This is a genomic window from Pseudomonas sp. NPDC077451, from assembly GCF_044543345.1.
Taxonomy (GTDB): Bacteria; Pseudomonadota; Gammaproteobacteria; order Pseudomonadales; family Pseudomonadaceae; genus Stutzerimonas.
Map to the genome: position 1 here is coordinate 1 of NZ_JBITVX010000026.1, position 44,162 is coordinate 44,162.

31 protein-coding genes and 1 pseudogene are annotated in these 44,162 nt (G+C 61.9%); 21 read left to right on the forward strand and 11 right to left on the reverse strand.

The window, feature by feature from the left end; all coding sequences use genetic code 11:
* Positions 1 to 140: 140 nt before the first annotated feature.
* The gene (locus ACIGHL_RS22230; protein WP_128121983.1) at positions 141 to 608 is read right to left on the reverse strand and encodes an Lrp/AsnC family transcriptional regulator; all 468 of its coding nucleotides are present in this window, start codon (positions 606 to 608) and stop codon (positions 141 to 143) included.
* A gap of 239 nt (positions 609 to 847) precedes the next feature.
* On the opposite strand from ACIGHL_RS22230, the gene ACIGHL_RS22235 reads away from it, so the two are divergent.
* The 8 genes and pseudogenes from ACIGHL_RS22235 (at position 848) to ACIGHL_RS22270 (ending at position 13,101) form a co-directional block, all read left to right on the forward strand.
* Positions 848 to 4,333, forward strand: coding sequence for an indolepyruvate ferredoxin oxidoreductase family protein (locus ACIGHL_RS22235; RefSeq protein WP_128121982.1), 3,486 nt, complete (start codon positions 848 to 850; stop codon positions 4,331 to 4,333).
* A gap of 242 nt (positions 4,334 to 4,575) precedes the next feature.
* On the forward strand, positions 4,576 to 5,667 hold the full coding sequence (locus ACIGHL_RS22240) for a Glu/Leu/Phe/Val dehydrogenase dimerization domain-containing protein (protein ID WP_128121981.1): 1,092 nt from the start codon (positions 4,576 to 4,578) through the stop codon (positions 5,665 to 5,667).
* Between the two features lie 105 nt (positions 5,668 to 5,772).
* Positions 5,773 to 7,182, forward strand: a complete 1,410-nt coding sequence (locus ACIGHL_RS22245) for a sodium-dependent transporter (RefSeq protein ID WP_128121980.1) — start codon at positions 5,773 to 5,775, stop codon at positions 7,180 to 7,182.
* Positions 7,183 to 7,513: 331 nt separating this feature from the next.
* Positions 7,514 to 8,194, forward strand: coding sequence for a maleylacetoacetate isomerase (maiA, locus tag ACIGHL_RS22250; protein ID WP_128121979.1), 681 nt, complete (start codon positions 7,514 to 7,516; stop codon positions 8,192 to 8,194).
* A 74-nt stretch (positions 8,195 to 8,268) separates the two neighbouring features.
* Complete coding sequence (locus tag ACIGHL_RS22255; protein WP_128121978.1) at positions 8,269 to 9,735, forward strand: sodium-dependent transporter; 1,467 nt, start codon at positions 8,269 to 8,271, stop codon at positions 9,733 to 9,735.
* 246 nt (positions 9,736 to 9,981) lie between these two features.
* A pseudogene (locus ACIGHL_RS22260) lies at positions 9,982 to 11,013 on the forward strand (cache domain-containing protein); the annotation flags it as partial.
* 93 nt (positions 11,014 to 11,106) lie between these two features.
* The gene (locus ACIGHL_RS22265) at positions 11,107 to 11,871 is read left to right on the forward strand and encodes a methyl-accepting chemotaxis protein (protein ID WP_499135198.1); all 765 of its coding nucleotides are present in this window, start codon (positions 11,107 to 11,109) and stop codon (positions 11,869 to 11,871) included.
* Between the two features lie 546 nt (positions 11,872 to 12,417).
* The gene (locus ACIGHL_RS22270) at positions 12,418 to 13,101 is read left to right on the forward strand and encodes a type 1 glutamine amidotransferase domain-containing protein (RefSeq protein ID WP_128121976.1); all 684 of its coding nucleotides are present in this window, start codon (positions 12,418 to 12,420) and stop codon (positions 13,099 to 13,101) included.
* Positions 13,102 to 13,108: 7 nt separating this feature from the next.
* Here the strand turns inward: ACIGHL_RS22270 and rimA are convergent, their stop codons facing one another.
* The 4 genes from rimA to phhA form a co-directional block, all read right to left on the reverse strand.
* Complete coding sequence (gene rimA, locus ACIGHL_RS22275) at positions 13,109 to 13,933, reverse strand: S6 modification regulatory phosphodiesterase RimA (RefSeq protein ID WP_128121975.1); 825 nt, start codon at positions 13,931 to 13,933, stop codon at positions 13,109 to 13,111.
* 273 nt (positions 13,934 to 14,206) lie between these two features.
* Positions 14,207 to 15,403 carry an amino acid aminotransferase gene (locus ACIGHL_RS22280; RefSeq protein WP_128121974.1) on the reverse strand — a complete coding sequence of 399 codons (1,197 nt, stop codon included), beginning with the start codon at positions 15,401 to 15,403 and terminating at the stop codon, positions 14,207 to 14,209.
* Positions 15,400 to 15,756, reverse strand: coding sequence for a 4a-hydroxytetrahydrobiopterin dehydratase (locus ACIGHL_RS22285; protein WP_045430164.1), 357 nt, complete (start codon positions 15,754 to 15,756; stop codon positions 15,400 to 15,402). The genes ACIGHL_RS22280 and ACIGHL_RS22285 overlap by 4 nt, the downstream gene beginning before the upstream one ends.
* 263 nt (positions 15,757 to 16,019) lie before the next feature.
* Positions 16,020 to 16,805 (reverse strand): phenylalanine 4-monooxygenase, encoded by a 786-nt coding sequence (gene phhA, locus ACIGHL_RS22290; RefSeq protein ID WP_128121973.1) that lies wholly within the window; start codon positions 16,803 to 16,805, stop codon positions 16,020 to 16,022.
* 266 nt (positions 16,806 to 17,071) lie between these two features.
* Here phhA and ACIGHL_RS22295 point away from each other — a divergent pair, with 266 nt between their 5' ends.
* Positions 17,072 to 18,628 (forward strand): sigma-54-dependent transcriptional regulator, encoded by a 1,557-nt coding sequence (locus tag ACIGHL_RS22295; RefSeq protein WP_128121972.1) that lies wholly within the window; start codon positions 17,072 to 17,074, stop codon positions 18,626 to 18,628.
* A 686-nt stretch (positions 18,629 to 19,314) separates the two neighbouring features.
* Here ACIGHL_RS22295 and ACIGHL_RS22300 read toward each other — a convergent pair.
* The 3 genes from ACIGHL_RS22300 to ACIGHL_RS22310 form a co-directional block, all read right to left on the reverse strand.
* Positions 19,315 to 23,484 (reverse strand): CheR family methyltransferase, encoded by a 4,170-nt coding sequence (locus ACIGHL_RS22300; protein WP_128121971.1) that lies wholly within the window; start codon positions 23,482 to 23,484, stop codon positions 19,315 to 19,317.
* A 150-nt stretch (positions 23,485 to 23,634) separates the two neighbouring features.
* Positions 23,635 to 25,011 (reverse strand): L-serine ammonia-lyase, encoded by a 1,377-nt coding sequence (locus ACIGHL_RS22305; protein ID WP_128121970.1) that lies wholly within the window; start codon positions 25,009 to 25,011, stop codon positions 23,635 to 23,637.
* A gap of 195 nt (positions 25,012 to 25,206) precedes the next feature.
* Complete coding sequence (locus ACIGHL_RS22310; protein WP_128121969.1) at positions 25,207 to 26,163, reverse strand: NAD(P)/FAD-dependent oxidoreductase; 957 nt, start codon at positions 26,161 to 26,163, stop codon at positions 25,207 to 25,209.
* 361 nt (positions 26,164 to 26,524) lie between these two features.
* Here ACIGHL_RS22310 and ACIGHL_RS22315 point away from each other — a divergent pair, with 361 nt between their 5' ends.
* Together ACIGHL_RS22315 and ACIGHL_RS22320 are read left to right on the forward strand one after the other, a co-directional pair.
* The gene (locus ACIGHL_RS22315; RefSeq protein WP_196240441.1) at positions 26,525 to 27,523 is read left to right on the forward strand and encodes a TRAP transporter substrate-binding protein; all 999 of its coding nucleotides are present in this window, start codon (positions 26,525 to 26,527) and stop codon (positions 27,521 to 27,523) included.
* Positions 27,524 to 27,943: 420 nt separating this feature from the next.
* Positions 27,944 to 29,584, forward strand: a complete 1,641-nt coding sequence (locus tag ACIGHL_RS22320) for a BCCT family transporter (RefSeq protein ID WP_128121968.1) — start codon at positions 27,944 to 27,946, stop codon at positions 29,582 to 29,584.
* 79 nt (positions 29,585 to 29,663) lie between these two features.
* Here the strand turns inward: ACIGHL_RS22320 and ACIGHL_RS22325 are convergent, their stop codons facing one another.
* The 3 genes from ACIGHL_RS22325 to ACIGHL_RS22335 form a co-directional block, all read right to left on the reverse strand.
* The gene (locus ACIGHL_RS22325; protein WP_128121967.1) at positions 29,664 to 30,380 is read right to left on the reverse strand and encodes a 3'-5' exonuclease; all 717 of its coding nucleotides are present in this window, start codon (positions 30,378 to 30,380) and stop codon (positions 29,664 to 29,666) included.
* Positions 30,377 to 32,269 carry a DUF294 nucleotidyltransferase-like domain-containing protein gene (locus tag ACIGHL_RS22330; RefSeq protein WP_128121966.1) on the reverse strand — a complete coding sequence of 631 codons (1,893 nt, stop codon included), beginning with the start codon at positions 32,267 to 32,269 and terminating at the stop codon, positions 30,377 to 30,379. The genes ACIGHL_RS22325 and ACIGHL_RS22330 overlap by 4 nt, the downstream gene beginning before the upstream one ends.
* 174 nt (positions 32,270 to 32,443) lie before the next feature.
* Positions 32,444 to 32,845, reverse strand: coding sequence for a DUF488 domain-containing protein (locus ACIGHL_RS22335; RefSeq protein WP_128121965.1), 402 nt, complete (start codon positions 32,843 to 32,845; stop codon positions 32,444 to 32,446).
* 192 nt (positions 32,846 to 33,037) lie between these two features.
* Here ACIGHL_RS22335 and ACIGHL_RS22340 point away from each other — a divergent pair, with 192 nt between their 5' ends.
* The 10 genes from ACIGHL_RS22340 to tatA all read left to right on the forward strand — a co-directional run bounded on the left by ACIGHL_RS22340 (position 33,038) and on the right by tatA (position 43,915).
* A complete protein-coding gene (locus ACIGHL_RS22340) occupies positions 33,038 to 33,391 on the forward strand; it encodes a hypothetical protein (RefSeq protein ID WP_128121964.1) in 354 nt (117 codons plus the stop codon).
* A 65-nt stretch (positions 33,392 to 33,456) separates the two neighbouring features.
* Entirely contained in the window at positions 33,457 to 33,897 is a 441-nt protein-coding gene (locus ACIGHL_RS22345) for a CopD family copper resistance protein (protein ID WP_128121963.1), read from the forward strand.
* Between the two features lie 169 nt (positions 33,898 to 34,066).
* Positions 34,067 to 35,323, forward strand: a complete 1,257-nt coding sequence (locus tag ACIGHL_RS22350; protein WP_128121962.1) for an acyl-CoA dehydrogenase family protein — start codon at positions 34,067 to 34,069, stop codon at positions 35,321 to 35,323.
* A gap of 533 nt (positions 35,324 to 35,856) precedes the next feature.
* On the forward strand, positions 35,857 to 38,073 hold the full coding sequence (gene nosR, locus ACIGHL_RS22355) for a transcriptional regulator NosR (protein ID WP_128121961.1): 2,217 nt from the start codon (positions 35,857 to 35,859) through the stop codon (positions 38,071 to 38,073).
* A gap of 31 nt (positions 38,074 to 38,104) precedes the next feature.
* A complete protein-coding gene (gene nosZ, locus ACIGHL_RS22360) occupies positions 38,105 to 40,006 on the forward strand; it encodes a TAT-dependent nitrous-oxide reductase (protein WP_127838485.1) in 1,902 nt (633 codons plus the stop codon).
* Positions 40,007 to 40,071: 65 nt separating this feature from the next.
* Complete coding sequence (locus ACIGHL_RS22365) at positions 40,072 to 41,379, forward strand: nitrous oxide reductase family maturation protein NosD (protein ID WP_128121960.1); 1,308 nt, start codon at positions 40,072 to 40,074, stop codon at positions 41,377 to 41,379.
* A complete protein-coding gene (locus ACIGHL_RS22370; RefSeq protein ID WP_046164053.1) occupies positions 41,376 to 42,302 on the forward strand; it encodes an ABC transporter ATP-binding protein in 927 nt (308 codons plus the stop codon). Before ACIGHL_RS22365 ends, ACIGHL_RS22370 begins: the two co-directional genes overlap by 4 nt.
* Complete coding sequence (locus ACIGHL_RS22375; protein WP_046164054.1) at positions 42,299 to 43,126, forward strand: ABC transporter permease; 828 nt, start codon at positions 42,299 to 42,301, stop codon at positions 43,124 to 43,126. Before ACIGHL_RS22370 ends, ACIGHL_RS22375 begins: the two co-directional genes overlap by 4 nt.
* Before the next feature lie 22 nt (positions 43,127 to 43,148).
* Positions 43,149 to 43,700: a nitrous oxide reductase accessory protein NosL gene (locus tag ACIGHL_RS22380; protein WP_128121959.1), complete on the forward strand. Its 552-nt coding sequence runs from the start codon at positions 43,149 to 43,151 to the stop codon at positions 43,698 to 43,700.
* A 32-nt stretch (positions 43,701 to 43,732) separates the two neighbouring features.
* Positions 43,733 to 43,915: a twin-arginine translocase TatA/TatE family subunit gene (gene tatA, locus ACIGHL_RS22385; RefSeq protein ID WP_177327110.1), complete on the forward strand. Its 183-nt coding sequence runs from the start codon at positions 43,733 to 43,735 to the stop codon at positions 43,913 to 43,915.
* Positions 43,916 to 44,162: the final 247 nt, after the last annotated feature.

Sequence of the window (44,162 nt, forward strand, 5' to 3'; positions counted from 1 at the left end):
GCCTAAGGGTGGATACGGCTTCCTGACCTTCCCCCGATGATCAGTCGGGAACTATCACCCCAACATAGCGTGGTAGTCGAGATACAAGGGTGGATAACGGCTCTGCCTTATCCGCTATGGTCATTACGCCCCCGCAGGCTTCAATCCAGCGGCAACTCCGTGGTCCGTTTCACCTCGCTCATCGCGATGTGTGAATGCGCTTCCTGTACATGGGGCCGCTGCAACAGTTGATCACGCAGGAAGCGTTCGTAGCTGTCGATGTCCTTGGCCACTACCTTGAGCAGGTAATCCGACTCGCCGGCCATGGTGTGGCACTCCAGCACTTCGGGATAACCCACTACCGCGCGCTCGAATTCGTCGAGGTTGCTGCGGCCATGGGCGGAGAGCTTGATGTTGACGAACACCGTCATGTTCAACCCGAGCTTCTTCGGGTTGAGCAGGGCGACCTTGCGTTCGATCAGCCCTTCTTCCTGCATGCGATGGATGCGGCGCCAGCACGGCGATTGCGACAGCTCGACCTTTTCGGCGATCTCGGCCGCGGACAAGTCGGCGTTGTGTTGCAGCAGCAGCAGAATCTTGCGATCGATGCTGCTCAGCGGAGTCTGCATGGTTGTGCTCTTTTTGTTGTTGTTGGTGGATGGATCATGCACGGGATCGCACTTACACCGCAAAAGTAGAAAGAAAATCTCTCTTCGTCACGGCCAGACTTTTATCCAACGCGCAACGGTGGGGTGATCCTCTGCCGCTCGCTGGCGTGGGACAGCTTTCCGTGCGGCTCCCCACGACCTGTTAGGCGGGATGTGAAAGACACGTCCCAGACTCCGATAAAAACAAACAGGAGCGCCACATGTCATTGGCCGAGATCCGCCTGGATGACAAGTACCGGCTCGCAACCGGACATCTGTACCTCACCGGCACCCAGGCGCTGACCCGCCTGCCCATGCTGCAGCATCAGCGCGACCAGGCTCAGAACCTGAATACCGGTTGCTTTATCTCCGGCTACCGCGGCTCGCCGCTTGGCATGCTGGACAAGAGCCTCTGGGAAGCGCGCGATTTCCTCAAGCAGAACGCCATCCACTTCCAGCCGGGCCTCAACGAGGAACTGGCCGCGACGGCGGTCTGGGGCAGTCAGCAAACCAACCTGTTTCCCGGTGCCAAGTACGACGGCGTGTTCGCCATGTGGTACGGCAAGGGGCCAGGCGTCGACCGTTCCGGTGACGTTTTCAAGCACGGTAACGCGGCAGGCGTTTCGCCCCATGGCGGTGTGTTGCTGTTGGCCGGTGATGACCACGGCTGCAAGTCCTCAACGCTGCCGCACCAGAGCGAACACGCGTTCATTGCCGCTTCGATCCCTGTGCTGAACCCGGCGAACGTTCAGGAAATTCTCGATTACGGCATCATCGGCTGGGAGCTGTCGCGCTATTCCGGCTGCTGGGTAGCGCTCAAGACCATCGCCGAGAACGTCGATTCATCCGCCGTGGTGGAGGTCGACCCGCTGCGGGTGAAGACGCGTATCCCGGATGATTTCGAACTGCCCGAAGACGGCGTGCACATCCGCTGGCCGGACCCGCCACTGGCGCAGGAAAAACGCCTAAACCTGTACAAGATCTACGCGGCGCGGGCCTTTGCCCGGGCCAACAACCTGAATCAGGTGATGCTTGATTCGCCGAACCCGCGCTTGGGCATCATCACCACCGGCAAGAGCTACCTCGACGTGCGCCAGGCACTGGACGACCTCGGTCTGGACGAAGCGCTGTGCGCCTCGGTCGGCCTGCGAGTGCTCAAAGTCGGCATGAGCTGGCCGCTGGAGCCGGTCTCGGTGCACGAGTTCGCCCAGGGTCTCGACGAGATTCTGGTGGTCGAGGAAAAGCGCAGCATTCTCGAAGACCAGCTCACCGGGCAGCTCTACAACTGGCCGCTGAGCAAGCGCCCGCGCGTGGTTGGCGAGTTCGACGAGCAGGGCAATTCGCTGCTGCCGAACCTCTCCGAACTGACGCCCGCGATGATCGCGCGGGTGATCGCCAAGCGCCTCGCGCCGATCTACACCAGCGACAGCATCCAGGCGCGTCTGGCGTTTCTGTCGGCGAAGGAAAAGGCACTGGCCGCACGCAGCTACGACACCGTGCGCACGCCGCATTACTGCTCCGGCTGCCCGCACAACAGTTCCACCAAAGTACCCGAAGGCAGCCGCGCCTCGGCCGGCATCGGTTGCCATTACATGGTGCAGTGGATGGACCGCCGCACCGAGACCTTCACCCAGATGGGCGGGGAGGGCGTCAACTGGATCGGCCAGGCGCCGTTCACCGAAACGCCGCACATGTTCCAGAACCTTGGCGACGGCACCTACTTCCACTCTGGCAGCCTGGCCGTGCGCGCCGCGGTGGCCGCCGGGGTGAACATCACCTTCAAGATTCTCTACAACGATGCGGTGGCCATGACCGGTGGCCAGCCCATCGACGGTGAACTGCGGGTCGATCAGCTGAGCCGGCAGATCGCCGATGAAGGCGTGAAACGTATCGCACTGGTCAGTGACGAGCCGGACAAGTACCCGACCCGCGAGACCTTTGCGCAGATCACCAGCTTCCATCACCGTCGCGATCTGGACGCCGTACAGCGAGAGCTGCGCGAGTTCAAGGGCGTCTCGGTGATCATCTATGACCAGACCTGCGCCACCGAGAAGCGCCGTCGGCGCAAGCGCGGCAAGCTGGAAGACCCGGCCAAGCGCGCCTTCATCAACCCGGCCGTGTGCGAGGGCTGCGGCGACTGCGGCGAGAAGTCCAACTGCCTGGCAGTGATGCCGCTGGAAACCGAGCTGGGGCGCAAGCGCGAGATCGATCAGAACGCCTGCAACAAGGACTTTTCCTGCGTCGAAGGCTTCTGCCCGAGCTTTGTCACGGTGCACGGTGGCGGGCTGCGCAAACCTGAGGCCATGGCCGGCGGCATCGAGGGCGACCAGCTGCCCGAACCGCAGCATCCGACGCTGGATCGGCCCTGGAACGTGCTGATCCCCGGTGTTGGCGGCAGCGGCGTCACGACGCTTGGCGCGCTGTTGGGCATGGCTGCGCATCTGGAAGGCAAGGGCTGCACGGTGCTCGACCAGGCCGGGCTGGCGCAGAAGTTCGGCCCGGTGGTGACGCACATCCGTATCGCCGCCAAGCAGGACGACATCTACGCCGTGCGCATCGCCGCTGGTGAAACGGACCTGCTGCTGGGTTGCGATCTGGTGGTGGCTGCCGGCGAGGATTCGCTGACCCGCCTCAACGATCAGATCAGCCATGCGGTGATCAATAGCCATGAGTCGGCGACTGCCGAATTCACCCGCAACCCCGATGCTCAGGTGCCGGGCAAGGCCATGCGCGAAGCGCTGATGGATGCGGTGGGCGCCGAAAAGACCCATTTCATCGACGCGACCTACCTGGCCACTCGACTGCTGGGCGATAGCATCGCCACCAACCTGTTCCTGCTGGGCTTTGCCTATCAGCAAGGCTTGTTGCCGCTGTCCGCCGAAGCCATCGAAAAGGCCATCAGCATCAACGGCGTCGCCGCAGAGCTGAACCAGCAGGCGTTCCGCTGGGGCCGTCGTGCGGCACTGGAGCGCGAGGCGGTCGAGAAGCTGGCGCGTCCGGTGGAAATGGCGGAGCCAAGCCTGGCCGGGCCAATCTGCCAAACCCTGGAAGAGATCGTCGACTGGCGCGTGAACTTCCTTACCAAGTACCAGAGCGCGGCCTATGCCAAGCGCTATCGCTCGTTGGTCGAGCGTGTGCGGGCGGTGGATACCGCTGATGACCTGGCGCTTTCGAAAGCCGTGGCGCGCTACTACTTCAAGCTTCTTGCCTACAAAGACGAGTACGAAGTGGCGCGGCTGTACAGCGAACCGGAGTTCCGCCAGCAGCTCGAGGCGCAGTTCGAAGGGGACTACAAGCTGCAGTTCCACCTGGCACCGGCCTGGCTGGCCAAGCGCGACAGCACCACTGGCGAGCCGCGCAAGCGTGAACTCGGACCTTGGGTGCTGAACGCCTTCAACGTGCTGGCCAAACTGAAGTTCCTGCGCGGCACGCCGTTGGACGTGTTCGGCTACGGCCATGACCGCCGTGTCGAACGCGAACTGATCACCGAGTACGAGCGCAACCTTGATCAGCTGCTGGCTCAACTGAAGCCGAGCAACTACCGCACGGCCGTAGCCATTGCTGCACTTCCGGAACTGATCCGCGGCTACGGCCCGGTGAAGGAGCGCTCCATCGCCAAAGCCCGGCAACAGGAGAAGTTGCTCAAGGAGCAACTGAACCGCGGCGACGAGGTGCAGACCGTGCGGCTGTTCGAGCCGGCGGCCTGACCGCCATGGCGCTGGGCGCTCGTCGAGTGGGCCCGATGTGTTCGGTGGGCTAAAGCCCACCCTACAGAACTAGCGGAGTACAGGCTTTTGGTGGGCTGAAGCCCACCCTACGGCCAGGCCGCGACGACGAGCTGCAGCTTTGTAGGGTGGGCTTTAGCCCACCGTTTCCCAATACGCCGCACAGAACATTGAAGGAGCCTGCACAGCAGGGCTCTCGACAGAACAACAAAGAGGAATCCGCAATGTCCGTTTTCACCCATCCCGATTTCGATCATCACGAACAGGTCGTGTTTTGCCACGACAAGTCATCGGGCCTGCGCGCGATCATCGCCATCCACAACACCACGCTCGGCCCTGCGCTGGGCGGCTGCAGGATGTTCCCCTACGCCAGTGACGACGATGCCGTGCGCGACGTGCTGCGCCTGTCTCGTGGCATGACGCTGAAGTCTTCCCTGGCCGGGCTCAAGCTCGGCGGCGGCAAGGCCGTCATTATCGGCGACCCGCATACCGGCAAGAGCCAGGCGCTGCTGCACGCCATGGGCGATTTCGTCGACAGCCTCGGTGGTCGCTACATCACCGCGGCCGATTCCGGCACTGGCGAGCCGGAAATGCAGGCCTTCGCCCAGCGTACCCGCCACGTCATCGGTGCGACGCCGCGCACCACGCTCGACGGCAGCATCGCCAGTGGCGATCCCTCACCGTCCACCGCGCTGGGTGTGTTCGTCGGCCTGCGCGAGGCGGTGCGTCAGCGTCTGGGTCGTGACGATCTGACCGGTCTCAAGGTCGCGATTCAGGGTGTTGGCCATGTCGGTCTGGGGCTGGCCCGGCACTTGAAACAGGCCGGTGCCGAGCTGTGGGTCTGTGACATCTTCGATGCCAACGTACGTCAGGCCATGGAGGAGCTGGGTGCCAACGCGGTGCGCCCGCACGACATCTACGGGCTGGACGTCGATGTGTTCGCCCCTTGCGCCATGGGCGGCATCCTCAACGCCGAAACGCTGCAGACCCTGCGTGCGCCGGTGATCGCCGGTGCCGCCAATAACCAGCTGGCGAGCCCGGAGATCGGCGCCGAGCTGCAGCGTCGCAACCACCTCTACGCGCCGGATTACGCGATCAATGCCGGCGGCATCATTGACGTGTACTACCAGCGCGTCGGTGGCAGCGCGGCGCAAAGCGATGCGCACATCAGAGGCATCGCAGAAACCCTTCGCGAAATCTTCGAGCGCGCTGCCAGCAGTGGCGAGTCCACTTCGATCGTCGCCGATCGTTTGGCGCAGGAGCGGCTTGGCGGCGTGCACGCAGTGCCACAGCAGCCGCAGCGCCTGCAGGCGTAACGAGCATGAGGGCGGCCCAGTGCCGCCTGTTTTGTTTTCGGCAGCCCGAGCCGTTCTGCCGAGCGTGTGCAAATCCCTGACAAAAACAACAAGCAGGAATCCGCAATGACTGACAAAAGCAGCATTGCCGCCGGTACTCTCGGTGGCGCCTCCGTTCGTACTCAGCAAAGCGCCGCGCGTGGCCTCTGGTCCTCGCGCTGGGTGTTCTTTCTGGCCGCTACCGGTTCCGCGGTCGGTCTCGGCAATATTTGGAAATTTCCTTACATCACCGGCGAGAACGGTGGCGGCGCCTTTGTGCTGGTCTATCTCGGCTGCATCCTGCTGATCGGCATTCCCTTGCTGATGGCCGAAGTGATGATCGGCCGCCGCGGTCGGCAGAACCCCGATGGCGCGGTGGCTCGCCTGGCCCGAGAGGCCGGTGCCAACACCAAATGGCGCATTGCGGGTTGGCTCGGCGGCCTGACCGGCTTTCTCATTCTCAGCTTCTACCTGGTGGTGGCTGGTTGGGCGCTGTCCTATATCCCGACCACGCTCAGCGGGACTTTCAGTGGCGTAGGTGGTGATGCCAGCGGAGAGGTATTCAACGGCTTGCTGGCCAGCCCGATGCGGTTGATCGTCTGCGGCACGCTGGTGCTGGCGGCGACCATGCTCATCGTCGGTTTCGGTGTGCGCGGCGGGCTGGAGCGCTCGCTGCGGTTCCTGATGCCGGGTCTGTTCGTGTTGCTGCTGGGGCTGGTCGGTTATGCCGCAGTCACGGGCGAGTTCCTGCAGGCGCTGGAGTTTCTCTTCGTGCCGGACTTCTCGGCATTGACCGCCACCAGCGTGCTGATTGCCCTGGGGCATGCCTTCTTCACGCTCAGCCTCGGTGCGGGCGCAATGATGGTTTATGGCTCCTACCTGCCAGAAGGCACCTCGATCGCCAAGACCTCGGTACTGGTGGCGCTGGCTGACACCGTCGTCGCGCTGCTGGCCGGTATGGCGATCTTTCCGCTGGTGTTCGGCAACGGTCTGGAGCCGGGCGCCGGGCCGGGGCTGATCTTCGTTACCCTGCCCATCGCTTTCGGCCAGATGCCGCTGGGCCAAGTGGTTGGCGGGCTGTTCTTCGTCATGCTGGTAATCGCTGCGCTGACCTCGGCGATATCCCTGAGCGAACCGAGCATTGCCTGGATGACCGAGCGCTTCGGCCTGAGCCGCCTTAAAGCCGTGCTGGTCAGTGGCGGTCTGCTCTGGGTGCTGAGCCTGGGCAGCGTCTTCTCCTTCAACCTCTGGGCCGACTACCAACTGTTCGGCAAGACCTTTTTCGACAGCCTCGACTACCTCACCACCAACTGGCTGATGCCATTGGGCGGGCTGATGACGGTGCTGTTCACCGGTTGGGTGATGAAGGAGCAAACGGTGCGCGACGCCATCGGTATTCGACACGGCGGCTTGTTCCGCGCTTGGTGGTTGCTGCTGCGCTTCGGTACGCCACTGGCGATCGTGCTGGTGTTCCTCAACTTGAGCGGGCTGATCTAGGGGGAGCGCAGTCGGCGTCGCGTTACGCACAATAGGGGTGTTTAAGAGGGGTGGTGCGACCAGCTGTCGCACCGCGCCGTCAGGTTTTCGTTACGCGCTCACCGACGCAACCTTGCACTGCGGCGCTCGCGACGGGCCGTAAAGAAAACCTTCCAGCTCAAGTCAGTTGAAGCAGCGAGCCGTGCTACCGGCGGGCTTGTGCACCCCGTCGGAGTGGTTTGTTATGGGGGCGGCCAAGCCAATCCTGCGGTCTTGCGGTCATTGATCGCCAGGGCTGCGGGGACGGTCAAAGGATATTGCCCGCCACAGAGAAACACGTACTGGGAGCGTTATGAGCAGTGAAACAACCACAACGGCCGGTTCGTCGCCCACGCTGAAACTCTACGGTTACTGGCGATCCAGCGCCGCCTACCGGGTACGCATCGCGTTGAATCTCAAAGGCCTCGCGTTCGAGAACTTGCCCGTGCATCTGGTCAAGGACGGCGGCCAGCAGCGTTCGGCCGACTACAAGGCGCTCAATCCGCAGGGGCTGGTGCCTTTGCTGGTGGACGGCGACGAGCGCATCAGCCAATCGCTGGCGATTCTCGAATACCTGGAGGAGGTCTTTCCGCTTCCGGCTTTGCTGCCGGACGATCCGGCCGACCGCGCGCGGGTGCGCTCATTGGCGCTGCATATCGCCTGCGACCTGCATCCACTGAACAACCTGCGCGTATTGCAGTACCTCAGCGGCCCGCTGGGCATCGAGGACGAGGCGAAGCAGCAGTGGATCCAGCACTGGATTCACACCGGCCTCGCTAGCGTCGAAGAGGGCTTGGCCGCGTTCGACGGCAAGCTGTCACTCGGCAGGCGGCCTGGCTATCTGGAGGCATGCCTGATTCCGCAGGTATACAATGCGCGCCGTTTTGCCTGTGACCTCAGTGCGTACCCGCGCATTTTGCAGATGACCGAGCAGTGCGAATCCCTCGAAGCCTTTGCCAAAGCAGCTCCGGAGGTGCAGCCCGACGCTCAGTAGTCCGCCTTGCACTCCGTCGCGTCATGAGCGCGGCGGGTTCGATTCCGTCACAGATAACAACAAACAGGTGACGCATGACCCGTGAAAAACCCAAGAACCTCTGGCTCTCCCGCTGGGGCTTCATTCTTGCCGCGACCGGCTCTGCAGTCGGCTTGGGCAACATCTGGAAATTTCCCTACATCACCGGTGAGTACGGCGGCGGCGCCTTCGTACTGATGTACCTGGCGTGCATTTTCGCCATCGGTGTGCCTGTGATGATGACCGAGATCGCCATTGGTCGCCGCGGCCGCGGCAGCCCCATCGATGCGGTCGGCCGTACGGCGCAGGAAAACGGCAGCAGCCCGCTTTGGAAAGGCATCGGCCTCATGTCCATGGCGGCCGGCTTTCTAATCCTTTGCTTCTATGTAGTGGTGGCCGGCTGGGCCTTTGCCTATACCCTGAAGATGCTCGATGGCTCACTTGCCGCCAGTTCCGTAGACGGGCTGGCTCAGGTGTTCGAGGCGCACAACGCCAACCCCTGGCAGCTGGGCGGCTGGAGCGTGCTGGTTACTTTGTTGACCTTATGGATCGTGGCCAAAGGCGTTCAGGCAGGCATCGAGCGCGCAGTGAGCTGGATGATGCCGGGCCTGGCGGTGATGCTGTTGATTCTGGTCGGCTATGCGTTCACCAGTGGCGGCTTCGATCAGGGCTTCGCTTTCCTGTTCAGCTTCGATACCTCCAAGCTCACCGGTGAGGCGCTGCTGACGGCTCTGGGTCACGCGTTCTTTACGCTCAGTCTGGCAGCCGGGGCCATCATGACCTATGGCTCCTACCTGCCCGATGGGCAGTCCATTGCCCGCACTACCTTTGTGGTGGCCATCGCCGATACCTGCGTTGCGTTGCTGGCGGGGCTGGCGATTTTTCCGATCATTTTCGCCAACGGGATGGACCCGAGCGCCGGGCCGGGACTCATCTTCATGAGCCTTCCGCTGGCCTTCCAGCAGATGCCATTCGGCACCGCCTTCGGCGTCCTGTTCTTTGCCATGGTCTCGCTCGCTGCGATGACTTCGGCCATTTCGATGATCGAAGCCACGGTGGCCTACCTCAATGAGAAACATGGCATCAGCCGCCTCAAGGCTGCCATGGCCGCAGGCGCTGTGCTGCTGGTGATCAGCATGCTGGCGATGCTGTCGTTCAACCTGATGGCTGGCTGGACGCCCATGGGTAAAAACTTCTTCGACTGGCTCGACTACCTCACCTCGCGTTGGATGATGCCGCTGGGCGGGATCTTCACCGTAATCTTCGCTGGTTATGCGCTGCGCAGCGAAATCATGCGCGACGAGCTGGACCTGCCGCCGCTGGGCTATGCGCTGTGGCTGTTCATGGTCCGTTATGTCTGCCCGGTGCTGATCACTATGGTGTTCCTGCACGCCCTCGGCTGGCTAGGCTTCGACCCACTGGTGCGCTGGTACTGGATTGCCGGAGCCATCGGTGCGCTGACTATCCTCGGCGAAGGGTTGCGACCTCGCGTTCTGCCGGCGCTGACTGGGCGCAAAGCCTGATCATCAGCACAGATTCGATCTAGGCGACTAAGCGGCACTTCCGGCAACGGAAGTGCCGTTTTTGTAAGTGGATTGCAGGCGAGTCGGCGAATGGCCTGTTGACCAATACCCGCGCTGGTACTGGCTTTGCGACAGACGGTGGTCTAAAGGTCTTTTAGGCGGTGCCGATAGTTTGATCAGCGCAAGGACGCTTAAACAGAAAACGGATCTTCGTATTGACCTAGATCAGTGTCCGGATCCGCGCCCATGCCCAGCCGTCTCAAGTTCAGCCACAAGATACTGCTCGCCGCGTCACTCGTTGTGATCGCGACTTTCGCCCTGTTCACGCTGTTCAACGATTATCTGCAGCGCAACGCGATTCGCGACAACCTCGAAAGCTACCTGAATGAGATGGGCGATGTGACCGCCCATAACATCCAAAACTGGCTGTCCGGTCGGATCCTGCTGGTGGAAAGCGCTGCGCAGTCCATCGCCAACGACAGCTCCGATCAGGGCGTGGTGGCTCTGCTCGAACAGAAGGCGCTCGTCTCGACCTTCGGCTTCACCTATCTGGGCGAGCAGAACGGCCGCTTCACCATGCGTCCGGAAGACGAAATGCCCGCCGGGTACGATCCGCGCACCCGCCCCTGGTACAAGGACGCGGTGGCTGCTGGCGGAACGACCCTTACCGAACCCTATGTCGACGCGGCTACGGGTGAGCTGATCATCACGATTGCCACCCCTGCACGCGAGGGTAGTCGGACTGTTGGCGTGGTGGGCGGTGACCTGGGCTTGCAGGCGCTGGTGGACATCATCAACGCGCTGAACTTCGATGGCATGGGCTATGCCTTTCTGGTCAGCGGCGACGGCAAGGTGCTGGTCCACCCGGACAAAAGCAAAGTGATGAAAACACTGGCTGAGCTGTATCCGCAGAACACCCCGTCCCTGACTAAAGGGCTGAGCGAAGCGGAGCTGGACGGCCAGGCGCGCATTCTCAGTTTCAGCCCGGTTCCCGGCCTGCCTTCGGTGACCTGGTATGTCGGCATTTCCGTGGAGAAGGAAAAGGCTTACGCGGCGTTGTCGAGTTTCCGTACCTCGGCGCTCGTTGCCACTGTCATCGCTGTGGTGTTCATCATGGTCCTGCTGGGCATGCTGATCCGCGTGTTGATGCGGCCACTAACCGACATGGGCCGCGCGATGAGCAATATTGCCGAAGGCGAGGGCGACCTGACCCGCCGCCTGACAGTGCAATCGCAGGACGAATTCGGCACGCTGGCGCTGGCCTTCAACCGGTTCGTCGAGCGTATTCACGGCTCGATTCGCGACGTGGCCTCGGCTACCGAGCAGGTCAACGAAGTGGCGCAACGTGTACTGGCCGCCTCCAATTCGTCGATGCTCAATTCCGACGAGCAAGCCAGCCGCACCAACAGCGTCGCAGCGGCGATCAATGAACTCGGCGCCGCCGCGCAGGAGATCGCCCGCAATGCGGCCGACGCTTCGCAGCAGGCCAGCGGTGCCAGCCATCAGGCCGAAGACGGTCGCAAGGTGGTCGAGCAGAACATCGAGGCCATGAAGCGGTTGTCGAGCAACATCAGCGCGTCCTGCCAACAGATCGAGGCGTTGAACACCCAGACGGTTGGCATCGGTCAGATTCTCGACGTGATCAAGGGCATTTCCGAGCAGACCAACCTGCTGGCGCTCAACGCAGCCATCGAGGCGGCGCGTGCCGGTGAAGCCGGACGCGGCTTTGCGGTGGTGGCTGATGAGGTGCGCAGCCTGGCGCATCGCACCCAGACCTCGGCGCAGGAAATCCACGGCATGATCGAGAAGCTGCAGGTCGGGGCGCGTGATTCGGTCAGCACCATGACCGAGAGTCAGCGTCAGAGCGAATCGAGCGTCGGCATCGCCAACCAGGCCGGTGAGCGCCTGGGCAGCGTGACCCTCGCCATCGGCGAGATCGATGCGATGAACCAGTCCGTCGCGACCGCCACCGAAGAACAGACCTCAGTGATCGAGTCGCTGAACATGGACATCACGGAGATCAACACGCTGAACCAGGAGGGGGTCGAGAACCTGCAATCCACCCTTCGGGCCTGCGGAGATCTTGAGCAGCAGGCTGCGCGGCTGAAGCAGCTGGTGGGGAGCTTCAGGATCTGATCTGGTTTTGGTGAGAAGGGCGCTTCGGCGCCCTTTTTTTGTGGGCAACAAAAATTGGTGGGTAAGCTTCGCGTTACCCACCCTACGGATCTTCTTTAGCCGGACATAGAAACCTTGCGTTCATGGCGTCCCGCTTTTCCTGCGCATAACTATCAAACGACGCTGAGTGCCCTTTCATGAGGCCAAGCGCAGGATCAGTAGGGTGGAAAACTGCGAAGCATTTTCCACCGATATCTGTGCGGGAGTTCTCGGTACCCTCCCGCTGTGAAACCGGTGGGTAAGCTTCGCGTTACCCACCCTACGGATCTTCTTTAGCCGGACATAGAACCTTGCGTTCATTTGCGTCCCGCTTCTCCACGACCTATCAAACGACGCCGAATGCCTCCTTTCAGGAGTCAAGTGCAGGTGGCGTGGAGGGGGTGAGCGGCATGGATGCCGAGAGAGCCGCGATGGACCAGGGATAGCCCTTGCCAATTGACCGATTTCTCACCCTCATGGTCGAGATGAACCATGGCCCGAATTCGGGCCCGGTTAAAAGGAGACCCTATGAAAGTTCTCATCGTGCTCACATCCCACGACAAGCTCGGCGACACCGGCAAACCCACCGGCTTCTGGCTCGAAGAATTCGCCGCCCCTTACTACGTCTTCAAGGATGCGGGCGCTGAAATCGTCTTCGCTTCACCCAAGGGTGGTCAACCGCCGCTGGATCCGAAAAGCGATGCGCCGGACGCCCAGACCGAGATGACCCAGCGCTTCAAGAACGATGCCGAGTCCCAAGCGCTGCTTGCCAACACTCACAAGCTGGACGAGGTATCGGCAGCGGACTTCGATACGGTCTTCTATCCCGGCGGTCACGGCCCGATGTGGGACCTGACGAGCAATGCGACGTCCATCGCTCTTATCGAATCCTTCATCAAGGCACGCAAGCCCGTAGCGGCGGTCTGCCATGCGCCTGCCGCGCTGGTACAGGTGCGCGGCGTAGACGGTGAATACCTTGTCAAAGGCAAGCGCGTCACCGGCTTTACCAATACCGAGGAGGAGGGGGTACAACTTACTGAGGTGGTGCCCTTCCTGCTGGAAGACAAGCTGAAGGAGATCGGTGGCGACTACAGCAAGGGGCCGGACTGGTCGTCCTATGTGCTGGTCGATGGCCTGCTTGTCACAGGCCAGAACCCGGCGTCCTCGGAAGAGGCCGCACGCGAGTTGCTTAAACTGTTGAAGGCCGGCTGAACCGGGCTCAGCTCGACAGTCCGCCCGGCCACGCCAGGGAATCGGCGTGGCTGCAGCTCTCGAACAGTGGTTTGCTGAACAGATAGCCCTGCATCAGGCTGATACCCAGGTCGCGCAAAGCCTTGCATTCATCCGGCGTTTCCACGCCCTCAGCGATCACCTGGATACCCAGCTCGTTGCAAATGCCCACCGTGCCGCGGACGATGGCCTGGCGCGAGCGGCTCTGATCGATGCTTCGGATCAGGTCCATGTCCAACTTGATGAGATCGGGCTGGAAGTCGGCAAGCAGGTTGAGTCCGGCGAAGCCGGCACCAAAGTCGTCAATGGCCGTTAGAAAACCGATGCGCTGGTATTCACGGAAAACCTCGGTCAGCCACTTGGCATCACTGATGCGCTCGCCTTCGACGGTCTCGAAGATGATCTGCTCAATGGGAAAATTGTGGGCGCGGGCGGCTTCCAGCGTCGAGCGGATGCACAGCTCCGGGCGGTAAATCGCGTTCGGCAGGAAATTGATCGACAGCTTACTCTGCATGTTCAGCTTGGCGGCTGTCTTGATGGCTTTGACCCGGCAGGCCTGGTCGAAGCGGAAGCGATTGTCCTCCGTCACCTGCGACAGCACGCTGGGCGCGGGTTCTCCATTTACGCCACGAATCAGGGCCTCGTGGGCGAAGATCTGCTGATGGTTGATGTCGACGATGGGTTGGTAGGCGTAGCTGAACCGAAAGCCGAGGCGCTCGCCGCTGGCGCAGCTGGGGCAGGCGCCGTGGTCGCTGGCCGAATGGCAGCTGTATTCCGATGGGGCAGGGTTACCGTCTGTGTTGCTTTGAATCATGGGCGAACTCGCTCGAAACCTGTTGCTGAAAGATAGCGGCTAATCTGGCCGAGACTGGAGTCCGTTCGTCACCAGACGGCCATTCCACAAGAATGACCAGGCGTCATAGTAGGACAGAAACTTTAAGAGTGATGGCCAAATGCTACGACATTAAGAATTAAGTCGGGTTCCACTTTCCACAGTGAGCTTCGTCGTCGTGGCGGGGCCATCCGTTTCGGCAGGAATAAAAAAGGCCGGCATGACAGCCGGCCTCCTGTGCTTCGCCGCGGCGGCTTATGCCGTGACGCGGGCGATCGCGGCCGCCAATTGATCGAGCCGTGCGGCATCCAGCCCGGCGATATTCGCCCGTCCGCTTTCCACCAAATACACCGAATCGTCACGCCGCAGGCGCAGCACCTGGTCGGCGGTGAGGCCCGTGTAGGAGAACATTCCGCGTTGCTGCGCAATGTGCGCGAAGCGCTCGGCGAGGCCGTGCGGCGCCAGCGCCTCCACCAGCCCCTGACGAAGCCCGGCGATGCGCTCGCGCTTGGCTGCAACCTCTTGCTGCCAGAGCTGGCGCAATTCGCTGTTGGCCAGAATGGTCGCCACCACGGCCGCGCCGTGCGACGGCGGAGTCGACCAGAGATTGCGCGCCACCGAGGCAAACTGGCTGCGTACGTCGATCAGGGAACTGCCGTCTACCGTGACCGCAATCAGCGCGCCGGTCCGTTCGCGATAGAGGCCGAAGTTCTTCGAGCAGGAACTGGTGATCAGCACTTCCGGCAGCGCTTCGACGAACAGTCGTACCGCCCAGGCGTCCTCGTCCAGCCCATCGCCGAAGCCCTGGTAGGCGAAGTCGAACAATGGCAACAGCTCGCGGCGACGCACGATCTCCAGCACCTGGCGCCAGTCGCTCTGACTCAGGTCATAGCCCGTGGGGTTGTGGCAGCAAGCATGCAGCAGCACCACGTCGCCGCTGGGAATCTGCTCCAGCGCGGCGAGCATACCCGGCACGTCGAGGCGGTTTTGCGCATCGACATAGGGGTAATGCTCGACCTTCAAGCGGGCAGCGGCGAACAGGGTTTCGTGGATCGGCCAGGTCGGGTCGCTGAGCCAGAGGCTGCGCCCCGGTAGGCACTTGGCGATGAACTCGCCCACCAGCCGCAGGGCGCCGGTGCCGCCCGGTGTCTGGGTGCAGCCGGCGCGGTTTTCGACCAGCGCTGGCGAAGCTTCGCCGAGCACCAGACGCAACAGCTGTTCGCCGAACAGCGGATCACCATGCCCGCCGATGTAGCTTTTGGTCTGCTCACTGTCGATCAGCCGCTGCTCGGCCAGCTTCACCGCCTTGGGGATCGGCGTCAGGCCCAGGGCGTCCTTGTACACGCCAACGCCCAAGTCGAGCTTGGCCGGATTGGGATCGGCGCGATAGGCGTCCAGCAGGCCGAGAATCGGGTCGCCAGGAACCCGCGCGACATCAGCGAAGTGTTTCACTTGCGCCCCTCTGCGGTTTTCGCGACCTCGTCGGTACGCGCGGCCATGATGAAGTCGTTGCGGTGCAGGCCCTTGATCGAGTGGCTCCACCAGGTCACGGTGACCTTGCCCCATTCGGTGAGCAGGCCCGGGTGATGACCTTCGGCTTCGGCGATCTCGCCAACGGCATTGGTGAAAGCCAGCGCATGGCGGAAGTTCTTGAACAGGAAAACCTTCTCCAGCTCCATGTGGCCGTCACGGGTCTCGATGTTCCAGTCCGGAATCTGCTTGATCAGCTCGGCCAGTTCGTCATCGGAGACCTTGGGTGCGTCGGCGCGGCAGGCTTCGCAGTGGGCTTGGGTGAGGGCGGTCATGGTTGGGTCCTTGTGTGATCGGTTGGTTGAGTGGATCGGTGGGCTAAAGCCCACCCTACGTGAAGGGGTTTCAGTTAAGCAGCGTAGGGTGGACAGCGCCGCAGGCTTGTCCACGCATCGGGTTCGGTCCGCCGCGTTGCCGAGCAACGTAGGGTGGATGACGCCAGAGGCTCATCCACCAAACGGCCGAAACAACCCGCGCCGCCGGGAGACGTCGTTGGGGGCGAAACCAACGCGTGGAAAATGCTTCGCAGTTTTCCACCCTACGCCGCTTTCGGCGGAAACTTTGGCTGGTGCAGGCCCAGCTGCATGGCGGTGCGTACGTGCGCCATGATGTCTTCATGGGCCACATCGAACAGTCGTTTGAGCTCGGGCAGAACGAAGTACACCGGCTGCAGGATGTCGATGCGATAAGGGGTGCGCATCGCTTCGACAACATCAAAAGCCTGATGCTCGGGTTCGTCGGAAAGGCTGTAAAGCGTCTCCTTCGGCGAGGAGAGGATGCCGCCACCATAGATGCGTTGGCCCGCCGAGGTATCCGTCAGGCCGAACTCAATGGTCATCCAGTACAGCCGCGCCAGATAGACGCGCTCTTCCTTGGTCGCCTTGAGGCCAAGCTGGCCGTAGGTGTGGGTGAACTCGGCAAACCAGGGGTTGGTCAGCAACGGGCAGTGACCGAAGATCTCGTGGAAGATGTCGGGTTCCTGAAGGTAGTCCAGCTCTTCCGGTGTGCGGATAAAGGTGGCTACCGGAAAGCGTTTACTCGCCAGCAGCTCGAAAAAGGTCTGGAACGGAATCAGCGCTGGAACCCGCGCCACCTGCCAGCCGGTGGTCGCATCCAGCACGCGGTTGACTTCGCCCAGCTGGGGGATGCGGTCGTGGGGCAGGGCAAGCTGTTCGATGCCGTCCAGGTATTCCTGGCAAGCGCGGCCGTCGAGCAGTTTCAGCTGGCGTTCGATCAGCGTTTGCCAAACCGCATGTTCACTGTCCGGGTAGTGGATGTGACCTTGCGCATCCGGTTCGCGGGCAACGTATTTAGTGGCTTTCATCTGACCTCCTGAGCGGGGCGGCCGCCTGAGTCTTGTTTTTATGGATGCCTCATCTGATCGCGTTCAGCCTTCTCTGGCGACCCGGAAGATGCCGCCCTGCGACATTCTGCCTCTGATGTGCGTAACGAAATAATTACGAAGTGGCGCGCTTGCACGAAAATCGGCTTGCTCGGCTTCCCTTCTGTCAAATAATCTTGACGAAAATCAACGGCGATCCGCAGAAAACCCGGCGCCGCTCATAACAACAAGCCAAAAGGCACCCTTGCATGCGTATCAAGATTCACTGCCAGAACCGCATTGGCATCCTCCGTGACATGCTCGAACTGCTGGTCGCCTACGGCATCAACGTGGCGCGTGGCGAAGTGGGTGGCGAGCACGGTAACGCCGTTTACCTGCATTGCCCCAACCTGATGAACCTGCAGCTACAGGCGCTGCGACCGAAGATCGAGGCGCTGCAAGGCGTGTTCGAGGTCCGCAAGGTCGGGCTGATGCCCAGCGAGCGGCATTCGCTGGAGCTCAATGCGCTGCTCGGCGCGCTGGAATTTCCGGTGCTGTCCATCGATATGGCGGGCGCCATCGTCGCGGCCAACCGTTCCGCGGCGCAGTTGCTCGGGGTTCGCGTGGATGAGGTGCCGGGCATGAGCCTGTCGCGCTACGCCGATGATTTCGACCTGCCGGAGTTGGTGCGCGCCAATAAGGCGCGGATCAATGGTCTGCGCGTGACCATCAAGGGCGACATCTTTCTTGCAGACATCGCGCCCTTGCAGTCCGAGCACGATGACAGCGAAGCCCTGGCCGGCGCGGTGCTGACGCTGCATCGCGCCGACCGGGTGGGCGAGCGTATCTACAACGTGCGCAAGCAGGAGCTGCGCGGCTTCGACAGCATCTTCCAGAGTTCGAAAGTGATGGCCGCCGTGGTCCGCGAGGCGCGACGGATGGCCCCGCTGGATGCACCGCTGCTGATCGAAGGCGAGACCGGTACTGGCAAGGAATTGCTCGCGCGCGCCTGTCACCTATCCAGCCCGCGCGGGCAATCCCCGTTCATGGCCCTCAACTGCGCGGGCCTGCCGGAATCCATGGCCGAGACGGAGCTGTTCGGCTACGGCCCCGGCGCTTTCGAAGGCGCTCGGCCGGAAGGCAAGCTCGGCCTGCTCGAGCTGACCTCCGGCGGCACGCTGTTTCTCGATGGCGTCGGAGAGATGAGTACACGGCTGCAAGCCAAACTTGTGCGATTTCTGCAGGATGGCTGTTTTCGTCGGGTCGGCAGCGACGAGGAGGTCTACCTGGATGTGCGGGTAATCTGCGCGACGCAGCTGGATCTGTCCGAACTCTGCGCCAAGGGCGAATTTCGCCAGGATCTGTATCACCGCCTCAACGTGCTGTCGCTGCATATTCCGCCGCTGCGTGAATGCCTGGACGGGCTGGAGCCGCTGGCGCTGCACTTTCTCGACCAGGCCAGCCGGCAGATCGGTTGCGCCTTGCCGAGCCTCTCGCCGACAGCCCTTGAACGTTTGGCCGGCTATCACTGGCCGGGCAACGTCAGGCAGCTGGAAAACACGCTGTTCCAGGCGGTTTCGCTGTGCGAGGGCGGAGTGATCAAGCCTGAGCACATCAGGCTGCCCGATTACGGGACGCCGGCACCTCTGGGCGATTTTTCGCTGGAGGGCGATCTGGGCAATATCGTCGGACGCTTCGAAAAAGCGGTGTTGCAGGAGCTGTATCAGCGCCATCCCAGCAGCCGGCTCTTGGGCAAGCGGCTAGGGGTTTCGCATACCACCATCGCCAACAAACTACGTGAACACGGGATCGGCAAGGAGAGCTGATTATTAGCATCAATGAGGCACCCACCGACCACAACGCAGCATGCACCTGTAGGAGCCAGCTTGCTGGCGATCAGAGGTGGGCGCCGCAGAGGTGTTGCATTTGACGCAGCGGATCGCCAGCAAGCTGGCTCCTACGGAAAGCGAGATCTTGCTCGCGCGATGATTTTAATCCTGCCGTGGGTGATCACTTGTGCATCGCCAGACCGCGGTAGCACGCACCTGTAGGAGCCAGCTTGCTGGCGATCAGAGGTGGGCGCCGCAGGGGTGTTGCGTTTGACGCACGGGTCGCCAGCAAGCTGGCTCCTACGAAAAGCGAGATCGTGTTCGTGTGATGGATTTGCATCCTGCCGCAGGTGATTGCTTGTCCATCGCTACGGCTCCCTGCGACCGAGGTAGCACCCACCTGTAGGAGCCAGCTTGCTGGCGATCAGAGGTGGGCGCCGCAGAGGTGTTGCGTTTGACGCACGGTTCGCCAGCAAGCTGGCTCCTACGAAAAGCGAGATCTTGCCCGCGATGATTTTAATCCTGCCGTGGGTGATCACTTGTGCATCGCCACGGCTCCCGGCGACCGCGGTAGCCCGCACCTGTAGGAGCCAGCTTGCTGGCGATCAGAGGTGGGCGCCGCAGAGGTGTTGCGTTTGACGCACGGATCGCCAGCAAGCTGAGCAAGCAGATGCGCGTTTGGCCTATTGCACGGCCTGGTTCACGGCATCGATCAGTGCTTGCAGGTCGATCGGCTTTCGCAAGTGCAGGTTAAAGCCGGCGGCCTTGGCTGTTTCCACGTCGCGCAGCGTGCCATAGCCAGTCAGGGCGATGCTTGGCGTGTTGCTGTTAACGCCTTTGGCGCGAATCGAGGCCATCATCTTGTGGCCGTCGATCCCCGGCATACCAATATCGGAAACGATTACGTCGAAAGCCGACTGCTCAGCCAGCGCGATACCCTGCGCGCCGCCGTTAGCCGTGGTTACGATGGCGCCTTCGCTTTCCAGCAATTCGCACATGGTTTCGAGAATCTCGGGCGAGTCGTCCACCAGCAGGATCTTGATGCCGGATAGCCCACCCGCTTCCCCGTTGGCCAGGTCACCGAGTTCGATTTCGGTCTGCAGGTGAATCGGCAGCCAGATACTGAATCGCGCACCCCGGCCAAGGCCTTCGGAGAAGGCTTCAATACGACCGTTATGGGCTTCGATCAGCTGCTTGACCAAGGCGAGCCCGATGCCCAATCCGTGTTTGGAGCGCTGTGCATGCTGCATCTCAGCTTGGCCGAACATGTCGAACACCTGGGGCAGGAAGTCGGCTGATATCCCTTCTCCCGTATCGATGACGTCCAGCCGGGCCTGGTCGCCTTCGCGCTCGAGTTGAAGGCAGATACGCTCGCCGCCCTTGGTGAATTTCCAGGCGTTGTTCAACAGATTCCAAATGACCTGCTCCAGCCGCGTTGGGTCCGCACGAATGTAAATCGGCTGCTCGGGCTTGAACGTCTCGAATGTGACATTTTCGGCTTGGGCCAGCGGATCAAAAACCGCCTCGATACCGCGCAGCACTTCCTGAAACTGCAACGTAGAGAATTGCAGTTTCAACTTGCCGGTACGAATCCGCGAGACGTCCATCAGGTCGTCGATGATCCTCGACTGGCTGCGAACGGCGTTCTGGATCGACTGGGTGGCCTTGCGCAGGTTCGCGGAATTCTTGGCGGCCTGGGATCGCGCAATCAGGTCGGTGTTGAGCTGGATCAGGTTCAGCGGATGCTTGAGCTCATGCGAAAGCACGGCGAAGAACTGGTCCTTCTGCATGTTGGCGGCCTGGATGCTCGCCAGTTCACTCTGTTGCTCGGCATCGCGTTGGCGGTCCTCGGTCAGGTCGCGGGCGATCTTGGCAAAGCCCGTCACTTTGCCATCGCTGCCGACCAGCGGATTGACCAAGCCGCTGAAGTAGCACGCCGAACCATCCTTGCGCACATGCCAGCGTTCGTCGGTGGCCTGGCCATGCTGCTGCGCACGCTTGCGTTCGGCTTCCGGCACGCCGGCCTTGCGGTCGTCGTCGTTGTAGATCATTTCGACATGCTGGCCGATGGCTTCCTTCTCGGCGTAGCCGAAGATGTGTTCGGCACCGCTGTTCCAGGTCGTGATGTAGCCATCGCAATCCAGCGTGATGATGGCGTAGCCCTTGGTGCTCTGTGCCAGGATCTTCAAATGAGCTTCACCGGCCCGTAGATCTTCCTCGGCGCGGCGTCGGTCGGTGATATCGATGAAGGTCAATACGGCGCCCTGAATGCGGTCGTCCAGGGTGCGGTAGGGGAGGAACCTCGCCAGATACCAGCGATTGTCGTCTCTGGACCCGATCTCGCGCTCGACCAGATGAAGCTCCTCGAATGCTTTGGCTGCATCGGCATGCAGCTGCGGATAGTCGAGGCGATGGGTAATGTCGAGTAGCGATCGGCCCGCATCATTGCCGATGACGTTGAAGATGTCCCGGGCGCGAGGGGTGAACCACTTGATGCTCATCTTGCGGTCGACAAAGACCGTGGCGATGTCCGTTGAGGAGATCAGGTTCTGCAGGTCATCGTTGATCTTGCTGGTCTCGTCGACCTTGGTTTTGAGCTCGAAGTTGACCGTGGACAACTCTTCATTGATCGACTGCAGCTCTTCCTTGCTGGTTTCCAGCTCCTCAGTGGCCGAGCGCAATTCTTCGTTGATGGCCTGCAGCTCTTCGTTGGAAGCGCGTAGTTCCTCAGTGGAGGTCTCCGAGTGCTCCATGGTGGCCTGCAGCCTTTCCTTGGTCTGCTGCAACTCGGCTTCCAGCTGGGTCAGCACGCTGTCCTTGGTGTCCGGGTCCTCGAGGGTGCTGCTGTCCATACAGGCTTCGACTTCATCGAAGAGCACCAGCATGTAGTCGCTACCCGCTTCGTTATCCCGAAACGGACGAACCACCATGTTCACGTAGTAGCTGCGGCTGTCGCGCTCCAGCCGGACCCGCCGAGCTTCGACGCTCTTTCCGGTGTGCGCTGCCTGGTACAGGGCGGTGCGCAACTCGAGCCGCAATTGTGGGTGCACCAGTGTGGTCAGGTTCAGCGAAGGCTCGCCGCCAACATAGCGCAAGAAATTACCGGCCCGGTCGGACATGTGCACGATCTCGGCGTCGTGGTTGACGATGACGCTGGGCGGCGCGTACTGCTCAAGCGCGCGCTGATGCACATCAGCAAAGGAGAATTTCCGGCTACGCCTGGACGGTTCGCTGAATGGAGGACGGCTGGGGGCGCTCAAGGTAAAGCCCTGATAGGGCCCGGCAGAGGTGCGTCGCAGTGAGGACGATACCTCCTTGGCGCGGTAGATACGGTTCTTCTTGTCCACCGGCGTGAATAATTGGCCGCAGGCATCGGCAGTTTCCGAACTGCCGAGGAACAGGTAGCCGCCGGGGTTCAAGGCGAAATGAAACATGCGCAGCACTTCGATCTGGATGTCCCGATCCAGGTAGATCATCAGGTTGCGGCAGGAAATCAGGTCGAGCCTGGAAAACGGCGGATCGCGCAGAATGTTGTGCCGAGCGAACAGGATTCGCTCCCGTAGCGCTTTCTGCATGCGGTAGTGGTTCTGCTCCTTGGCGAAGTACTGCCGCAGCCGCGCCGGCGGCACATCGGTCACGATGGCTTCTGGGTAGATGCCAGCGCGAGCGGTTTCCAGCGCCCGGTCATCGATATCGGTGGCAAACACCTGGGACTGGATTTCACCCTTGGCACCGCTGATTTCAGCCTGGTCAGCCAGCAGCATGGCCAGTGAATAGGCTTCCTCGCCGGTGGAGCACGCCGCTGCCCAGACGCGCAAGGATCTGTCTTCCAGGTCCCGCTTCTGCTCGAACAGCGCAGGGATGATGTCGCGCTCCAGGGCCTCGAAGGCCTCGCGGTCACGGAAGAAGTTGGTCACGCCAATCAGCATGTCTGCCAGCAAGGCGGGTGTTTCTTCAGGATGGCTTTGCAGGTGCCTGGCGTAGCTGGGCATGTCGCGCAGGGCATTGACCTGCATCCTTCGTTCGATGCGACGCAGGACCGTGGCTTGCTTGTAGTGTCGAAAATCGTGGCCGGTGCGGGCACGCAGCGCAGCGAGAATCTCGCGTAGTGCCAGCTCGTTGGGTTTGGATTGGGTGTGAGCGTGAGCAAACTCGACCTCGCCCTGTGCCTCTCCGGCTTGCTCGCTATCGCCTGCCGAGACGATCGGCTCTTGTCGCTCCAGTAGCACTTCCAGGTTATGGCGCAGTTCTACGAGCTTTTGCGGCATATCCACCACCGGCAGAACGATATCGACCAAACCGGTTTCGATGGCGCTGCGCGGCATCGAGTCGTATTCGGCGTCTTCCGGGGTCTGGGCCAGCGTGACGCCCCCCTGCTCCTTGATACGCGACAGCCCGACCGAGCCATCCGAGCCCGTGCCTGATAGCACGACACCGACGGCGTGGTTGTGATGCACATCGGCGAGGGCGCGAAAGAACAGATCAATGGCGACCTGGGGGCCGCGTTCACGCTCGGGTTTCAGCAGGCGCAGATAGCCGTCGTTCATCGACAGGTCCATTGCCGGCGGAATGACATAGATATGGTTGCGCTCGATGGCGGTGGGTTCGGTTATCTGCAAAACGGGCATCTTGGTGGCGTTCTGCAGAATCTTGTCGGCATTGCTTTCATGCTTGGGTGAGAGGTGCATGACAACCGCGAACGCCATGCCGCAATCGTTCGGCATGTTTTCGAAAAAAGTGAGCAATGCCTTCAGGCCGCCTGCCGACGCACCGATCCCGACCACAGGAAATCTCAGCGTGCTTCGGGCCAGGTTACTGTTCTTGGGCGTGGACGGCTCAGGGCTGTTGCTCATCGATTCCTCGGCGTTTGTGAATCCATATGCCTTTCACGACTGGCAGATAGAAGGAGACAGCGAGACAGCGGGTGGATTCCTTTAGCAACCGGCTGTGCTGCGTGGCGGATGATAAAGGTTAGTGGGGTCGATTACCGTCTGAGAAAAACTTCAACACTCGATGATGTTCACCGCGAGGCCGCCGCGGGCGGTTTCCTTGTACTTACTCTTCATATCGGCGCCGGTCTGGCGCATGGTGCGGATCACCTTGTCCAGCGAGATGAAGTGCTTGCCGTTACCGCGCAGCGCCATGCGTGCCGCGTTGATCGCTTTGACCGAGCCCATGGCGTTGCGCTCGATGCAGGGCACCTGAACCAATCCGCCCACCGGGTCGCAGGTGAGGCCGAGGTTGTGCTCCATGCCAATTTCAGCGGCGTTTTCGACCTGTTGCGGCGTGCCCCCGAGCACTTCGCAGAGGGCGCCAGCCGCCATCGAACAAGCCACGCCCACTTCGCCCTGACAGCCGACCTCGGCGCCGGAAATCGAGGCGTTCTCCTTATAGAGGATGCCAATGGCGGCGGCTGTCAGGAGAAAACGCACCACGCCGTCTTCATTGGCGCCGCGGATGAAGCGCATGTAGTAGTGCAGCAGCGCCGGGACAATTCCAGCAGCGCCGTTGGTAGGGGCGGTCACCACCCGGCCACCGGCCGCGTTTTCCTCGTTCACCGCCAGCGCGTACAGGTCGACCCAGTCGAGTACCGTCAGCGCATCGCGCAGAGTGGCGTCGGGGTGTTCGTTGAGTTGCCGATACAGCCCGGCAGCGCGGCGCTGGACCTTCAGGCCGCCGGGCATGACTCCTTCGGTGTTGCAGCCTGCCTTCACACAGGCCTGCATCACCCGCCAGATCTTCAGCAGGCCGGCGCGGGTTTCCGCTTCCGGGCGCCAGGCGGCCTCGTTCGCCAGCATCAGCTGGCTGATGGATAAGCCATGCTCGTCGCACAACGCGAGCAGTTCGTCGGCGCTGTGAAAGGGATAGGGCAGGACAGTCTGGTCCTCGACGATGCGGTCGTTGCCAGCGGCTTGCTCGTCGACCACGAAGCCGCCGCCGACCGAGTAGTACTCGCGACTGCGCAACTGCAGCCCGGCCGCATCGAAGGCTCGGAAGATCATGCCGTTGGGGTGGAATGCCAATGGCTTGCGGATGAATTGCAGGTCATTGCCTGTTTCGAAGCGAATGAGTTTTTCGCCCAGCAGGCGCAGCTCGTGTGATTCACGCATCGCCGCCATGCGCGGGGGGATGGCGTCGGTATCGACGTCCTCGGGTCGCTCGCCTTCGAGTCCGAGTAAAACGGCCTTGTCGCTGCCATGGCCTTTGCCGGTGGCGCCGAGCGAGCCGTACAACTCGACCTTCAGGTGTTCGGTGACAGCCAGCAGGTCGTCACGTCTGAGCTCCTCGGCAAAACGTAACGCGGCGCGCATCGGCCCCACCGTATGCGAGCTGGACGGGCCGATACCGATTTTGAACAGGTCGAATACGCTGAGTGACATGAAAGGCTCCGAAACGAACAGGCATGTAGAGAGCCTAGACCTTCCGGCATTGGCGAATGCTGACAAAAACGGCAAAGCTGCGCACAGTCCGGCTCGCGTCGTCGTCAAGCAAAAGGTGTCACCGTTGCTTAGGGCAGCGCAGGCGCTCGTTGCGCTCGAGCAGGGCGCTAGCGCCCGAAACCGCTGGCCGCTTCGCTATCGCGCCGTATCCAGGGGCGAGCCGCCCCAGGGGTTGGCTTCGAGGCTGTTATGCACGGCCGTCGCCGCCTGCGCCGCCTGGCCGATGGCAACACTCATCTGCTTCAGGCCCATGGTCACATCGCCGATGGCATAAAGGCCGCGCATGGTGGTTTGCAGGTGGTCGTCCACCCAGATCCCACCGCACTCGTCACAGTCGACGCCCAGCTGCAGTGCCAGGTCGGAGCGAAAACGCGCACCGAGGCTGGGATAGATAATGTCGAAGTGATGCCTCTCGCCACGGCAGGTCAGCAGCTCGATGCCGGTGTCGCAAGGGTGCAGGGATTCCACACGGTCGCTGATTACCCGGATGCCATAGTGGTCGGCCAATGCGATGGCCTGGTCGCAGGCATTGGGCTCGCCGTGCACCACCACCGTCACGCGATCGGTGAAGGTGCGCAGGAACACCGCATGGCTGATGGCATTTTCTGCCTCGCCGTAGACCGCGACGTTGTCACCATCGACCTCATATCCATCGCAGATCGCGCACAACCGCACCTGGCCATTGCCGATGGCCTGCTCGACATCGGGCATGTCCGGCAGGGTGTCCTCAATCCCGGTGGCGAGGATGATCCGCCGGGTCACGCAGGTGGCGTCGCCATAGCGCGCGCTGAATCCGTCGGCGTGGGGCTCAATGTGCTCGACCCGGCCATGCTCGAGCCGCGCGCCATACCCCTTGGCCTGTTCGCGCAGGCGGGCCAGTAGGTCGTTACCGTTGATGCCCGGCGGGAAGCCCGGGTAGTTGTGCGATCGTGGAATCCACGAGGCGCGACTGAAGCCGGCGTCCACGACCATGCAGCTGCGGCGGAAGCGTGCGAGATAGAGCGCTGCAGTCAGTCCGCCCGGCCCACCTCCGACAATCAGGCAGTCGATCGCGGTGGGGTTCGGCGATGAGGGGGTCGAAAGCTGGTTCATGGCTGATCGGATCGGCTGAGGATGTTGCCTGTAGAAAAGGGCAGCGGATCGAAAGTTCGGTCGTTCCGATGAGCGAGATGTCCTGTTTTGAGAGCTAGTCGGACATTCTGGTGCTTGTGCCATCACGAACGATAGCCAAGACTTTCCGCCTCGGTTGGTGCGGACGTTCAGTGTCCGGTTCAACGCCAACCGTATTCCAATAAAGGCCAGGCGCCGACCGCCGCAGTCGAGATGATCTGGCCACTCAAACCGAAGAATGGACCGACCGCGCTGCTGCGTGAGTCAGGTCTCGTCGTTGTCGATAAACCACTCGAGCGGTGCTCACAAGGCGCTGATTCGGGCTATTCCCGTTGGGGGTCAGATGTTCAAGTCTTGTGTTGCTGCGTTGGTCGCGGTCCTGTGTGGGGTGAGTGCTTCGGTCATGGCGGCCGAAGGAGAGCCTTTCGTCATCAAGTTCGCTCACGTCGTAGCCGACGACACGCCCAAGGGCAAGGGCGCGTTGCTGTTTCAGAAGCTGGTGCATGAGCGTCTGGCCGGCAAGGTGAAGGTCGAGGTCTACCCAAACTCGACATTGGTCGGCGATGCCGACGAGATGCAGGCCCTGCTGAACAACGAGGTGCAGATCCTTGCGCCGTCCCTGTCGAAGTTCGGCAAGTACACGAAGAAGCTGCAGGTGTTCGACCTGCCGTTTCTGTTCGACGACGAAGCTGCCGTCCAGCGCTTTCAGTCGCGTGAGACGAGCCGTGATCTGCTGCGCTCCATGGCTGACTCAGGCATCTATGGCCTGGCCTACTGGAACAACGGTTTGAAGCAGCTCTCGGCCACGCAGGCGCTGCGTCTGCCGGGGGATGCCGCTGGCCTGGCGTTTCGCATACAGCCCTCGGCGGTACTGGAGGCTCAGTTCAATGCGGTAGGTGCAAAGCCGGTAGTGTTGCCCTTCGCCGAGGTCTACAAGTCGCTGCAGGCGGGCGTGGTTCAGGGCGCGGAAAACCCCTGGTCGAACATCGCCAGCCAGAACATGCACAAGGTCCAGCCGTTCATCACCGAGAGCAATCACGGGGTGCTCAATTACATGCTGGTGACCAGCTCGAAGTTCTGGATGAGCATGCCCTTCGCGGTGCGCTCTGAACTCGAGGGCATCATTCTCGAGGTGACCCAGGCGGTGAATCGGGAAGCTGCTGCGCTGAACCAGCGCGACCGCGACCGCATCCTCGCCAGTGGCAGCAGCAAGCTGATCGCTCTTACGCCCGAGCAGCGCCAGGCCTGGCGTGAAAAGATGATGCCGGTGTGGCAGTCCTACGAAAACGAGATCGGTGCCGACGTGATCCGCGCCGCATTGACGGTCAATCGCAAGCGCTAATCCCCAATCCCTCGGCTCGCCGCCATCCGGGGGCGGCGAGCACGTTGTCGTTCCTTTCACCCGCCCTCGTTCGATCCCGCACTGTTATTACCGCTGGCGCGGCGGTCTCCCTGACGAAACGGTATTGCTTCCAGCCCTTCCTGCTCCGGGCCGCCTGTCACCCCGATGTGAGCCTGGGTCACGGCAGTTGCCAGTCGGCTGGACTTCGACCTGGCGTTACCTCAACTGCCAAGCAACGGCAAGGCTTGCCTCCGACGGATGACGGTTATGGAATCGTCAATGCCGGTCTTGGCCGCTTAACGCCACCCTTCGGCTGTTAGCATTCTTGCGAAGCGCGTACTCGAGCTGCTGTGCAGCGGAGGGGCGTGCCGTCTTTGTGCTTGTTTCCGATGTGCCAACCCAGAATAAGGAGAACAGCAGGTGGCGACCAATCCTGGAAAGACCCCGGCAACGTCCGTGGAAAGCATTCCCGCACCGACCGGGGCGGCCAACCTGATCGATACCGACTACGTCATCGGTCAGGACAATATCAAACGCAAGTTTTTCGATGTTCACAGCAAGGTTTTCAGCATCTCCGCAGTGACGATCGTTCTCTTTGTGATCGTTACCCTTGCCCTGCGCAGCGAAGTCGAGCCGGTGTTTACCGCCATGCGCGACTGGCTGACTGGCAATCTGGCGTGGTTCTTCATCGGGTCGGCGAACATTTTCGTGCTGTTGTGCGTGGGGCTCATCCTCTCACCGCTGGGTAAAGTTCGCCTGGGCGGCATGGATGCGAAGCCGGACTATTCCTATACCGGGTGGTTCTCCATGTTGTTCGCCGCCGGCATGGGCATCGGTCTGATGTTCTACGGCGTTTCCGAACCCATGTCGCATTTCTCCACGGCTATGGGCGGCACCACTGTAGAGAACGGCGTACGTACCGACTGGGCACCGCTGGGCGCCGCTGCTGGCGATGCACAGGCTGCGGCTAGCCTGAGTATGGCTGCCACCATCTTCCACTGGGGCCTGCACCCTTGGGCGATCTACGCCGTCGTCGCGTTGGCTCTGGCGCTGTTCTCGTTCAACAAAGGTTTGCCGCTGAGCATCCGCTCGATCTTTTACCCGCTGCTTGGTGAGCGGGTCTGGGGCTGGCCGGGTCATTTAATCGACATTCTTGCGGTATTTGCCACCCTGTTTGGCCTTGCTACATCATTGGGCATTGGGGCTCAGCAAGCGGCGGCCGGCCTCGAATCTCTGTTCGGTATGCCCAATACAGATACCAGCAAGGTGCTGCTGGTCGCGGGTATCACTGCCCTCGCGCTGATGTCTGTGCTGGCGGGACTGGACAAGGGGGTCAAGCGCCTGTCGGAATTCAACATGGTGCTGGCACTGCTGCTGCTGCTGTTCATCATCATCGTCGGCCCGACCTTGGCGATCTTCACCGGCTTCTTCAGTAACCTTGGTAGCTATCTGGTCAACCTGCCGGCGCTATCCAATCCGATAGGCCGTGCTGACGCCAACTTCAGCCAAGGCTGGACTGCGTTCTACTGGGCTTGGTGGATCAGCTGGTCGCCGTTCGTTGGTATGTTCATCGCCCGGGTCAGCCGTGGCCGCTCGGTACGTGAATTCCTGATCGCCGTCCTGCTGGTGCCATCGCTGGTATCGGTACTGTGGATGACCGCGTTCGGTGGCACCGCGTTGGGTCAGTTTGTTAACGAGGGCTTTACCGGCGTCCAGGATGCAGCGCTTGAGCTGAAACTGTTCGTCATGCTCGGGCAATTGCCGCTGGCGGAAATCAGCTCCTTTGTCGGCATTGTGCTGGTGGTGGTGTTCTTTATCACCTCGTCTGACTCGGGGTCGTTGGTGATCGATACCATCACAGCGGGTGGCAAGATTAACGCGCCGGTACCGCAGCGGGCATTCTGGGCTGTGTTGCAGGGTGTAGTGGCTGCTTCACTGTTGCTCGGCGGCGGTCTGGTCGCCTTGCAGGCCATGGCGGTATCCACCGGCCTGCCATTTACCGTGGTCTTGCTGGTTGGCTGCGTGTCCATCGTCAAGGGACTGATGAGCGAGCCTCGGTAGTGGCTTAGGCCTATGTTCAGGCGGCCCGGCCGCCTGGCAGGTGATCCGAAAAGGCGCGACCGTTAGCGGTCGCGCCTTTTCAGTTCCAAAGATCGCCCACGGCGGTTGTCGACGGGTAGTGGAAGGCCGATTGCGCCTGCAACAGCTCGGCGGTTGCCAGGGCATCGGTCAGGGCATGGTGGGCCTGGTACAGCGGCAAACCATAGCGCAGGCGGCTGTCGGCCAGGCGGATCGATACGGGCCGCTGCGTGCTGAACACTCGGCGCAGCCAGCCTCGTCGGCGCGGATGCAGCCGTGCTTCCAGCTGCATGGTATCGATCACCGGAAATTGCAGGCCTTCGCCCAGCAGGTGATGCACGGCCTGGTCGAGAAAGCGCCGCTCGATACTGCGGTAATGCACCACCATGATCCTGCCAGCCATTTTCTCCAGCAGCTCGTCGAGCACGTGGGCCAGCCTCGGCGCGTTGCTGACATCCGAGTGCGTGATGTGATGAAAGGTGATCGACTGACTGCTCAGATCGCACACCGGCTTGACGACCCAGTAGCTGGCCTCGCGGCAGCGGATCCGCTGCAGATCGAAGGGCATCAGGCCAAGGCTGACGATCGAGTCGCGTTGGCTGTCCAGGCCGGTGGTCTCGACGTCCAGGGCGAGCAAGGGCACCTGCTCCAGTGGCGTGTCGGCACTGACCGTACCGGCCTCGTAGAAACGTACAAGGCGCGGGTCGCGGGCCGTTCGCGCGAGCTGGGCAAACACGGCTGGCCAGTCGGGGGCCGTACGAGATCCGCTACGTTTCATAGCGGCCGACTTGGAAGCTGGCCCGGGTAGCGGAAGCGCAAGAACTGCTGCGCATTGCTGAGCACCTGAAAGGCTGACTTGAGGTTGTGTCGTTCGTTGGCGTCAATCTGCTCCGGCTCTATGTAGTTATCCGGTTCGCGCCCCTCCAGCAAATCCGTGGCCTGATGGCGGATGCGCACGATGGAGAGGAATTCCAGGGCATTACGCAGCTGGGTGATGGCGTCTTCGGTCAACAGCTTGGTGGCGGCGATGGCCTCCAGGCGCTCCTGAGAGTTCTGGGCCTTGGAGCCGACCGCCAGGGCGTGCACCCGGATCAGGTCGGTCAGTGGCGCGGTGCCGCGTCCCTTGAGGTTGATGATGTTGTTCTGCTGGCCGTCCTTTTCCATCACGAAGGTGCGGAAGAACCCCAGCGGTGGAGTGCGGTTGAGCGCGTTGCGTGCAAGGGCGGCGAGAAACAGCGGGTTGCTGCTGGCCTTTTGCGCGATCAGATCCTTGAGGCTTTCCACGAGTCCGGCCTCTCCGTAGGCGCTGCTGAGGTCGAAGAAGATGGAGCTGTTGAGCAGCGTTTCGGGGTTGGGCTGCTCGATCCACTGGGTGAAGTAGCTCCTCCAGACCCGCAGCGGTTGCCGCCACTTGGCGTTGCTCGCCATGATGCCGCCCTTGCAGTAGCTGTAGCCGCAGGCAGCCAGGCCGTCACTGACGAAGCTCGCCAGCTGCAGGAAATACTCGTCATGGATGCGCGGATCGAAACGGTTGTCGAGGACCAGGGCGTTGTCCTGATCGGTGACGATCAGTTGCTCGTCGCGCGCCATCGACCCCAACACCATGTAGCAGTAGGGCACTGGTGGCGGTCCCAGCCGCTGTTCGGCCAACTCCAGCAGGCGATGGGTAAGGCTGCGGCCGATGCCCGACATGGCGCTGCCGATCATGTGTGCCGTGGCTTCTTCGTTGACCATGCGCAGGAAGGTCGCGCGCAGGTCTGGCACCAAACCCTGCAGCTCGGCGACCGACTGCTTGTTGAAGATGCTGTTGACCAGATACAGGCTGCTCTGCGATTCGTATTTGATGATGTCCGAGAGGTTGATTACGCCGACCGGGCGCTGGCGATACATCACCGGCAGGTGATGGATGTTGTTGCGCAGCATGCTGAGCATGGCCTCGAACACCGAGTCGTCGGCCTGGATGGTGATCGGGTTGGGTGACATCACCTGATCGACCGGGGTGTCCAGCGGCAGCCCTTCGGCCAGCACCCGCGTGCGCAGGTCGCGGTCGGTGGTAATGCCGGTCATGACCTGGAGACTGGATGCGTCGGCTGCGTTCGGCGACGGGCCGAGAATCACCAGCGAGGACACACCATGCTCGGTCATTACCTGTGCGGCCTCTTGCACGCTGGTGCCAAGCGGCACGCTGACGGTGCGCCGGGTGACCAGCTTGCGGACCTTGATCTTCATCAGCTCGCTGGCCTTGCCCTGCGGCTCTTCCACCTTCAGGCGCGACTGGCCTTCGGCCTCGACAAAGTCGGCGAAGGCGTCATTGGCCTCGCACAGCTGCTCGAACAAAAGGCCGGGAATGAAGTAGATCAGGCTGTCTTCGATCGCCCGTGCCGGCAAGCGCACCTTGTGACCGCGCAACAGGCCGAACTGACCGAACACTTCGCCTTCGGAAAGGCGGTTGTACAGTTCGCCGTTGCGCCGGTAGATTTCCACGGCACCACTGCGGATGTAATGCAGCTCCGAGATCGTCTCGCCGTAGCGAAGAATGTCGCTGCCGGCCTTGAAATAGCCGACCTCGACCTGTCGTGCGATTTCGTCGAGCGTGTCGTCCGGCAGACCGTCGAAGGGGGCGAAGCGACTCAGATGGTCGCGTATTTCGAGCAGCTCGACCTGCATGCGGGGGCTCCTGGCGGCACGCTGTTGGTGCATTGAACCACATAGCCGTAGTGTCCAGCGTCAGCGTGCACGGACGCACGTCGCAGGCAGGCAGCCGCGTGTCGTTCGTTGCGTGTATCCCTGCGCTGACGAGGCCCCGGGGCGCCCGATGACGCACGACAGGCTTTCGGGCAATCAGGCCATCGGCTCGCCGGCATAGCAAGTGGGCGATGTGGGCGCGCCACGTCGCTCCAACTCATCTTCCAGCCACTCGGCGAGCACCTGCGCGTTGTTGTGCTGTTCATCGCGCGCGGCGTAGACCAGCGTCAGTGGGCCTCTGGCCGCGATGTCCAGCAGCGGCCACCAGTGCTCCGGGTGGCTCGCCAGCTCCCACCGGTACGCTTCCCGAAAGCTCTCGAAGGTCAGTTCGCCAGCCTTGAAGGCGCGTCTCAGTTCGTTCGAGGGCGCCAGCGTCTTGCTCCAGTCATCCAGCGCCAGCGTTTCCTTGCGCCGGTTGCGTGGCCATAGGCGATCGACCAGCACCCGATGGCCGTCATCAGGTGCAGGCGGCTCATAGGCGCGTTTGCAGTGGATCACTCGGTCGGCCTCCTTGATAAGGGGTATCTGAGTATGTGGTGAAAAGTACCTCACGTAATGGTCTTTGGTACCTATCAAGACGGGGTAAGAAATACATACACCTAGTTAAGTAATTGAATTCTAATGCTTTTAAAAGCGGCACGCTTCATGACTGTGTACAGGGGAACGACACAACATACAACGGAGCATCGCATGAAAAATCTAGTCGCTTTGGTTACCTGCGCAACCCTGCTGACCACCTCGTTGGCTGGCGCCGATGAGGTGGTATCGGCGCGTGAGGATCGCGTCGTTGGTGGCGGTTTCGGTGGGCTCAGCGGGTTCATGCTGGGCGCAGCAGCCGGGGGACCCATCGGGGCGCTGATCGGCGGTGGCCTGGGCTACCTGGCCGGGCAGGGAGTGCAGGAGGCCGCCGGGCTGGAGCAAACCCTGTATGTGATCGAGAAGGACGATGGCAGTCGGGCGCGGCTGCGGACGTCGAACAACGACCTGGTCGCCGGACAACAGGTGCAGCGCGAGGGTGGCGAGCTGACAGCGCTGAATCGCTAGGGCCTTGTTCTGCCGATGCCGGTGGCTTTGCTAGGCTGGCCGGCATCACAACCGAAGGAGCCGTGATGAGTTATTCCCTGTTGCATGTCATCCATCTGCTGGCGGCAATCTTCTTCATTGGCACCTTGTTCGTCGAGGTCGCGGTGCTCTGCCGCGTGCGCCAGCAGATCGAACCGGAGCTGATGCAGAAGGTCGACAAGGCAGTCGGTGCGCGGCTACGCGTGGTGCTGCATTGGGTCGTGCTGTTTGTCTATGGGGCCGGTATCGGTCTGGCCTGGTTTCACCGCCAGGCGTTGGCCGACCCGTTCGCCAGCAGCTTCGCGACTTTGCTGTCGCTGAAGATCCTGCTGGCGGTTGGCGTGTTCTTTACTTTCGGCATGGTCGCGATGCTGCTGCGTAGCGGACGCATGACGCCGGCGCGCTATCGGCGCATCCACTGGGCGATCTTTGCGCAGATGGTGGGGATCGTGCTGCTGGCCAAGGGGATGTTCTACCTGCACTGGTAAGGGAGGCTCTAGTGCATTGGCGCCTGGCGAACGATGACCTCGGTCAATCCTGACGCGCTATCAGTCACCGTGATTGGCGGCCGATTCAGCGGCTTTAGGCTCGTTCTTTTTCTGCCGCACCAGGCCTATGGTGAACGCATCCAGACCCGTCAGATCGCCGAGGTATCCGATGCATTTCGCCTATAGCCCACGTGTCGACGCGCTGCGTCAGCAGCTACTCGCGTTCATGGACCAGTACATCGTGCCGCGTATTGGCGCCTGGCATGAGGAGGTCGCGGCCGGGGCCTACCCGGTTTCGTTCATGGAAGACCTGAAAGCCGTGGCGCGTTCCGAGGGCTTATGGAATCTGTTCCTGCCGTCACTAGGCGAAAATGAGCCGGGCATGGGCCTTAGCAACCTCGAGTACGCGCCGCTGGCGGAGATCATGGGCCGCGTGCACTGGGCGTCGGAGGTGTTCAACTGCAATGCCCCAGACACCGGGAATATGGAGCTGCTGCACATGTTCGCCACGCCGGAGCAGCGCGAGCGCTGGCTGAACCCCTTGCTTGACGGCGAGATCCGCTCGGCCTTCGCCATGACCGAACCGGACGTGCCGTCCTCCGATGCCACCAATATCCAGACGTTGATCCGCCGTGATGGTGATGATTACGTGATCAACGGCCGCAAGTGGTTCATCACCAACGCCTCGCACCCCAACTGCAAACTGTTGATCGTCATGGGCAAGACCGACCCGGACGCGGAGACCCATCAGCAGCAGAGCATGATTCTGGTGCCGTTCGACACGCCCGGCGTCGAGCTGGTCCGTAACATTCCGGTGATGAATCACCTGGCGCCGGAAGGCCACAGCGAACTGGTCCTGCGTAACGTGCGGGTGCCTGCGGGCAATCTGTTGGGCAAGGAGGGCGACGGTTTCATGATGGCCCAGGCGCGCCTCGGGCCGGGTCGTATTCATCACTGCATGCGCTCGATAGGCATGGCGGAGCTGGCGCTGGAACTGATGGTCGAGCGCTGTCAGGAGCGCAAGGCGTTCGGCAAGTATCTGCAGCAGTACTCGAACATCGGCGACTGGATTGCCGAGTCGCGCATCGAGATCGAACAGGCGCGTCTGTTGGTGCTGAAAACCGCCTGGATGATTGACGAGGTCGGCGCCAAGGCGGCGCGCAAGGAGATCTCAATGATCAAGGCATTGGTGCCCAGAATGCTCACCAACGTTGCTGATCGAGCCATGCAGGTCTACGGCGCGATGGGCCTGACGCCTGATACGCCCCTGGCGGACATGTGGACCGGCGGCCGTGCCTTGCGCTTTGCCGACGGCCCCGATCAGGTGCATCTGCGCAGCATTGCGCGAATGGAGATCAAGGCCAGCGAAGCCAATCGTGGCGCGACGGCAGCCTACCTGACGCCGCCTGGGCGTCATGGCTCCTAAGGCAACCGCGGTGGGCCGAAGCGTAGCGTAGCCCGGCCACCCACGGCTTGTCCCTCGCAGTTTGGAACCGGTATGTGTCACGCCAGTAGGGTGGGCGGGTAGCGTTCCGCGTCAGCCCACCGCGCTGGAACACTCCATTTCGACCGCATGCTCCCCCCGGTTTAGTTGCCAAGACCATCGCGGCTGAGCTTTTGCTACGAGGCGCGGGTTTCGGTCGCCGCTACCGTCACGGTTGCGCGGACTCAAAACAGTCCCCCTGAGCCGTGTGCAGTCGATACCTGATGGCTGAACGCCCACCCGGCCGGCCGTGAGTTCAGCACCTCGGCGCACCTGCCCCACGTCCCTACTTTTTTTGCTGATCGCATTGGGCGGCCGAGACGCGATTGGCACAGCTCCACCGTGACCGGAGAGCCCGTCTCATTGGCGTGGCTCATTGCAATCACGCTTGCCGGTCAATCTTGATAGCCGTCAAGGAGAGCGCGGGGAGTGCTGCCTACCATCCGCTCACATTCGCAGCATCAAGCAGGTAGCTCATGAAGTCCCTTCTCTCTTTCGCAGCTGGCACCAGAGGCGCATGGGGGCTCGGCTTTGTCCTGCTGCTGGCGCTGATGGTCAGTGTCTCCACCGTGCAGGCCAAGGACTACGAGGTCGAGCAGCAGCGCATCGAGCAGTTCTTCCCAGGCGCCAGCGTTTCGGCCGCCGAAGGCGATTACCAGGTCCGCACCCTCTCGAAGGATGACGAGGTGCTGGGTTATGCCTTCCAGACCATCAACGTAGTCGATATTCCGGCCTACTCAGGCAAGCCGATCAATATGCAGGTGCTGCTCGATCCGCAGGGTGTGATCGTCGATGCCTATGTGCTCGAGCATCATGAGCCGATCCTGCTGGTCGGCATTCCGATTGAAAAACTCCATGCATTCACGGCCAAGTACGAGGGTATCAAGGTCGACCAGCGGGTTGTGGTCGGCCACTCCAGTGACGAAAAGGCGGTCACCATCGACGCGGTCACCGGCGCCACTGTCACTGTCATGGTGGTCAATGAAACCGTCATGCGCGCCGCTCGCGATGTTGCCGTGTCGCTTGGGCTGGTGGAGGACAAAGTCGGTGCGGCGCAAAAGCCGGCTACCGTCCGCGAGGATTATTACGAGCCCGCCAACTGGAGCGAACTGACGGGTAATGGCGCGATTCGCCGTCTGCACCTGACCAAGGGCGACATCGATCAGGCGTTCAAAGGCACCGAAGCCGAGGGCATCGACGAGGCGTCACCGGAAGAGGTTGACGAGACCTTCATCGACCTCTACGCCACCCACCTGAACCCGCCCACCATCGGCCGGGCCCTGCTTGGCGACGCTCACTACGCCGACCTGAAGGAGGAGCTCAAGCCAGGCGAGCACGCGGTCGCGGTCATGGCCAGCGGCGAATACTCCTTCAAGGGGTCGGGCTATGTGCGCGGCGGCATCTTCGATCGAGTGCAGCTGCGCCAGTTCGGCAACGTCATCAGCTTTCGCGACATGGACTTCCAGCGCCTCGACGATGTGTACGCCGAAGGCATGCCGGATTTCAGCGAAATGGCGGTGTTCATCGTCCGTGAGCATACGGCCTTCGATCCCGGTTCGCCGTGGACGCTGGAGTTGCTGGTGCGCCGCCAGACCGGCCCGATCAGCGGCATGTTCACCAGCTTCGAACTGCCGTACCAGATGCCCGAGCAGTACATCGAGCGCCCGCAACCAACCGCCGAGGAGCTGGCTGCGGCCGAGGAGGCCAACCGGCCGATGTGGGTCACCATCTGGTACCAGCAGAGCTTCCAGATTGGCGTGATCCTGGCCGCGCTGCTTCTGCTGACCGTCATCCTCTTCATGCAGGACAAACTCACCCAGCACCCCAACTTCCTGAAGAAGCTGCGCCACTGCTACCTGATCTTCACCGTGGTGTTCATCGGCTGGTATGCCTTGGGGCAGCTGTCGGTGGTCAACGTGCTGACCTTCGTGCACGCCCTGGTGCAGGACTTCCGCTGGGAGCTGTTCCTTACCGATCCGGTGATCTTCATCCTCTGGGTCTTCACCGCCGCCAGCATTCTGCTCTGGGGCCGTGGGGTCTTCTGCGGCTGGCTGTGCCCCTTCGGTGCGTTGCAGGAGCTGATCAATGAGGCTGCTCGCAAGCTCAAGATCCGTCAGTACGAGGTGCCCTTTGCGGTGCATGAGCGGCTTTGGGCAATCAAGTACATCGTGCTGCTGGTGCTGTTCGGCATCTCGCTGGAGTCGATGACGATGGCCGAGAAGGCCGCCGAGGTGGAGCCGTTCAAGACCGCCATCACCCTCAAGTTCGACCGCCAATGGTGGTTCGTCGCCTACGCCGTGGCCCTGCTGGCAATCAACATTTTCACCCGCAAGGTGTACTGCCGCTACGTCTGCCCGCTGGGCGCGGGGCTGGCGATCACGGGCCGCTTCCGCTTGTTCGACTGGCTCAAGCGGCGCAAGGAGTGCGGCAACCCCTGTCAGGTCTGTGCCAACGAATGCGAAGTCCAGGCGATTCATCCGGACGGGCACATCAATCACAACGAGTGCCACTACTGCCTCGATTGCCAGATGACCTATCACAACGAAAACAAGTGCCCGCCGCTGATCGTGAAGAACAAGCGCGCCAAGCGCGGCAAGAAAGCCCCAGCCGGCCCAACGCTGATTCCCGTAGTGCAAGTGGTAGACCCGCAGAGCGGCACGCCTGATCGCGAACGCTCGCAACCGATCGTTTGACCTGTCCGTACACGATAAGGAGCAACACCCCATGAGCGACAAGAGCAAGAACACCCCCGAAACGCTGGAAAAGAGTGGCTTTAGCCGCCGTGGCTTCCTGGGCGCCAGTGCCCTGACCGGCGCCGCCGTGGCAGCGACCGCATTCGGTGGCGCAGTCATGAGCCGTGAGACCTGGGCCGCAGCGGTCAAGGACGCGCAACAGAAGATCCACGTCGCACCGGGCGAACTGGACGACTACTACGGTTTCTGGAGCGGCGGTCACCAGGGCGAAGTGCGCGTGGTGGGCGTGCCCTCGATGCGCGAGCTGATGCGCATCCCGGTCTTCAACGTCGATTCCGCCACCGGTTGGGGCCTGACCAACGAAAGCCGCCACATCATGGGCGAGAGCGCCAAGTTCCTGAACGGCGACTGCCACCATCCGCATATCTCGATGACCGACGGCAAGTACGACGGCAAGTACCTGTTCATCAACGATAAGGCCAACAGCCGCGTCGCGCGTATCCGTCTGGACATCATGAAGTGCGACAAGATGCTCACCGTGCCAAACGTACAGGCGATCCACGGCCTGCGTCTGCAGAAGGTGCCGCACACCAAATACGTATTCGCCAATGCCGAGTTCGTCATTCCGCACCCCAATGACGGCAGCAACTTCGACCTGCAGGCCGAAAGCGCTTACACCATGTTCAACGTCATCGATGCCGAGAAGATGGAAATGGCCTTTCAGGTCATCGTCGACGGCAACCTGGACAACACCGACGCCGACTACACCGGCAAGTACGCCGCCTCCACCTGCTATAACTCGGAGAAAGCCACCGACCTGGGCGGCATGATGCGCAACGAGCGCGACTGGGTGGTGGTGTACAACATTCCGCGCATCGAGGCGGCGATCAAAGCTGGCAAGTTCAGCACCGTCGGCGACTCGAAAGTGCCTGTGGTCGATGGCCGCGCCGGTTCGGAATTCACCCGTTACATCCCCGTGCCGAAGAACCCGCACGGCTGCAACACCTCGTCCGACGGCAAGTACTTCATCGCCGCCGGCAAGCTGTCGCCAACGGTCACCATGATCGAAATCGCCAAGCTCGATGATCTGTTCGACGACAAGCTGAAGGACCCGCGCGACGTGGTCGCCGCCGAGCCGGAACTGGGTCTCGGCCCGCTGCACACCACCTTCGACGGTCGCGGCAATGCCTACACCACGCTGTTCATCGACAGCCAGGTGGTGAAGTGGAACATGGCCGAGGCTGTGCGCGCCTACAACGGTGAGAAGGTCAACTACATCAAGCAGAAACTCGACGTGCAATACCAGCCGGGCCACCTGCATGCCTCGCTGACCGAAACCAGTGAGGCCGATGGCAAGTGGCTGGTGGCACTATGCAAGTTCTCCAAGGATCGCTTCCTGCCGACCGGCCCGCTGCACCCGGAAAACGACCAGTTGATCGACATCTCCGGTGACGAAATGAAGCTGGTGCACGACGGCCCGACCTACGCCGAGCCGCACGATTGCATCCTGGCGCGTCGTGACCAGATCAAGCCGCAGAAGATCTGGAAGCGTGACGACCCATTCTTCGCACCGACGGTCGAGCGGGCGAAGAAGGACGGCATCAACCTGGAAACCGACAACAAGGTGATCCGCGACGGCAACAAGGTGCGGGTGTACATGACCTCGATGGCACCGACCTATGGCATGACCGAGTTCACGGTCAAGCAGGGCGACGAAGTCACCGTAACCATCACCAACATCGACCAGATCGAAGACGTGTCCCACGGTTTCGTCATGACCAACCACGGCGCGAGCATGGAGATCAGCCCGCAGCAGACCGCGTCCATCACCTTTACGGCCGACAAGCCCGGCCTGCATTGGTACTACTGCAGCTGGTTCTGCCACGCGCTGCACATGGAAATGGTCGGCCGCATGCTGGTCGAGCCGGCGTAACGCGACCGGGCGGGAGCGAGCGCTCCCGCCTTTCACCTGCCTGGAAGCTGAAGAGGAACAACGCAGTGCTCAGATCTCAGGCGATATCAAGGTTTAAACCGCTGGCAGCGCTGCTGCTGGCTCTGTTCTGCGGGGTGGCCGTGGCGGCCCCGCAACCTATTTCAGCCCTGCCGCTCCAGACGGAAGGGGGCAACCGCTGGCGCTTACCGGCCGGCGAATACACCGGTCAGTTCAGCATCGACCAGCCCATGCAGCTGCGCTGCGAGCCGGGCGCCGTGTTGCAGGCGCAGGGCGAGGGCAACGGCCTGCTGATCGAGGCGTCCGATGTCACCGTCGAAGGCTGCACATTGCTTGATTGGGGCCGCGATCTCACCGCGATGAACGCCGCCATCTTCATCCAGCCAAAGGCGCAGCGCGTGGTGATCCGCGACAACCAGCTGCGTGGCCCCGGCTTTGGCATCTGGGTCGACGGCTCGAAAGACGTGAGCCTGATCGGCAACCAGATCGAAGGCGACACGAGCATTCGTTCCCAGGACCGCGGCAACGGCATTCACCTCTACGCCGTGAGTGGCGCGCGCATCATCGACAACCAAGTGCGTAACACCCGCGACGGCATCTACATCGATACTTCCAACGGCAATCACATCGAAGGCAACGTGCTGGAGGATCTGCGTTACGGGGTGCACTACATGTTCGCGAACGATAACAGCGTGATCGGCAACGTCACCCGTCGCACCCGTACCGGCTATGCACTGATGCAGAGCCGCAAGCTGGAGGTCATCGGCAATCGCTCCGAGGGGGACGAGAACTACGGCATCCTGATGAACTACATCACCTATTCGACCATCCGCGACAACGTCGTCAGCGACGTGCGCAGCGGCTCGACCGGCGACAGCATGATCTCGGGCGCCGAGGGCAAGGCGCTGTTCATCTACAACTCATTGTTCAACACCATTGCGGGCAACCGTTTCGAGAAAAGCGCGCTGGGCATCCACCTGACTGCGGGCTCGGAAGACAACCGCATCTCTGGCAACGCCTTCATCGACAATCAGCAGCAGGTCAAGTACGTGGCCACCCGCACTCAGGAATGGTCCATCGACGGCCGCGGCAACTATTGGAGCGACTACCTGGGCTGGGACCGCAACGATGATGGGCTGGGCGACGTCGCCTACGAGCCCAACGACAACGTCGATCGTCTGTTGTGGCTTTACCCGCAGGTGCGGCTGTTGATGAACAGCCCGAGCATCGAGGTGCTGCGCTGGGTTCAGCGGGCCTTCCCGGTCATCAAGTCGCCCGGCGTGCAGGACAGCCATCCGTTGATGAAGCCGCCAACCGATCCATTGATGAGCAAAACGCAGGAGCCAACGCCATGAGCGCTGTAGAGATCCAGGGCGTGAACCAGCGTTACGGCAGCATGACCGTGCTGCATGATCTGAACCTGACCCTCGGCGAGGGCGAGGTGCTGGGCCTGTTCGGCCACAACGGTGCCGGCAAGACCACCAGCATGAAGCTGATTCTTGGCCTGCTCACGCCCAGTGAAGGGCAGGTGCGCGTGCTCGGTCGGGCGCCGCATGATCCCGAAGTCCGCCGCCAGCTGGGTTACCTGCCTGAGAACGTGACCTTCTATCCGCAGCTCAGTGGTCGCGAGACGTTGCGGCACTTCGCTCGGCTGAAAGGCGCAGCAGTGAAGCAGGTGGACGAATTGCTGGAGCAGGTCGGCCTGTCCCACGCTGCCGAGCGCCGGGTGAAGACCTATTCCAAGGGCATGCGCCAGCGTCTCGGCCTGGCTCAGGCGCTGCTCGGCGAGCCGCGTCTGCTATTGCTCGACGAACCCACGGTGGGGCTCGATCCCATCGCAACCGGCGATCTCTATGAGCTGATCGACCGGATGCGCCAACGCGGCACCAGCGTCATTCTCTGCTCGCATGTGCTGCCCGGCGTCGAAGCGCATATCAATCGGGCGGCGATTCTGGCCAAAGGTCAGCTACAGGCGGTCGGCAGCCTGGCGCAACTGCGTGTCGAGGCGGGGCTGCCGGTGCGCATTCGCGCCAGTGGCATCGGCGACAGCGCCGGCTGGTTGCAGCGTTGGGGAGACGCGGGCCATAGCGCACGTTCGCTGGGTGAACACAGCGTCGAGGTGTCGGCCATCAATGGCCACAAACTGCCGTTACTGCGCGAATTGCTGGGCGAGGGCGAGCCGGACGATATCGAAATCCATCAACCATCGCTCGAAGACCTGTATCGCTACTACATGCAGCGCGCCGGCGACGTCCGCGCGGCGGAGGGCACGCTATGAACCAGATCTGGAACATCGCCCGCAAGGAATTCAGCGACGGTTTGCGCAACCGCTGGTTGCTTGCCATCAGCCTGCTATTTGCGGTGCTGGCGGTGGGCATTGCCTGGCTCGGCGCAGCGGCATCCGGACAACTGGGCTTTACCTCGATTCCTGCGACCATCGCCAGCCTGGCGAGTCTGGCGACCTTCCTGATGCCGCTGATCGCACTGCTGCTGGCCTACGACGCCATTGTCGGCGAAGACGAGGGCGGCACCCTGATGCTGCTGCTGACCTACCCGCTGGGACGCGGGCAGATCCTGCTGGGCAAGTTCGTCGGCCACGGGCTGATCCTGGCGCTGGCGGTGCTGATCGGTTTCGGCTGCGCGATGCTGGCCATCGCCGTGCTGGTCGAAGACATCGAAATCGGCCTGCTGCTTTGGGCCTTTGGCCGCTTCATGATCTCTTCGACGTTGCTCGGTTGGGTGTTCCTCGCCCTGGCCTATGTGCTGAGCAGCAAGGTCAGCGAGAAATCCAGTGCGGCCGGCCTGGCGCTTGGCGTGTGGTTTCTCTTCGTGCTGGTGTTCGACCTCGTCTTGCTGGCGCTGCTGGTGCTCAGTGAGGGCAGCTTCAGCCCCGAAGCGCTGCCGTGGCTGCTGCTGCTGAACCCGGCCGACATCTACCGTTTGATCAATCTGTCCGGCTTCGAGGGCGGCAATGCCATGGGCGTGCTGTCGCTGGGTAGCGAGCTGCCGATGCCAACCGCCGCGCTCTGGCTGTGTCTGTTGCTGTGGGTGGGTGTTTCACTGCTGCTGGCCTATGGCGTGTTCCGCCGTCGTCCCGCATGACCATGAGAAGGAAACTGTAACGATGAATGCGCTATACAGAGCGTCACGCGTCCTGATCACCGCTGCGATGGTGCTAGGCCTGGCCGGTTGCAACGAGGCCGAGCAGAGCGAGCAGCTGCTCGAGCCGGTGGCCTTTCACAGCAGCGATGAATGCCATGTCTGCGGCATGGTGATCAGCGATTTCCCGGGGCCCAAGGGGCAGGCGGTGGAGAAGGGCGGGGTACGTAAATTCTGTTCCACCGCGGAGATGCTCGGCTGGTGGCTGCAACCGGAAAACCGCATGCTCAACACCAAGCTCTACGTGCATGACATGGGTCGCTCCACCTGGGAGCACCCAGATGACGAATACCTGATCGACGCCACCAGCGCCTACTATGTCGCGGGTACGTCGCTCAAGGGTGCCATGGGCGTGGTGCTGGCAACCTTTGCCGACGAGTCTGCAGCCAAGGGACTGGCAGCCATGCACGGCGGCCGCGTGCTGCGATTCGAGGACATCGACCAGTCGGTGCTTCAACAAACCTCCGACATGTCACACGACATGCCCGGTCATCAACAAGCTCACGCCGGTCACTAGACCGCAACCTACCACTCGATGAGGTAACTGAAATGATGGGTATCAGCATCTGGCAACTTCTGATCGTTCTGCTGATCGTGGTCATGCTCTTCGGCACCAAGCGCCTGCGCGGTCTTGGCACGGATCTGGGTGGCGCGATCAGCGGCTTTCGCAAATCCATGAGCGACGGCGAAAGCGCGGCGTCGACCGAAACGGTCAAGCACGAGCCGAAATAGCGATCCGCTTCCCTCGCGCCACAGCTGACGTAGGGTGGGCTTCAGCCCACCGGGGCGGTTGGTCGGCCGCAGAGGGCGAGACGGGGGGGAAGCATCTGGTGGGCTAAAGCCCACCCTACGGGTGCGTCCGGCGGGGCCATGGTGATGTACCGGCGGCTGTAGATACCGTCTTCCCCATTAGCGCGCAAGGGCCAGTTGAGGGTCGAAACGCTGGCCCGATTTAAGTACCCCATAGGCGATGTGCAGC

What these genes read in the sequence shown, in the direction of transcription:
- ACIGHL_RS22230 (WP_128121983.1), bottom strand. Translation starts at nt 608, where the DNA reads ATGCAGACTCCGCTGAGCAGCATCGATCGCAAGATTCTGCTGCTGCTG.
- ACIGHL_RS22235 (WP_128121982.1), top strand. Translation starts at nt 848, where the DNA reads ATGTCATTGGCCGAGATCCGCCTGGATGACAAGTACCGGCTCGCAACC.
- ACIGHL_RS22240 (WP_128121981.1), top strand. Translation starts at nt 4,576, where the DNA reads ATGTCCGTTTTCACCCATCCCGATTTCGATCATCACGAACAGGTCGTG.
- ACIGHL_RS22245 (WP_128121980.1), top strand. Translation starts at nt 5,773, where the DNA reads ATGACTGACAAAAGCAGCATTGCCGCCGGTACTCTCGGTGGCGCCTCC.
- maiA (WP_128121979.1), top strand. Translation starts at nt 7,514, where the DNA reads ATGAGCAGTGAAACAACCACAACGGCCGGTTCGTCGCCCACGCTGAAA.
- ACIGHL_RS22255 (WP_128121978.1), top strand. Translation starts at nt 8,269, where the DNA reads ATGACCCGTGAAAAACCCAAGAACCTCTGGCTCTCCCGCTGGGGCTTC.
- ACIGHL_RS22265 (WP_499135198.1), top strand. Translation starts at nt 11,107, where the DNA reads ATGCTCAATTCCGACGAGCAAGCCAGCCGCACCAACAGCGTCGCAGCG.
- ACIGHL_RS22270 (WP_128121976.1), top strand. Translation starts at nt 12,418, where the DNA reads ATGAAAGTTCTCATCGTGCTCACATCCCACGACAAGCTCGGCGACACC.
- rimA (WP_128121975.1), bottom strand. Translation starts at nt 13,933, where the DNA reads ATGATTCAAAGCAACACAGACGGTAACCCTGCCCCATCGGAATACAGC.
- ACIGHL_RS22285 (WP_045430164.1), bottom strand. Translation starts at nt 15,756, where the DNA reads ATGACCGCCCTCACCCAAGCCCACTGCGAAGCCTGCCGCGCCGACGCA.
- phhA (WP_128121973.1), bottom strand. Translation starts at nt 16,805, where the DNA reads ATGAAAGCCACTAAATACGTTGCCCGCGAACCGGATGCGCAAGGTCAC.
- ACIGHL_RS22295 (WP_128121972.1), top strand. Translation starts at nt 17,072, where the DNA reads ATGCGTATCAAGATTCACTGCCAGAACCGCATTGGCATCCTCCGTGAC.
- ACIGHL_RS22300 (WP_128121971.1), bottom strand. Translation starts at nt 23,484, where the DNA reads ATGAGCAACAGCCCTGAGCCGTCCACGCCCAAGAACAGTAACCTGGCC.
- ACIGHL_RS22305 (WP_128121970.1), bottom strand. Translation starts at nt 25,011, where the DNA reads ATGTCACTCAGCGTATTCGACCTGTTCAAAATCGGTATCGGCCCGTCC.
- ACIGHL_RS22310 (WP_128121969.1), bottom strand. Translation starts at nt 26,163, where the DNA reads ATGAACCAGCTTTCGACCCCCTCATCGCCGAACCCCACCGCGATCGAC.
- ACIGHL_RS22315 (WP_196240441.1), top strand. Translation starts at nt 26,525, where the DNA reads ATGTTCAAGTCTTGTGTTGCTGCGTTGGTCGCGGTCCTGTGTGGGGTG.
- ACIGHL_RS22325 (WP_128121967.1), bottom strand. Translation starts at nt 30,380, where the DNA reads ATGAAACGTAGCGGATCTCGTACGGCCCCCGACTGGCCAGCCGTGTTT.
- ACIGHL_RS22330 (WP_128121966.1), bottom strand. Translation starts at nt 32,269, where the DNA reads ATGCAGGTCGAGCTGCTCGAAATACGCGACCATCTGAGTCGCTTCGCC.
- ACIGHL_RS22340 (WP_128121964.1), top strand. Translation starts at nt 33,038, where the DNA reads ATGAAAAATCTAGTCGCTTTGGTTACCTGCGCAACCCTGCTGACCACC.
- ACIGHL_RS22345 (WP_128121963.1), top strand. Translation starts at nt 33,457, where the DNA reads ATGAGTTATTCCCTGTTGCATGTCATCCATCTGCTGGCGGCAATCTTC.
- ACIGHL_RS22350 (WP_128121962.1), top strand. Translation starts at nt 34,067, where the DNA reads ATGCATTTCGCCTATAGCCCACGTGTCGACGCGCTGCGTCAGCAGCTA.
- nosR (WP_128121961.1), top strand. Translation starts at nt 35,857, where the DNA reads ATGAAGTCCCTTCTCTCTTTCGCAGCTGGCACCAGAGGCGCATGGGGG.
- nosZ (WP_127838485.1), top strand. Translation starts at nt 38,105, where the DNA reads ATGAGCGACAAGAGCAAGAACACCCCCGAAACGCTGGAAAAGAGTGGC.
- ACIGHL_RS22370 (WP_046164053.1), top strand. Translation starts at nt 41,376, where the DNA reads ATGAGCGCTGTAGAGATCCAGGGCGTGAACCAGCGTTACGGCAGCATG.
- ACIGHL_RS22375 (WP_046164054.1), top strand. Translation starts at nt 42,299, where the DNA reads ATGAACCAGATCTGGAACATCGCCCGCAAGGAATTCAGCGACGGTTTG.
- ACIGHL_RS22380 (WP_128121959.1), top strand. Translation starts at nt 43,149, where the DNA reads ATGAATGCGCTATACAGAGCGTCACGCGTCCTGATCACCGCTGCGATG.
- tatA (WP_177327110.1), top strand. Translation starts at nt 43,733, where the DNA reads ATGATGGGTATCAGCATCTGGCAACTTCTGATCGTTCTGCTGATCGTG.